The organism is uncultured Brachyspira sp., assembly GCF_944393015.1.
In the GTDB taxonomy this organism is placed as follows: Bacteria; Spirochaetota; Brachyspiria; order Brachyspirales; family Brachyspiraceae; genus Brachyspira.
Genome location: NZ_CALXYQ010000009.1, coordinates 1 through 57671 on the forward strand (window position 1 = coordinate 1; position 57671 = coordinate 57671).

The 57671-nt window shown below is 26.8% G+C and carries 53 protein-coding genes (1 of these 53 running past the window's edge); 25 read left to right on the top strand and 28 right to left on the bottom strand.

Features of this window, described 5'->3' with window-relative positions:
• A partial coding sequence (locus Q0K19_RS04820) for a TfoX/Sxy family protein (RefSeq protein WP_297245870.1) occupies window positions 1–234 on the bottom strand: 234 nt, incomplete at its 3' end.
• Window positions 234–1514 carry a serine--tRNA ligase gene (gene serS, locus Q0K19_RS04825; RefSeq protein WP_297245872.1) on the bottom strand — a complete coding sequence of 427 codons (1281 nt, stop codon included), beginning with the start codon at window positions 1512–1514 and terminating at the stop codon, window positions 234–236. The genes serS and Q0K19_RS04820, both read right to left, overlap by 1 nt.
• Before the next feature lie 497 nt (window positions 1515–2011).
• On the opposite strand from serS, the gene Q0K19_RS04830 reads away from it, so the two are divergent.
• The 6 genes from Q0K19_RS04830 (at window position 2012) to Q0K19_RS04855 (ending at window position 9060) form a co-directional block, all read left to right on the top strand.
• Entirely contained in the window at window positions 2012–3100 is a 1089-nt protein-coding gene (locus Q0K19_RS04830; RefSeq protein ID WP_297245874.1) for an NAD(P)-dependent alcohol dehydrogenase, read from the top strand.
• Between the two features lie 132 nt (window positions 3101–3232).
• Complete coding sequence (locus tag Q0K19_RS04835; protein WP_297245876.1) at window positions 3233–4054, top strand: histidinol-phosphatase HisJ family protein; 822 nt, start codon at window positions 3233–3235, stop codon at window positions 4052–4054.
• Window positions 4055–4664: 610 nt separating this feature from the next.
• On the top strand, window positions 4665–5048 hold the full coding sequence (locus Q0K19_RS04840) for a hypothetical protein (RefSeq protein WP_297245878.1): 384 nt from the start codon (window positions 4665–4667) through the stop codon (window positions 5046–5048).
• 33 nt (window positions 5049–5081) lie between these two features.
• Window positions 5082–5732 (top strand): hypothetical protein, encoded by a 651-nt coding sequence (locus tag Q0K19_RS04845; RefSeq protein ID WP_297245880.1) that lies wholly within the window; start codon window positions 5082–5084, stop codon window positions 5730–5732.
• A gap of 471 nt (window positions 5733–6203) precedes the next feature.
• Window positions 6204–7589 carry an MATE family efflux transporter gene (locus tag Q0K19_RS04850; protein WP_297245882.1) on the top strand — a complete coding sequence of 462 codons (1386 nt, stop codon included), beginning with the start codon at window positions 6204–6206 and terminating at the stop codon, window positions 7587–7589.
• Between the two features lie 82 nt (window positions 7590–7671).
• A complete protein-coding gene (locus Q0K19_RS04855; protein ID WP_297245884.1) occupies window positions 7672–9060 on the top strand; it encodes an MATE family efflux transporter in 1389 nt (462 codons plus the stop codon).
• 262 nt (window positions 9061–9322) lie between these two features.
• Here Q0K19_RS04855 and Q0K19_RS04860 read toward each other — a convergent pair whose 3' ends face one another.
• The 6 genes from Q0K19_RS04860 to Q0K19_RS04885 all read right to left on the bottom strand — a co-directional run bounded on the left by Q0K19_RS04860 (window position 9323) and on the right by Q0K19_RS04885 (window position 14676).
• Complete coding sequence (locus Q0K19_RS04860) at window positions 9323–10432, bottom strand: leucine-rich repeat domain-containing protein (RefSeq protein ID WP_297245886.1); 1110 nt, start codon at window positions 10430–10432, stop codon at window positions 9323–9325.
• 66 nt (window positions 10433–10498) lie between these two features.
• Window positions 10499–10768 carry a leucine-rich repeat protein gene (locus Q0K19_RS04865; protein WP_297246018.1) on the bottom strand — a complete coding sequence of 90 codons (270 nt, stop codon included), beginning with the start codon at window positions 10766–10768 and terminating at the stop codon, window positions 10499–10501.
• Between the two features lie 5 nt (window positions 10769–10773).
• Complete coding sequence (locus Q0K19_RS04870) at window positions 10774–11484, bottom strand: leucine-rich repeat domain-containing protein (protein WP_297245888.1); 711 nt, start codon at window positions 11482–11484, stop codon at window positions 10774–10776.
• A gap of 17 nt (window positions 11485–11501) precedes the next feature.
• Window positions 11502–12278 carry a molybdate ABC transporter substrate-binding protein gene (gene modA / locus Q0K19_RS04875; protein ID WP_297245890.1) on the bottom strand — a complete coding sequence of 259 codons (777 nt, stop codon included), beginning with the start codon at window positions 12276–12278 and terminating at the stop codon, window positions 11502–11504.
• 117 nt (window positions 12279–12395) lie between these two features.
• Entirely contained in the window at window positions 12396–13691 is a 1296-nt protein-coding gene (locus Q0K19_RS04880) for a replication-associated recombination protein A (RefSeq protein ID WP_367172137.1), read from the bottom strand.
• Window positions 13684–14676, bottom strand: a complete 993-nt coding sequence (locus Q0K19_RS04885) for a hypothetical protein (RefSeq protein ID WP_048595730.1) — start codon at window positions 14674–14676, stop codon at window positions 13684–13686. The genes Q0K19_RS04880 and Q0K19_RS04885 overlap by 8 nt, the downstream gene beginning before the upstream one ends.
• 220 nt (window positions 14677–14896) lie before the next feature.
• On the opposite strand from Q0K19_RS04885, the gene Q0K19_RS04890 reads away from it, so the two are divergent.
• Together Q0K19_RS04890 and Q0K19_RS04895 are read left to right on the top strand one after the other, a co-directional pair.
• The gene (locus tag Q0K19_RS04890; protein ID WP_297245895.1) at window positions 14897–15736 is read left to right on the top strand and encodes a cache domain-containing protein; all 840 of its coding nucleotides are present in this window, start codon (window positions 14897–14899) and stop codon (window positions 15734–15736) included.
• Between the two features lie 45 nt (window positions 15737–15781).
• Window positions 15782–16747 carry a methyl-accepting chemotaxis protein gene (locus Q0K19_RS04895; RefSeq protein WP_297245897.1) on the top strand — a complete coding sequence of 322 codons (966 nt, stop codon included), beginning with the start codon at window positions 15782–15784 and terminating at the stop codon, window positions 16745–16747.
• Window positions 16748–16800: 53 nt separating this feature from the next.
• Here the strand turns inward: Q0K19_RS04895 and Q0K19_RS04900 are convergent, their stop codons facing one another.
• Window positions 16801–18588 carry a tetratricopeptide repeat protein gene (locus tag Q0K19_RS04900; protein WP_297245899.1) on the bottom strand — a complete coding sequence of 596 codons (1788 nt, stop codon included), beginning with the start codon at window positions 18586–18588 and terminating at the stop codon, window positions 16801–16803.
• A 183-nt stretch (window positions 18589–18771) separates the two neighbouring features.
• On the opposite strand from Q0K19_RS04900, the gene Q0K19_RS04905 reads away from it, so the two are divergent.
• The 10 genes from Q0K19_RS04905 to mnmG all read left to right on the top strand — a co-directional run bounded on the left by Q0K19_RS04905 (window position 18772) and on the right by mnmG (window position 30667).
• Window positions 18772–19389 carry a carboxymuconolactone decarboxylase family protein gene (locus tag Q0K19_RS04905; protein WP_297245901.1) on the top strand — a complete coding sequence of 206 codons (618 nt, stop codon included), beginning with the start codon at window positions 18772–18774 and terminating at the stop codon, window positions 19387–19389.
• Window positions 19390–19413: 24 nt separating this feature from the next.
• Entirely contained in the window at window positions 19414–19929 is a 516-nt protein-coding gene (locus Q0K19_RS04910; RefSeq protein WP_297245903.1) for a hypothetical protein, read from the top strand.
• Between the two features lie 69 nt (window positions 19930–19998).
• Window positions 19999–20250, top strand: a complete 252-nt coding sequence (locus Q0K19_RS04915; protein WP_041177551.1) for a DUF167 domain-containing protein — start codon at window positions 19999–20001, stop codon at window positions 20248–20250.
• A 75-nt stretch (window positions 20251–20325) separates the two neighbouring features.
• Entirely contained in the window at window positions 20326–22632 is a 2307-nt protein-coding gene (locus Q0K19_RS04920; RefSeq protein WP_297245906.1) for a tetratricopeptide repeat protein, read from the top strand.
• Between the two features lie 197 nt (window positions 22633–22829).
• Window positions 22830–23813, top strand: a complete 984-nt coding sequence (locus Q0K19_RS04925) for an ABC transporter substrate-binding protein (protein WP_297245909.1) — start codon at window positions 22830–22832, stop codon at window positions 23811–23813.
• Window positions 23814–23818: 5 nt separating this feature from the next.
• Window positions 23819–24811, top strand: coding sequence for an iron ABC transporter permease (locus tag Q0K19_RS04930; RefSeq protein ID WP_297245910.1), 993 nt, complete (start codon window positions 23819–23821; stop codon window positions 24809–24811).
• 22 nt (window positions 24812–24833) lie between these two features.
• Entirely contained in the window at window positions 24834–25568 is a 735-nt protein-coding gene (locus Q0K19_RS04935) for an ABC transporter ATP-binding protein (protein WP_297245912.1), read from the top strand.
• Between the two features lie 133 nt (window positions 25569–25701).
• On the top strand, window positions 25702–26367 hold the full coding sequence (gene scpB, locus Q0K19_RS04940; protein ID WP_297245914.1) for an SMC-Scp complex subunit ScpB: 666 nt from the start codon (window positions 25702–25704) through the stop codon (window positions 26365–26367).
• A gap of 620 nt (window positions 26368–26987) precedes the next feature.
• Window positions 26988–28196 (top strand): cell surface protein, encoded by a 1209-nt coding sequence (locus Q0K19_RS04945; protein WP_297245916.1) that lies wholly within the window; start codon window positions 26988–26990, stop codon window positions 28194–28196.
• A gap of 617 nt (window positions 28197–28813) precedes the next feature.
• Entirely contained in the window at window positions 28814–30667 is a 1854-nt protein-coding gene (gene mnmG, locus Q0K19_RS04950; protein WP_297245918.1) for a tRNA uridine-5-carboxymethylaminomethyl(34) synthesis enzyme MnmG, read from the top strand.
• Window positions 30668–30840: 173 nt separating this feature from the next.
• Here the strand turns inward: mnmG and Q0K19_RS04955 are convergent, their stop codons facing one another.
• Window positions 30841–31317, bottom strand: a complete 477-nt coding sequence (locus Q0K19_RS04955; protein ID WP_297245920.1) for a hypothetical protein — start codon at window positions 31315–31317, stop codon at window positions 30841–30843.
• A gap of 192 nt (window positions 31318–31509) precedes the next feature.
• On the opposite strand from Q0K19_RS04955, the gene Q0K19_RS04960 reads away from it, so the two are divergent.
• The 4 genes from Q0K19_RS04960 to tmk all read left to right on the top strand — a co-directional run bounded on the left by Q0K19_RS04960 (window position 31510) and on the right by tmk (window position 36325).
• Window positions 31510–32805: a hypothetical protein gene (locus Q0K19_RS04960; protein WP_297245923.1), complete on the top strand. Its 1296-nt coding sequence runs from the start codon at window positions 31510–31512 to the stop codon at window positions 32803–32805.
• Between the two features lie 373 nt (window positions 32806–33178).
• Window positions 33179–33976 carry a flavin reductase gene (locus tag Q0K19_RS04965; protein ID WP_297245925.1) on the top strand — a complete coding sequence of 266 codons (798 nt, stop codon included), beginning with the start codon at window positions 33179–33181 and terminating at the stop codon, window positions 33974–33976.
• Window positions 33977–34207: 231 nt separating this feature from the next.
• Window positions 34208–35359, top strand: coding sequence for a phospho-N-acetylmuramoyl-pentapeptide-transferase (mraY, locus tag Q0K19_RS04970; RefSeq protein WP_014486677.1), 1152 nt, complete (start codon window positions 34208–34210; stop codon window positions 35357–35359).
• A gap of 354 nt (window positions 35360–35713) precedes the next feature.
• On the top strand, window positions 35714–36325 hold the full coding sequence (tmk, locus tag Q0K19_RS04975) for a dTMP kinase (RefSeq protein ID WP_297245929.1): 612 nt from the start codon (window positions 35714–35716) through the stop codon (window positions 36323–36325).
• On the opposite strand, the gene Q0K19_RS04980 is transcribed toward tmk, so the two are convergent.
• Window positions 36294–36710, bottom strand: coding sequence for a single-stranded DNA-binding protein (locus Q0K19_RS04980; protein ID WP_297245930.1), 417 nt, complete (start codon window positions 36708–36710; stop codon window positions 36294–36296). The two genes, tmk and Q0K19_RS04980, sit on opposite strands and share 32 nt — an antisense overlap.
• 85 nt (window positions 36711–36795) lie before the next feature.
• Window positions 36796–37845, bottom strand: coding sequence for a DUF3298 domain-containing protein (locus Q0K19_RS04985; RefSeq protein WP_297245932.1), 1050 nt, complete (start codon window positions 37843–37845; stop codon window positions 36796–36798).
• Between the two features lie 162 nt (window positions 37846–38007).
• Between Q0K19_RS04985 and Q0K19_RS04990 the strand changes: the two genes are divergently transcribed.
• Window positions 38008–38904, top strand: coding sequence for an AAA family ATPase (locus Q0K19_RS04990; protein WP_048595757.1), 897 nt, complete (start codon window positions 38008–38010; stop codon window positions 38902–38904).
• Window positions 38905–39198: 294 nt separating this feature from the next.
• Here Q0K19_RS04990 and Q0K19_RS04995 read toward each other — a convergent pair whose 3' ends face one another.
• Entirely contained in the window at window positions 39199–41001 is a 1803-nt protein-coding gene (locus tag Q0K19_RS04995; RefSeq protein WP_297245936.1) for a methyl-accepting chemotaxis protein, read from the bottom strand.
• An 828-nt stretch (window positions 41002–41829) separates the two neighbouring features.
• Here Q0K19_RS04995 and Q0K19_RS05000 point away from each other — a divergent pair.
• Window positions 41830–42954, top strand: a complete 1125-nt coding sequence (locus Q0K19_RS05000; protein WP_297245938.1) for a hypothetical protein — start codon at window positions 41830–41832, stop codon at window positions 42952–42954.
• A gap of 2 nt (window positions 42955–42956) precedes the next feature.
• Here Q0K19_RS05000 and Q0K19_RS05005 read toward each other — a convergent pair whose 3' ends face one another.
• From Q0K19_RS05005 to Q0K19_RS05065, 13 genes are all read right to left on the bottom strand, one after another.
• Window positions 42957–43454, bottom strand: a complete 498-nt coding sequence (locus Q0K19_RS05005; RefSeq protein WP_297245940.1) for an Imm26 family immunity protein — start codon at window positions 43452–43454, stop codon at window positions 42957–42959.
• A gap of 742 nt (window positions 43455–44196) precedes the next feature.
• Window positions 44197–44973: a tetratricopeptide repeat protein gene (locus Q0K19_RS05010; RefSeq protein ID WP_297245942.1), complete on the bottom strand. Its 777-nt coding sequence runs from the start codon at window positions 44971–44973 to the stop codon at window positions 44197–44199.
• A 710-nt stretch (window positions 44974–45683) separates the two neighbouring features.
• Window positions 45684–46373 carry a DNA alkylation repair protein gene (locus tag Q0K19_RS05015; protein WP_297245944.1) on the bottom strand — a complete coding sequence of 230 codons (690 nt, stop codon included), beginning with the start codon at window positions 46371–46373 and terminating at the stop codon, window positions 45684–45686.
• A complete protein-coding gene (locus Q0K19_RS05020; RefSeq protein ID WP_297245946.1) occupies window positions 46348–47085 on the bottom strand; it encodes an ATP-binding cassette domain-containing protein in 738 nt (245 codons plus the stop codon). The genes Q0K19_RS05015 and Q0K19_RS05020 overlap by 26 nt, the downstream gene beginning before the upstream one ends.
• Window positions 47086–47099: 14 nt before the next feature.
• The gene (locus Q0K19_RS05025; RefSeq protein ID WP_297245948.1) at window positions 47100–48047 is read right to left on the bottom strand and encodes a hypothetical protein; all 948 of its coding nucleotides are present in this window, start codon (window positions 48045–48047) and stop codon (window positions 47100–47102) included.
• A gap of 2 nt (window positions 48048–48049) precedes the next feature.
• Window positions 48050–49201: a hypothetical protein gene (locus Q0K19_RS05030; protein ID WP_297245950.1), complete on the bottom strand. Its 1152-nt coding sequence runs from the start codon at window positions 49199–49201 to the stop codon at window positions 48050–48052.
• Window positions 49202–49221: 20 nt separating this feature from the next.
• The gene (locus Q0K19_RS05035; RefSeq protein WP_297245952.1) at window positions 49222–49767 is read right to left on the bottom strand and encodes a hypothetical protein; all 546 of its coding nucleotides are present in this window, start codon (window positions 49765–49767) and stop codon (window positions 49222–49224) included.
• 29 nt (window positions 49768–49796) lie between these two features.
• On the bottom strand, window positions 49797–50567 hold the full coding sequence (locus Q0K19_RS05040; protein WP_297245954.1) for a DUF2262 domain-containing protein: 771 nt from the start codon (window positions 50565–50567) through the stop codon (window positions 49797–49799).
• Between the two features lie 36 nt (window positions 50568–50603).
• The gene (locus Q0K19_RS05045) at window positions 50604–51458 is read right to left on the bottom strand and encodes an HNH endonuclease (protein WP_297245956.1); all 855 of its coding nucleotides are present in this window, start codon (window positions 51456–51458) and stop codon (window positions 50604–50606) included.
• Between the two features lie 382 nt (window positions 51459–51840).
• Complete coding sequence (locus Q0K19_RS05050; protein ID WP_297245958.1) at window positions 51841–52017, bottom strand: DNA alkylation repair protein; 177 nt, start codon at window positions 52015–52017, stop codon at window positions 51841–51843.
• 17 nt (window positions 52018–52034) lie between these two features.
• Window positions 52035–53039 (bottom strand): Ldh family oxidoreductase, encoded by a 1005-nt coding sequence (locus Q0K19_RS05055; protein ID WP_297245960.1) that lies wholly within the window; start codon window positions 53037–53039, stop codon window positions 52035–52037.
• 148 nt (window positions 53040–53187) lie between these two features.
• The gene (locus tag Q0K19_RS05060; protein WP_014486665.1) at window positions 53188–53439 is read right to left on the bottom strand and encodes a PepSY-like domain-containing protein; all 252 of its coding nucleotides are present in this window, start codon (window positions 53437–53439) and stop codon (window positions 53188–53190) included.
• Window positions 53440–53488: 49 nt separating this feature from the next.
• A complete protein-coding gene (locus tag Q0K19_RS05065; RefSeq protein WP_297245964.1) occupies window positions 53489–54115 on the bottom strand; it encodes a PepSY-like domain-containing protein in 627 nt (208 codons plus the stop codon).
• A 601-nt stretch (window positions 54116–54716) separates the two neighbouring features.
• Here Q0K19_RS05065 and Q0K19_RS05070 point away from each other — a divergent pair.
• Entirely contained in the window at window positions 54717–55829 is a 1113-nt protein-coding gene (locus tag Q0K19_RS05070) for an aspartate-semialdehyde dehydrogenase (RefSeq protein ID WP_297245965.1), read from the top strand.
• Between the two features lie 406 nt (window positions 55830–56235).
• Here Q0K19_RS05070 and Q0K19_RS05075 read toward each other — a convergent pair whose 3' ends face one another.
• Together Q0K19_RS05075 and Q0K19_RS05080 are read right to left on the bottom strand one after the other, a co-directional pair.
• Window positions 56236–56394: a FeoB-associated Cys-rich membrane protein gene (locus Q0K19_RS05075; RefSeq protein ID WP_297245967.1), complete on the bottom strand. Its 159-nt coding sequence runs from the start codon at window positions 56392–56394 to the stop codon at window positions 56236–56238.
• Between the two features lie 172 nt (window positions 56395–56566).
• On the bottom strand, window positions 56567–57671 hold the 3' portion of the coding sequence (locus tag Q0K19_RS05080; protein WP_297245969.1) for an NCS2 family permease. The gene runs 206 nt beyond the window's last position; only the last 1105 of its 1311 coding nucleotides appear in the window; its start codon lies beyond the right edge, outside the window; the stop codon is at window positions 56567–56569.

Here is a 57671-nt window from a genome sequence, read left to right on the forward strand (position 1 = left end):
TTCTATAAATATCATATCTTTAGCATTTTCATAAGGCGGCTTTAATATATAATCCTTTATTAAAGTTTTTGCCTTATTAGTAGGCTTTATAAAAAGATGATTATCGCATACATAAGCTGTTATTTTTTTGTTATAATAGATTATGTATTCCCCCATCATCTGTTTATAATTAATATCATCTAAAGATTCTAGTTTATTTAATACTATATTAAGAAAGTCTTTAGATGATGGCATTAATTAACCTTTTCTATTTTATCAAATCCTGTAAACGGTCTTAAAGCATCTGGAATTATTACGCTTCCGTCTGCCTGCTGATAATTTTCAAGTATAGCAATCCAAGTTCTTCCAACTGCAATACCTGAACCGTTTAATGTATGTACTAATTCTGTTTTGCCGTTTCTTCTAGTTCTCATCTGCATTCTTCTTGCCTGATAATCCCAGCAGTTACTTACACTTGATATCTCTCTGTACATGTTTTGTGAAGGAAGCCAAACTTCTATATCAAAAGTTTTATAAGCAGCATTTCCTATATCTCCTGAAGAAAGAACAACTACTCTGTATGGAAGTTCTAATGCCTGTAAAATACTTTCTGCATCTTTAAGCATTTTTTCATGTTCTTCTTTAGATTTATCAGCAGCACATATTTTTACTAATTCTACTTTATCGAATTGATGCTGTCTTATTAATCCTCTCATATCGCGTCCGTAAGAACCAGCTTCAGAACGGAAACAAGGTGTATAAGCAGTACAATATAAAGGAAGCATGTTTTCAGGTATGATTTCTTCTCTGTATATATTTGTAAGAGGAACTTCTGCTGTAGGTATAAGGTATAAAGCAGGATCATCTGTAGTTTTAAATAAATCCTCCTCAAATTTTGGAAGCTGACCAGTACCTGTCATAGTTCTGCCATTAACAAGTATAGGAGGTACATATTCTGTATAACCATGTTCTGTAGTATGTTTTTTTAACATGAAGTTAATTAAAGCTCTTTCTAATGCTGCACCTTTTCCTTTCATAAGTGAGAAACGAGTTCTTGACATTCTAACAGCTCTTTCTATATCAAGAATATCTAAACCCATAGCTATATCAACATGGTCTTTTACTTCAAAATCAAATTTACGAGGCTCTCCCCATCTGATAATTTCTTTATTTGCTTTTTCATCATCGCCGTCTGGAACATCTTCAGAAAGCATATTAGGCAAATAAAGTATTTCATTATTAACGGCCTCTTCCAACTGCGATAACTTCTCTTCTTTTTTATTTAAGGATTCTGTGAAGTTTTTCATTTCTTCTTTTATTTTTTCTGCCTCTTCTTTATTGCCGGCTTTCATGCATTCGCCAATTTTTTTTGAAGATTCATTTTTTTTAGCTCTATCCTGCTCTACTTCTTTCAATAAATCTAGTCTTTCATGTTCTAATGCTTTTAACTTGTCTAAAGATACTTTGCTTCTTCTCTTTCTCAAGTTTTCTTCTACTAATTCAATATTTTCTCTTATTAATTTTACATCTATCATAATAAAAATCCTTAAATAAAATTTGTATTAAATTATACAGCTTTTTAAAAAATAGTAAATTGTATTTTATTAAATTTTATTCTCGCCTCCCCACCCTCTAGGCTTGATAATTTTGATTAGAATATTTTGTTTTTAATATATTTGATAATCTCATTAGAAATTTCAGCACCCCCCCAAGTTTTTTTTAAATTTGTAGCTTATACACCCGCACGCAGAGTGAAACCATAAATATAAATTAAATTATTAATAGAAATGAAATTATATATAAAAATACGTTCACCGTGCGGTTAATATACTTTAAATCTAATAAACGCTTGGGCGGGAATACTTTTTCTGAATTGGCTTTAAATGTGAATAAAGCTATTAATTGTAAATAAAGTTAACAAAAATAAGGGGCGGGATTTGTAATAAAAATTCAAAAATATGTATATTGCCTATTGACATTGGAGTACACTTCAATGTTATAATAATGCCATATTTATAAAAAGGAGTTATTTATGTTACTTGATAAAAACTTAGAAGAAGCTAATTCAGGCCAGAGAATAAATGCTAAAGGTTATGCCGTACATAGCAAAACAGATACTTTTAAACCATTTGAATTTTCAAGACATTCTATGGGTGATAATGATATATTAATAGAAATAATGTATGCCGGAATATGCCATAGCGATATACACTCAGCAAGAAGCGAATGGCATGAAGGAATATACCCTATGGTTCCGGGACATGAAATTGCCGGAAAGGTTGTAGCAGTAGGAAAAAATGTTACTAAATTTAAAGTAGGAGATTATGCAGGTGTAGGATGTATGGTAAACTCATGCGGGGAATGCGAAGCATGCAAAAGAAGCCATGAACAATTTTGTGAAAGAGGTCAAACTGTATTAACCTATGACTGTAAAGACCATTTTCATGATAATGAACCTACTTACGGCGGATATTCTAATAATATAGTAGTAAGCGAGAAATTTGCTATTACTGTACCAAAAGATGCCCCAATGGAAAAAGTAGCTCCATTACTATGTGCAGGTATTACAACTTATTCTCCTTTGAAATTCTCAGGAGTAAAAGAAGGAGATATAGTAGGTGTTGCAGGTTTCGGAGGACTTGGCTCTATGGCTGTAAAATATGCTGTTAATATGGGTGCTCAAGTTTATGTATTTGCTAGAAATGATAAGAAGAAAAAAGAAGCTTTGGAAATGGGAGCAAAAGATTTATTTACTTCTACAAAAGATGTTCCTGTACGTTTCGATTTAATCATATCTACAATTCCTACTGGTTATGATGTTAACAATTATGTTGATCTATTGAAATACGGCGGAGAAATGGCTATAGTAGGACTTCCTCCAGCAGAATTGAAACAAAGCATAGATTTGGCAAGATTAATATTCTCAGGCGGAAAAAAAGTTTATGGTTCTATGATAGGCGGTATTAAGGAAACTCAAGAGATGTTGGATTTCTCATTAAAACATAAAATATACCCTGAAACTGAAATTATTGCCGCAAATCAGATTGATGAAGCGTATCAAAAACTTACAACAGGTCAGGCAAAATTCAGATATGTAATTGATATGAAAACTCTTCAATAAGTAAAAAAATTTTTGTTCATAATATTCTTTATAAATTTGAGGCAGCATTAAAAATATGCTGTCTCTTTTTATTATAAATGATATAATTAAAATAAATTATTGATAACTATTAATATAAAAAAGGATTATTATATGACTGCCGATTATCATGTACATACAGAGTTTAGCGACGATTCTAATTATCCATTAGAAGAAGTTATAAAAGATGCTATAAAACTAAATATAGATGATATTTGTATTACCGATCATGTGGATTATGGTATAAAAAAAGATTGTGACGAAATTGAAATAAAAAATGAAAAAACTATTTCAAATGTGAATTATCCAAAGTATATAGAAGATATTAAAAGAATGAAAGAAATATACGGAAAACAAATTAATATAAAAACAGGACTTGAATGCGGCATACAAACTCATACTATCGATAAATATGAAGCTCTTTTAAAAAAATACGATTTCGATTTTATTATATTTTCAGTTCATCAAGTAAATGATAAAGAATTCTGGACTCAGGATTTTCAAAGAAACAAAACACAAAAAGAATATAATGAAGCCTATTATGAAGAAATGCTAAATGTTGTAAAAATGTTTAAAAATTATTCAGTGCTTGGGCATTTAGATTTGATTATACGATATGATAAAAAAGGCGTTTACCCTTTTGAAAAAGTAAAACCGATTATAGAAGATATATTAAAAATCGTTATAAAAGACGGTAAAGGAATAGAATTTAATACTTCATATCATAGATACGGTTTGAAAGATACTACGCCTTCAATAGATATATTAAATCTGTATCATAAATTGGGAGGAAATATTATAACCATAGGAAGCGACAGTCATCAGCCTAGTCATTTGGGATTTCATATAAATGAAGCAAAAGAAATTCTAAAAGATATAGGATTTAAGCAATTCTGCACTTATAATAAAATGATTCCATCTTTTCATGATCTTTAAAATGTATATAAACAAATATATTTTGTCAAAATAATTTTTTTAATTTAAAATATTTGCAGGGCTTTGCCCCGCACCCCAGTTCTTTTGTTGGCACAAAGAACCAAAAAGACTGCATTTTGGCTTTAATTTTATGAATTACCTTACATTTAAGATAATTTTAGTATTATTTAGTACTAATTTTATACTTGCACTTTTTGCAACTTTTTGCGGCGGGAAAAAGTTGAATAAAAAAATTGACAAACTTAAAAATTTTTAGTATATACCTAAACAAATACAGTTTGTCAAAAATATAAATTTATTTTTGTTTTTATATATGGGGCTTTGCCCCATACCCCAGTTCTTTTATTGGTATAAGGCACAGCCCGCCTTCGGCGAGAACCAAAAGAACTGCATTTTTAGTATAAATATAGGTTATATCATACATTTAATACATATATTTTTAATATAAAGTTCTAGTAATTGCGTTTTTTGCAACTTTTTTGTGCGGCAAAAAAGTTGATAATAATTATATAATGTGCAGTGGTCGGCAAAATGAAATCATTTCAGTATATATAAAAATATTGACAGCTAAAAAATATCATATATAATAAAACTCTATTTAGGAGGTTGTATGATATTAGACGAAGTAAAAAAATACTTTGACATGGTAGAGTATGATGAATTAAGAGCTCTTTATGAAGATGATTTTCAATTTGAAGTTTTAAAAAATAGAGAAGAATTAGAAGATCATATATACGATTTAGACGATGATGAAAAAGAAAGAATCAGAAATGCTGTGTCGAATGAATTAAGAAATAATAATGAAATAGTTTTTTATACTTCAGAAAGTGCCGGAGAAGTATATTCAAGTGTTGAAGATTTTCTAGTTTATCTTCTCAATGAAATTTTATATCAGAAATTATTAATAAAAAGCGAAAGAAAAACATTATCCAATAACTTTATGGAATTAGAAATCAGTATAAAAAAATTACTTATACTAATTTGGACTAGATAAAAAATATATAAGTTAATTATGAGGTTTATGATTATGAAGAAAGTTTATATTTTATTGTTTTTAAATTTTATTTTTATTTCTTGTTTTGCACCGTCAAAATCATATTTTGAAGTTGTATCAGCAAGTAAGGAAAATGATAGTATAAAAGTAGTAGTAGAAGCTAAAAAGTCAGGCAGACAATCAGAAAATATATTTTTAGTTTCTCAATTTTTAAATGATGATGATGTCATAGTTAATACTTCTATGTCACAAATAGGTCCTATGATGTTTGATAAAGGAAAGTACGAATTTAATGTGCCTTTTCCTACAAATAGTTTCACTAAATATACAAACTTCATTGAAGAAATTCAGCCTGAAAGAGCTCAAAGAATAGTAAATAACAGCGGATTTGGAAGCAGTTTCTTTACATATATGATGCTTATGAATATGATGGACAATAGAAGACCTGTATATTATGATGATTATGGTCAAAGAAGAACTATTAATAGAGATTATTATGATGACAGATATACTAGAACTTCAACAAGAAGAAGCATATTTAACAATTCAAGCTCTACAACTAAAACAACAACTGTCGATAACAATAGTTCTACCACCAAAAGAAGAACATTATTCAAACCTAGTTCAGGAAGCTCTACAAGAAAACAATCTACTTTCAGAAGATCTTCTACTAGAAGAAGATAATATTAATAAATTATATTTTATACTATATAATATTAAATTTTTATAAATAATACATTTTTGATATTGACTTTATTTTTTAAAAATATAAGATTACTAATTAGTTTTTAATAGAAAACATATATTCCGTTTTTATAACTTATAATCATATAGGAAATTGTATGAAATTACTGCAGTTTTATTTATATTATCAAATATATACATTTGATAATATTGCTGTAAAATGTAATTTGTTTCTATCTCTAATTGGAAATACTATTAAATCTATTTTGCTACATAATAAATATAATCTTCTGAATTATATTTATTGAATGCTTTTATACTTTTTAAACTTTTTTCTATAAATAAAAAATAATAAAAAAGTTATGAATTGGTTTTGAAAATATAATATGTTTCAAACCTCATTTTTATGAAAAGATTATGATAAAAATAAAAACACTACACAATTATAAAAACTTATGAATGAGGACAATCATGGAAAAAGATAAGATGTTGGAGCTTACCGAGGGTAATGTAAGCAGAGGACTTATAAAATTAGTTATACCTATGATATTAGGAAACCTTTTAAATATTGCATACAATATAGTTGATACTATTTGGATAGGTCAGATGATAGGACCTAAAGGACTTGGTGCTATTGCTGTTAGTTTTCCAATAATATTAATACTTATGGCTATAGCTTCAGGCGTTACAGTAGCTTCCAATATTTTAATAGGACAGTATTTCGGTGCTAATGATAAAGATTCTGTAATATATGTTTCAAGAGTTTCAACTACTATAAGTTTGATAACTGCTTTAGCTTTGGCTATTATAGGATATATATTTGCTCCTGCTATGATGAGATTTTTAAATACTGCAGATAGTATAATGGAATATTCTGTTAGCTATTTCAGAATAAGCATGATAGGTTTTCCATTTATGTTTTATTATTTTCTAGTATCTGCTTTGCTTAGAGGAATTGGAGATACTGTAAGACCTTTGATATTTTTAGCTATTGCCTCCGTTTTGAATTTAATATTAGACCCGCTTATGATAAAAGGAATAGGACCTTTTCCACCTATGGGACTTGACGGTGCTGCTTATGCTACAGCTTTCTCACAATTTGTTTCAGTTGCCGTATCTATGATATATTTAAAAATGAAAAACAGTATTGTAAAAGCTAATCCTTTTGATTTGGCTTTCGATCTTAATATAACTAAATTAATGTTTAGAATAGGGCTTCCATTTGCAGCTATGCAGTTAATAGTGTCTATAAGCTGGTTATTTTTAAATAGACTTATAAACACTTATGGAGAAGCTGCTTCTGCATCTGTTGCTGTGTCTATGAGAGTAGATTCTTTATCATTTCTTCCGCTTTTAGCATTATCTGCTGGTATTGCCACTATGACAGCTCAAAACATAGGTGCCGGAAAAATGGAGAGAGTAAAGGAAATATTTAAAGCAGGAATGATGATTTCTGTAGGAATATCAGCATTTATGGCTATTTTTTCGGTATTGTTTCCAGAGATCATTGTAAGAATGTTTACTAAAGATATGAGTGTTTTGAAATATACTAAAAGCTATATTTATGTTGTTATGCCTTCTATAATAATGCTTGCTGTAATGTTTACTGCAAACGGTGTTATTAATGGAGCTGGTAAAACTTTTATGCTTATGCTATTTGCTTTTTGTGCTCATATAATAATCAGAGTGCCTCTTGCATATATGATATCTCCTCAAATGGAATTATGGGGAATTTGGACTGCTATGGCTGTAAGCAACTTCTTTAGTATGAGTTTAAGTTTATTATATTACTTCTCCAACAAATGGAAAAAAGATGCAAATATAGCCTCTCATTCGGCAGCTGAACATAATGTATAAAAAATAAAAAATACTGCTTATTGACTTTTATATATCTTCTGTATAATATTACCTAATATAAAATGATTAAGGTAAATTAATAATGGCAAAAGAAGAAAAAGTATTAGATTTAACAGAATGTAATGTATCCAAAGGTCTTTTAATATTAGTTATTCCTATGATATTTGGAAACCTATTAAATGTGGCATACTCTACAGTTGATGCCATTTGGATAGGTCAGATTGTAGGTTCTAAAGGACTTGCAGCTGTTGCAATAAGTTTCCCTCTTACAATGGTTGTTACAGCCATAGCTTCAGGAATAGCAACTGCTGTGAATGTTTTAATAGGACAGTATTTCGGCGCCAATGATAAAGAATATGTAACATACATTTCTAAAGTTTCAACTACTGTAAGTTTAATAACTGCTTTAATATTATCAGTATTAGGATATGTATTCGCTCCTGAACTTATGATATTTTTAAATACTTCCGAAACTATAATGGAAGATGCTGTTAATTATTTTAGAATAAGTATGATAGGTTTTCCATTTGTATTTTATTATACTTTCGTTTCTGCTTTGCTTAGAGGTATAGGAGATACTGTAAGACCTTTAATATTTTTGATAATATCTTCTGTAATAAATATAGTATTAGATCCTATTTTAATAAAAGGAATAGGTCCAATTCCAGCTATGTGTGTAGAAGGTGCCGCTTATGCCACAGTATTTGCACAGGCTATATCTGTAATAGTAAGTATGATTTACTTAAAAGCAAAAAACAGTATTGTAAGGGCTAATCCGCTTAATTTCACATTTGATTTAAACATAACAAAATTAATAATTAAAATAGGTTTGCCTTTCACTCTTATGCAGCTGATATCTTCTATAAGCTGGCTATTTTTAAATAAAGTTATTAATTCTTATGGAGAATTAGCTTCAGCATCTTTTGCTGTAGCTGCTAGAATAGATGCTTTATCATTCGTACCGCTTTCTGCTATTCTTTCAGGTGTAGGAACTATGGCCGCTCAGAATATTGGTGCTGATAAAATGTATAGAATAAAAGAAATATTTGGTACCGGATTAAAAATTTCTTTAGCTATAGCATTGATTATGACTGCATTATGTATGCTTTTTCCAGAGTTTATTATAAATATATTTGTACAAGATGACAATATAATGCCTTACATGAAAAGCTATATATATGCCGGCGTACCAGCAACGATATTAGTTGCCATTATATTTCCAGCAAATGGTATTATTAATGCTTCAGGAAAAACTTTTGTAATTATGCTGTTTACTTTATTCACACATTTTTTAGTAAGAATTCCTGTTGTTTATTTATTATCTCCAAAAATAGGTTTATGGGGAGTGTGGATTTCTATGTCTGTTAGTAACTTCTTTAATATGGTTTTCCATTTAGTTTATTATTATTCAAATAAATGGCAAAAGAATGCTAATCTCACATTGAATTCTCCTTCTAAAGATGATAATTAAAGCGTTAAAATAAAATTCTAAATTTAAAAAAAATTAATTACACTTGCCCGCCCTTTAGGCTTTTTACATCGTTAAGTAATTTCTACATTATTTTTCTTTTTTGTTTCAAGCTGTTATTTTAGCTGCCCACCCAAGTTATTTTTAAATTTGTTGTGTATTAACCGCACGAAGAGCAAAATTTGAAATATATGTTAATTGTGAATTACAATTTAAATTATATAAAAAACGTATTCACCGTGCGTTAAATAGGTTTTAAATCAAATTACATCTCAGTTATAACTACATCTGTAGGAATACCATGCTTGCCTTTTAAAGATTGATAAGCCGCAGATGCACCTGTAGGCACGTATATAGTTTTTAAAATAGTACCTTTAAAAGTATTATCTCCATTTATTGAAGGAGGATTAGCTGACAAAAATGTTATGCTTGTTAATGACTCACAGGTAGAAAAAACAAGATCTCCAATGCTTATAACATTAGCAGGTATTGTAATAGTTGTTAATTTTCTACAATATCCAAAAGCAGAGTCCCCTATAGTTGTTAATTTTGGATTTGCACCTTCAAACACAATATTTTCAGCACCGCTGCATGCATAAAAAGCTAAATCTTCTATAGAGGTAACAGACTCTGGTATAGTTATAGTTTTCAATCCAGAACAGCTAGTAAAAGCAGATTTAGGTATAACAATTAAATTTTTAGATAATTTCATGCTTTGTAATTGCCTGCATGCCTCAAATGCCTCTTTTCCTATACTTGTTACAGAATCAGGCATATCAATACTTTCTATAGCAGAAATTTCAAAAGCATAATCATTTATAGTTTTTAATCCATTAGGTAAATTAATATTTTTTACTTTTGTATTATAAAAAATACTGCCTCCTATTTCTATTAAGCTTTTAGGCATATTTACTTCTGTTAAAACTTTGCAATTAAAGAATACTTCGTTTCCCAAAATAGCTATATAATCAGGAAGAATAACTTTTGCTATATTATAATTGTCAAGAGAAGTATTTACTAATATATAATCAGGAAGTTTATTATTTTGAAATTTCACGTTTTCAAATGACACTATTATATCTTTAATCTCATTTATTATAGTACCAAGACTGCTAGATTTATCATAATATTTTGTAGAAATACCTTTAAATATTACTTTATATTCGCCTTTATCATTATAATATTTTTCTAATGATTCCCTTACATTTTTAGCAGTAGCAGTGTTTATTTCTATACCATATTTATTTAATTCTTCTTCAGTTATTGGTGGTTCAGTGGTATTTCCGTTATTATCAATATTATTAGGAGACGTTACTGTTCCTCTGCATGATAAAAAAATCATAAAAGATAAAATTATTAATATTATTTTTCTCATATTCAATTATCTTATTTATATAACTATTCCAAATCCATAACTTTTTGAGTACGGCAATACTATAAACTATATCTCGCTTATAACTACATCTGCAGAAATACCATGTTTGCCTTTTAACGATTCATAAGCTGAAGATGCCCCTCTAGGTACATATATAGTTTTTAAAGTATTTTTAAAAATTTTATCTCCATTCATTGAAGGAGGTGTTGAAGATAAAAATGTTATACTTGTTAATGAATTACAAGGATAAAAAGCATAATCATTTATAGAAGTAATATACTTTGGTATGTTTATAGTTTTTAATGCAGGACAGTCTGAAAAAGTAAATTTATCTATAACACTTAAATTTCAGATAATTTCACACTCTGTAATTTATAACATGATGCAAATACATATTCCCCTATTCTTATTACAGAATCAGGGATATCTATATTTTCTATATCAGACATTGAGAAAGCATTATCATTTATAATTTTTAGTCCATTAGGTAAGCTAATATTTTTTACTTTTGTATGAACAAAAATACTGATTCCTATTTCTGTTAAGCTTTTAGGCATATTAACTTCGGTTAATGATATACACTGGAAAAATACTTCGTCTCCAAAAGCAGTTATATAATCAGGAAGAATAACTTTTGTTATGTTATTATTACCAAATGAAGTACTTCCTAATATATTATCAGGAAGCTTATTATTTTGAAATTGTACATTTTTAAACGATACTGTTATATCTGTAATGTCTTTAATCTCACCTATTATAGTAGCAAGATTAACATGTCCAGTATACATTTTTGTAGAAACGCCTTTAAATATTAATTTATATTTACCATTATCTTTAAAATATTTTTCTAATGACTCCCTTATATTTTCAGCAGTAGCAGTATCTATTTCTAAACCATATTTATTTAATTCTTCTTCTTCTGTCATTGGTGGTTCTGTAGGCTCTTCAGTGATATTTCCGCTATTATTATCAGTATTATTAGGAGATGTTACTGATCCTCTACATGATAATAAAATCATCAAACATGAAATTATTAATATTATTTTTCTCATTTTTTAATTCCTATTATTTATATAACTATTCCAAATCCATAATCTTTTAATATATTGATGCTTTTTTCTGAAAATAAATAATTAATAAAATCTCTTGCCTCTTTTTCTTTCAAAGATTTTTTAAGTACAGCAATACTATAAACTATATCTGTATGAGTTTTAGGCTCAGCAGCTATTTGCAAATCATTATTATTATTAAGTATAGCTTCTGTTATATAAACTATTCCGCAGTCTATTTTATCATTTTTTACCAAATCAATTACTTCTTTAGTATCCTTACCATATATAATTTTATCTGAAATCATATCATATATATCAAATTTTTTTAATATTTCCTCTGTATATTGTCCTATAGAAGAAGTCATTGATTCTCCAACAGCTATCTTCGTTACATAATCATTAGTTAAATCCCAAAAAGAGTCAAGATATATATTTGAATTTTTTGGCACAACTAATACTATATCATTTTTAAGTACATTTGTTATACTATCATTGTGCAATAAATCTATACTTTTTAATATATTCATTTCTCTAGCAGAAGCTGAAAAATATAAATCAGAATAAACTCCGGATTGTATCTGTTTTCTTAACCTTCCAGATGAATCAAATGTACAGCCTATCTTTTTACCTGTTTCTTTTTCATAATTAGTGCATATTTCAATTAATGGATTCATTAAGCTAGCAGAAGCAAATATAATAATATCATCTTTTTCTTCTTTATTTTTCAAACATGAGAATAAAAATATTGATATAACAATAAAGTATAAAATTACTTTTAATTTATTTGTTTTCATAAATATTTCCAATATATGATGTACAAATTTATTTTTTAATTATATATAATTTACAGAATTAGTCTATATTTTTATGATATTTTTTAATATTGAAACGAATAAAAATTGAATTTATATTTATATATGTTTTATGATCCACTCATAACGTTTTTTGAGTTCTCTCTCTTCGCCTATATCCACAGGTTCATAATACTCTTTTTTTATCCCATGCTCTAAATAGTCCTGCTTTACTATATGATAAGGATAATCATGAGGATATTTATATTCTTCATTACTTTTTTTATCGAATGTTGCTGAATGATTATCTCTTAGATAGTTTGGAATGGAATATAATTCTCCGTTTCTTATATCTCTAATAGCTTTATTAATGGCATTGTAAGCGGAATTTGATTTAGGACATAATGCTAAATAAATAGTAACCTCAGCTAAAGGTATTCTTCCTTCAGGCATACCTATAAAGTCAACAATACTCACAAGAGAAGAAGCAATATTCATAGCATTAGGCTCGGCAAGTCCTATATCTTCAGAAGCTAATATACATAAACGTCTTGCTATATACCTAGGGTCTTCTCCGGATTCAAGCATTCTAGCTAAATAGTAAATAGCAGCATTAGGATCGCTTCCTCTTACACTCTTTATAAATGCACTTATAGTGTTGTAATGTTCATCTTCATCGAAAGTTATAGACTGCTTGCTTGTAACATCTCTTACTATCTCTTCTGTAATGGTGAGTTTTTCTTTAGTTTCATCTATTTGAGTTGCCAAGTATGATGCTTCAAGATATGTGAAGGCCTTTCTTACATCGCCATGAGAATAACGTACTATTAAATTAACAGCCTCATCTTCAACAGCCACATCATCTTCACCAAGTCCCCTCTTATCTGTAATAGCTTTTAATACAGCTTCCTTTATATCATTATCATCAAGATTTCTAAACTCGAAAAGCATTATACGAGATAGAAGTGCATTATTAAGATAGAAATAAGGATTTAATGTTGTGCTTCCTATAAGTATAACAGATCCGTTTTCAACTGCAGGAAGTAAAGCATCTTGCTGACTCTTATTGAATCTATGTATCTCATCTATAAATAGTATAGTCTTTTTTCTGTTTTCTAAATTCTTTTCGGCTTTTTTTATAGCTTCTCTTATTTCAGAAACATTTGAAAGTACGGCATTGAGTTTTATATATTCGCTTTTAGTTTTTTTAGCTATAATTGATGCAACAGTTGACTTTCCTACTCCAGGAGGGCCAAAGAAAACCATAGACGTAATTTTATCATTATCTATCATTTTCCTTAAAGTTTTATTTTTGTCTAATATATGATGCTGACCAAAAACTTCTTCTATAGTGAGAGGACGCATTCTTTCAGCCATAGGTCTGAAATTATTAAGGTCCTCTTCAAAATCAAACATTGAGTTTTTCAATATGTTCCTCTACAAGCGGTATATAATTCATAATATTTTCTATTCTTTCTTTGATTTCATATTCAAGCAAATCGGCTATTGATATATAATCCTCATTTGCAAAAGCATCTAAAACATTATTCATCATTTCATTAAAATCGTTTATAGCATCTGTAAGAGTTACAGAATTTAAAGAAATTTGAGAATAATCTATTGAATAAATAGAAGCTACATTTGAAAGTATGCTGAATGCATAACTTACGATACGGGAAAATTTCTCAGCATATATAAAAGCCTCTTTATCATTTCCTGATTGAAGTTTATTAACTATAGAATCAAGTATATCCAATATTAGAGGAAGGAATTTAGGAAGACTTCCTACTTTATATAAAGCATTACTTCCAGTGATATTTCCCGCAAAAAGGAATATTGTATTTATTTTAGCTTCTTCTATTACTGTGTACATAGTAGGAAGCATTTTTTCAGTTAGGAAAGGTTTAAACTCATTATTAAAAAACTCATTGAATTTATCTATATTATCTGATGCATTGTTAAATTTTTCTAACTTCACTTCAAGCATTTTTAATATATGAATGATTCCATAAGAATCCAAACTCATATTAAATAGGAATATAGTTCTAGGTATAGAATCTAATACCCAATACATACCGTCTTTCAAATCTTCTATATCTTTAGCAGTAACTGAAACAGTATTTGATACTTTTTCTATATACTCAACAATAGACATAATAGAATATAAGGAATATTCCGCCTGACTTAATGCTTCAACTTCTATTTTCTGTATATTTTCTACCGGTATAGTTTCATATTCTTCATCTATATAAGGCTGCATTTCTTTATTATCTATAATGATTTTATTTATTAAAAAGTCATTAGAATTGCACCATTCTTCTATTGGTTTTAATACTTCATAAGCATTAGTTTCATTTTCAAGCATTACTGATAATTCTTTGCCGTTAATAAAAATATTCATAATTTTCGCACCATAATTTATATTTAAAAATTCTATATCATCGATAATATTCGGATTTTATCAATCATTAATGATTACTTTTTAATTATTAATTAAATTAAAAATATCTAAATTTTTTTTAGAAAAATGTAAAAATATAAAAAAATTTATTGACTATGTAAAAATAATTATTAAATTCAAAGCGTTGATAATTTTTTCATAAAATATATGGAGTATATGGATGAGTAAATTTAATAGTTTGGCGGTAAAAGTTCCTGTAATTCTTTGTATTGTTACCACTATATTGATAACTGTAATGCTTATTATTTCGCTTACAATAGCAGAAAATGGAATATCTAAAAGCAGATTCGAAGGTTTTGAAACAACAGTAATGGGTTATGCTTCAGTATTTGATGCTTGGTTTAGAACTCAATCTTATATACTTGAAACTTACGCCTCTGTTCCAATAATAGTAGAACAGGTATCTAATCCTAATGAAAATAGTTTAACAACATTAACTTCAACTTTAAGAACATTCAGAGAAAAAAATGCCTGTGCTATACATGTAGGAATAGTTGATAGAAATGGTATTATAATAGCAGACAGCGATTACCCTAAATGGATAGGTACTAAATTCACAGATAGAAACATAAATGTTTGGAATAAACTTCATAATAAAGAATATGGATATGGCAGTGTAAGCTATGGAAATGGTCTTGCTCCTTCAGTAGTTAATGGTGAATTATCATTTATTTTTGCTGCTCCTATAAAATATGAGAATAGAGAAATAGGTTATTTATATACTGTTTTTAACTGGAAAGAATTTTATAAAAATTATATAGAAGGCATAAAATTAGGAGATACAGGCGGACTAGATGTAATAGGTCCTAACCTGAAAGTTCTTATGAATACTGATTATAATAAAGTTAATACAGATGCCCCTCAAGTTTATAAAGAAGTATTTGATAAAAAATTATCAAAAGGAGTTGTTGAATATACTGCTAATAATCATAAGATGATGGGGTCATATACAAAAATGAAATATGTACCTTGGATAACTTCTATGACTATGACTTCATAAGAAATATTTGCTGAAAGCAGAAAAGCTATATTAAGCGGAATCGTTTTGGGAATTATTACAATAGTAGCAATAGCAATATTCATTAATATATTTATAAGGTCTATAACAAAACCTTTATCTTTAGTAGTAGATGAAGCTCAAAAGATAGAAAGAGGCGATTTAACAGAATTCACAGGAAAAATAAAACCTAGAAAAGATGAAATTGGAATACTGGCAGATAGCTTTGCTAATATGAGACATAAATTAGTTGAAACTATAAAAGAAGTTAATGATGCTTCTATATGTATAATGAATGCTTCAGAAAAATTAGCTAAAGGTAATATGGAATTATCAAGAAGAACAGAAGCTCAGTCAGCTAGTTTGCAGCAGACAGCAGCTTCTATGGAACAGATGGCTTCTACTATAAAATCATCTACTGAATACTCTATAACAGGAAATAATATGATGATATCTTCAAAATCTTCTATAGACGAAGCAGGAGATATTATTATACAAACTACTAAAAATATAGAGGAAGTATATGATGCAAGTACAAAAATAAAAAATATCACTAAAATAATAGAAGATATAGCATTCCAAACTAATATATTAGCATTGAATGCATCTGTAGAAGCAGCAAGAGCTGGAGATCAAGGAAAAGGCTTTGCTGTTGTAGCAAGCGAAGTAAGAAATCTTGCTCAAACTACTCAGTCATCAGTAAAAGATATCACAGATTTAGTAGAAAATGCTTATGATAAAATTAATAAGGCAACTGAAACAGCTCATCATTCTCAGGAAATATTTGCAGATTTAAGAGCAAAAATCGATGAAACTGCCAATATAATGAGAGGAATAAGTTCTGCAGCAGTGGAACAGCAATCAGGTGTTGAGCAGGTTAATAGAGCAGTATCCGAAATGGACGGAGCTACTCAAATGAATAATGCTTTGGTAAATGATGCTGAAAATGCCTCAAAAGATTTAGTTGCTCAAGCCAATTCATTACAGCAAGCTATGAAGTTTTTCAAACTATAAATAATATTATACTAAAAAAAGCACATATATACAAAATATATGTGCTTTATTTTTTATAAATTATTTTCTATTATATTCATTAATATTAAATAAAGTTCTATATCTTTCTTTCTATAATAGTAATGCATGGTATTTAATATACATTCGGAAGTATGGTTAAATAATTCTTCTATATCATCTATAACTTTTTTGGCATACTCTATTTCTGAATCATTGATAACACCATTTTCTATATTATAATTTGTTATGATATTTCTTACTGATGTTATTTTATCTGTATTATCAAAATTATCTTTTACAGCATTATTAATTATATTTCTATATGATAAATAATTATCTATGTTAAAATCATTAAAATCTATATAGGATTTTTTTTCGGTATTAGATGAATATAAATTGTATAAATCATTCTCTTCTATATCTTGAAATAAAAGATTGATAAAATGATAAATATCACTCTTTTTTGAATGGATTTCTTCATTATTATTTACTATTTCTTCTTTTTGATAAATAGTATCCGACTCATTATCATATTCATTATATTCAAATACAGCACTTATATTTTCTTGAGAATCATCATATCTCTTTGAAGTATTATTGTCATACATATTAGCGTTTTTTATAAGTTTTTTATATTTACTTATATAATTATTATATTTCTCTTTCTTCCCTACTTTTAAATACAATTCGGATATCAATTTATAAGCTTCTGCCTCATTATCTTTAATTTCTATAGATTTTTTTAAATTAAATAAAGCTTTTTTATAATTACCCAATCTGAAATAACAATCGCCAAGCCATAATAAAACCAAGTAATTTTCTTCATTATCATCGTTTAGATTTAAAGACTTTTCAAAATACTTTACTGCATCTTCATATTCGCTGTCTATATAATTAATATACCCTATCCAATAATAGGCTAAATAATTATTTTCATTACTATATTTTTCATTTATAGCTATGGATTCAAGCAAATAATGTACAGCATTTTTATAGCTTTCTAGTTTTGCATAGCAGATGCCAAGATACAAATAATTCAAATATTCATCATTTTGGGAATCAGTAAGTTTAATAAAACAGTCAAGCTCTTCATCAATATCATTATTATCCAAAGCGATATTTCTAGCCTTTTCAAAACATTCATCTGATAATGAATTCTCATCTATAACTTTATACAGCAAACCTAAAGTAAACCAATTATCAAAATCATCATCTTTTAATTTAACAGATTCGCTTAAATGCTCCAAAGCCTTATCATATACCTGCATTATAAAATATGTATTTCCTAAATAATATCTGCTAAGATAATCATTATCCTTCAAATTTACAGATTTATTTAAATACATAATAGCTTTATCATAATTTTTTAATTGAATATGACAATACCCTATATATCCGTATACTAAATAATCTTCCGAACCTAAAGACATAGATAAATACATTAATGCTGTATTATAATCATTATCATTTACAGCTATTTTAGAATATGTTATTCCAAGCCATAGAGTATAATATTTATTGTTATTATCCAAATTGTACGCATTTTTAAAATATTCAAGTGCTTCTTTATATACTCTCAATGAATAGTAGCATCTTCCTATATAGTATTTATATATAGCTTTATTGGTGCTGAATTTCTCTAATGAAGAGGCCTTTATAAAATGCATCATAGATATATCATATTTTTTTAATCTATAACAGCAATATCCGGCTTTAAACATTGCTTCTATATTATTAGGGTTTATTAATAAAATATCATTGCATAAGGAAAATGCATCATTATAGTTCTTATTTTTTATATGTTCATCTACTTCATGCAGATATTTATTAATATTTTCCATAAGCTCCCTTACACTATTAGTGATATATTATAAATCATATTTAATAAATTTGAAGCTACTTGTAAATAATTATATATACATTATTATAAAAAATTGTTTTATTTTAAAATATATAAAAATAGTTGATTTTATAGCTTAAAAACAATAATAATATACAAAAATTTTTGAAAAAAGGACAATTAAATGGATAATATCAATTTTGACATACAAAGCACTAAAGAAAATTATTTTGAAAGTGAAACTACTGCCTACATTAACCCGCCTAAGAAAATACCATTCTTTTTGAAACTGCCTATGTGGATAGCAAAAAAGAAAGTTAAAAAAGATTTACTCCTTCCAAAGATTTTAGCTTGGAATCCTAAAACTGCAATAAGTTCAGGTGTAATGGAAGCCTTAATAACTCATGATGATAAAGAAGTACCTAAAAGACTTTTAAAACTCATAAGGATACAGATTTCAATAGATGTGGTGTGCCCATTTTGTATAGATATGAACAGCTTTGAATATGATAAAGAAAATGTAACTGATGAAGAAATAAAATATTTACAAAATAAAGATATAGATTCCTGCCCTACTCTATCAAACAAAGAGAAAACAGCTTTAAAATATATTTCAGCTATAACAAAAACACCTGTAATAATATCAGAAGAATTAATCACAGAAGTAAAAAAAGAGTATTCAGAGCGTGCAATATTAATATTAGCTTCCACTGCGGCACAGGTTAATTATTGGGCTAGGCTTATAAGAGGTTTAGGAGTGCCTACTGCTGGGTTTACAAATATATGTAAGATTAATAAATAAGAATTCACAATTAGATAAAATACAATGTCAGATTATATTTATAATACAGATGATATTACAAATACTATTTTATATTGGACTAGAAATATTTTTGTAATAGAAAATAATATTTGTAAAAAAGACGATAAAGAAACAGATTTTAATTTTGATTTAATGAGTATTAAAGAAGATAATAAAATAAAATTATATAAAATATTAGATTGGATTGTTCTAGCATTTCAATTTATAAAATCTAATAAAGAAAAAATAAAAAATTATTATAATGAAAATATTTTAGATTATATACTTTTTGAAGAACCTGAAAATTATGAATTGGATATAAAAGATAAAATATTATTTTCTTCATTATTATATTTATGCCAAAACAAAAATGGTATCATATCTTCATCTGATTTAGAAAAGATAGTATTATTTAGAGATTTAATATTTAATGCTAATATTGAGTACACATCTAAAAATATTATAAATACATTATCTGCATTGAAAGAAATAATAAAGTTAAATGACATAAATAATTTTAATTCTATTGGATTCATATAACTTATATTGACAAAAGAAATATTATAAGTTTTAATAAAAATATAATAAACAAAATTATAACTCTAATACATGAACATAGAAGTTAAAGTAACAGCGGGAGCTAAATCCAACAGTTTTAAATTTGAGAATGGGGCCTATTCCATTCGTATTATGGCTAAGGCTATAGACGGCAAAGCTAATAAGGCTATAATTGATTTTTTGGCTGATGAGCTTAATATCAAAAAAAGAGATGTTGAAATATTAAAGGGTGAGAAAAACAGCAAAAAACTTATATCTATTAATATAAATGATGATGATTTAAAAAAGTATTTTAATAAATAAAAAATTGCATTTTAATGTTGACATAATATACATATTCATTGTAAAATATTTACAATAATTGTATACGGGGTTTTTATGTACAATACAAAGATGGAAAATCTTTTAAATGAAGTTTCATACAGACTTAATAATGAAGATTATCATCAGACTCTTGAAATATTAGATGTTATACTAAAAAAAGTTCCTAAAAATTATAGAGCAAATCTATATAAAGGACAAGTATGCGTTGAGCTTAAAGAGTATGAAGATGCTGTAAGATATTTTGAAGAAGCTAAAAAAGTAGATATAAAAACTTTTAAATCTTATAATCTTCTTGGTATAAGTTACCATGCTATAAAACAGTATGACAAAGCTATAGAATGTTTCAATGAAACTTTAAAAATTACCCCTAATTCTTTTAAAGCATATAATCTGCTTGGAATAAGTTATTTTGAAAAAAAAGATTATACTAATGCTATAGAAAATTTTAATAAAGCTATAGAAATTAATCCTAAATATGATAAGGCTTTTAATAATCTAGCTTTATTCTATTATAAAAATAAAAAATATAATGAAGCAATAGAGTTTTTTGAACATTCAAAATCTTTAGATGAAAGAGTTTTTAAAGCTTATGATATGCTTGGAATGAGCTATTATAATATTAGTAATTATGAAAAGGCAATAGAATGCTTTACTAAATTCCTTCAGTATAATGGTAAGTCATGCAAAATAGCTAATACTTTGGGAGCAGTATACTCATTTTTAAAAGATTATGATAATGCAATAAAATATTTCAATATAGCTATAGATATTAATCCTAAATATGCAAATGCCTATAATAATTTAGCTTTAGTTTATTTCAATAGAAAGATGTTCGATAAGGCGGCACTTTATTTTGATAAGGCTAAAAAATTAGATATTAATACTTTTACCGATTATAATAAATTGGGCATAAGCTATTATTCTAAAAAATATTATTATGAAGCTATAGAATGTTTTGAAAGAGTGATAGAAAAAAACTCAAATGCTTATAAGGCTTATAACTTTATAGGTATATGCTACTCATCTAATGAAGAATATGATAAAGCTATAAACTATTTTAATAAATCCATAGAAATTAATGACAGATATTATAAGGCTTATAATAATTTGGCACTAGCTTATTATAATTTAAAAGACTATAACAATGCAATAGAAAATTTCAATAAATCAATAGATATAAATAATAATAATGCTGATTCCTATAACGGCATAGGTTTATCCTACTATTATTTAGGCGAAAAAGAAAAATCATTAATCTATTTAAATAGAGCATTAGAACTTAATCCTTCATACAGCAATTCTTATGAAATATTATTTAATATATATCTTGATTTAGAAGAATATGATGATGCTTTAAGTATTGCAGATAAAATTATAGAAGTAAATCCTAATTCATTTAAACATTATGATAAATTACTTTCAATATGTTTTGATAATAAAGATTATAATAAAGTCATAGAATATGCATCAAGAATAGATAAAAGAGATGATGATATTTATAATATTCTAGCTCAGTCATACTATAGAATAAAAGATTATGATAATGCCTCTATATGCTATAATAAATTAATAGAAAATAAAAAATCATCTTTCGAGCTTTATAATAATTTGGCTGTTATATACTATTTGAAAAAAGATTATGATTCACTTCTTAATACTTATAATAGATATATAGATAATTTTGATTTAAGAGAAGATAATTTTGCAAGCTATAATATATTTTTATTATCATATACTTTATTGAAAGGAAATATAATAAAATATAATGACTTTTTAGACCTATTTGAAAAATCTTTAAATAAAACTATAGAGTTCCATAATATACATAAAAATAATTCTTCTTACAATCTATACAAAAATATTAATTATAATACAGATACTCTTAAATTATTATTGGATAAAAAAACAGAAACAGAGAATATATTTGATATTTTAGAGCAGTCAATAGATTCAGGAAAACTAACAGCAATAAAACCTGTTATAGAAAATTTTAATAAGAAAATGAATATTGATTTCTCTTCATTTAGTTCATCTATTAATAATTTAGATGATAATATTATATGTATAGAATATGAATCCAATGATTCAATTATAATTAAAACAAAAAATCATAATAATGAAGAAAATATTTATGGAAAAACTGCTAAGTTTATCACTAAAGAAGATAATATTAATTATGACACTTTATTTTCTATGTTCAGATATAACTCAGAAAATTACGATTACAGAGCAATTTTAAATAACAGTAATATAAAAATAAAAAGCATATACTTCCCTAAAAACTTCGATGATTCTAATATAGAAATTATAAGAAGAATAATTAATGATGAAAGTATTAAACTTTGCAAATTAGATAATTGAAATATAATTTATAAAAAATAATCTAAATAATTTTCATTGGTAAAATATAAAAATTGTGAGCCTTTGCCATAAGCACACAAAGTGAGAAAACAATTTTTATTAGCAATAATAAAAAATAGGAGCATAAAAAATGAAAAAATATTTATTGCTTATATTATTTACAGCTTTATATTTTATTTCATGCAATAATACAAAAGATGCAAATAATAAAAATAATATCAATAGACAGAGGCTTCATACCTCAAACTTTAAAAGCATTAGGAAAAGATAATTTATTAGCAGCTACAGGAGGAGTATATCCTCAATCAGGTCCTTATAATGCAGACAGATCCGATAACTTTTATATAGTAACAAATATATTATCGATTCCAAATGTAGGCTGGGCAGGATACGGCAGTTATAATTTTGAAAAAATATTAGAAGTTTCACCAGACGTTATTATAATAGTTCCTTATGGTTCTTTATCTGAAAACAGTTATCATCAGGAATTAATTAATAGAATAGAAAATGAATTTAAAATACCAGTGATAATATTGAATGATCATACTATAGCAACAAATTTAAACGCCTACTATAATAATATAAGAATAATATCAAAAGTTGTTAATGCTGAAGACAAATCAGAAGAACTTATAAAAAAACTACAGGGATATGTTGATTTAGCTTCATCTTTCAAAAAAGATAATGATACAGATAAAATGCTTTTCTTGGGACTTACAGATTCAGAAACAGGTGCAGGATATGTTCATGGAAAAGATTATGGCGGAGCAGCATATACAACATCAATATTAGGCATCAGCAATTCTTATGAAAAATCAGAAATGCCTATTCTCGGTGCTGAAGAAATATTGGAAATGAATCCTGACATCATAGCAATGATAGATTCTCCTCAATATTCAAAAGCTGTAGAAACATATACAAAAAATGCAGTATTTCAAAATATTAATGCTGTAAAAAATAAAAGAGTATATAGTATGGGACAGGTTTTATGGTGGTCAGATCCTAAATTATTACTTCCAGTACAGCTTCTTTTATTCAGCTATATATATTATATGCCTGAAAATGTTAATATTAGAGAAGTATATGATAATTACATGTCAGATATATTTGGTATAAAAAAAACTGATAAACTTATTGTGCTTCATAAATTAGAACCATTTTTTGAACAAATAAAGAATTAAAAAATATGAAGAATAAATCATTAATAATATTATCATCTATACTAGTAATATTATTTATATTATCTATATTTATAGGTTCATGGGATATTTCGCCTTTAGAAATAATCAATATATTTTTTAATAAAACAGAAGATATTAATAAAGCAATAGCAATACTCAATGTAAGGCTTCCAAGAATACTTTTAGCGGTATCAAGCGGAGCCATACTTGGAGTATGCGGAGTTATATGCCAATCATGTTTTCAAAATCCATTGGTTGATCCTTATTTCTTAGGCATATCATCAGGTTCAGCATTCGGGGCTGCTTTTGCTATAGTATTCTCATTACCTATATTTTTAATAGCACCATTATTTACTTTTATAGCGGTACTAATACCAATGTTTTTCTCATTCAGAAGTTCATATGTATTAAAACTTCTTTTTATGGGTATAGTAATTAATTCAGTATTTTCTTCAGGTCTTTCTATATTAAAAGTGGCCGCAGAAATTGGCAAACTTAGAGAAATAACTTTTTGGCTTATGGGCAGTTTAGGAAATACTAATATAAGATACACATTAATATTATTAGCTGTATTTATAATAGCACTATTTTTCTTTTTAATGCAGTCATCAAAGATAGATGCTCTTACATTAGGAGAGCTTCATGCTTATGATAAAGTAAAGGATATTAGAGTTTTTAGACTTCAATTACTTTTTGTAGTTTCAATATTAATGTCTATGTCTGTACTTGCAACAGGAATAATAAGCTGGGTGGGATTGGGTGTGCCACATCTTTCAAGAATAATATGGAAAACTTCAGCTTCTTCAAAATTGCTTATCAATTCTGCATTCGGCGGTGCAATACTTCTATTATTATGTGATTTAGTCATAAGGTCTATAATAAAGATTCCTTTGTTTGGAGGAAGAATCGCCGGCGAACTTCCTATATCTGTTGCTACTTCATTATTCGGAGCGATATTTTTATTTGTATTTTTATTTAGAAGAAGTAAATATGATTAATAATTTATAAAGAGATTATTATATGATATATTGTAAAGATTTGATTTTAGAATATAAAAACAAAAAAGTTCTGCAATTAGATGAGCTTAGCATAAATGAACATGGAATATATATACTTTTAGGAGCTAATGGAAGCGGAAAAAGTACATTTATAAAATCTCTCATAATGGACGGCAGTGTAAAAAGAAGCGGAATTATAAATGTCAATAATAAAACTCTTTCAAAAGAAGTAATATTTAATGATATAGCCTTTATGCCTCAATTTTTAAATGTAAATTTTCCTTTTAGGGCTATTGAAGTAGTGATGATGGGACATAAAGAGTACGGTATATTTTCAGATGAGAAAAAAATAAGAACAAAATCTTTAGAAGTGATGGAGTCTTTAAACATACTGCATTTACAAAATAGAAATGTTGAAAACTTATCCGGAGGCGAAAGGGCTTTAGTATTTCTAGCTAAAACATTATGCAAAAATACAAATATCATTCTTTTGGATGAGCCTGACAGTTCATTGGATTTTCAAAACAAAGTAAAACTTTTTCATTATTTAGAGGCTAATAAAAAAAATAAAATTATTATACTATCTTCTCATGATATAGTTTCAATTACAAAAACTGATTATATAATAAAATTTTCAAAAAACTCCAATTATAAGCCTATACATAAAAAAGATATAAATAAAAAGGAATTAAAAGATATATTTCCAGATGTAAATTATGATGAAATATTAAAAGACATATATTCTATAATTAATTAAAAAATAAATTTATATTCCCATAAAAATATATACACAAAATTATGTCTAAACGATTGAAAAAAGTTTTTAATATGCTATAATCTGCCTATATTAAAAAATAAAAAGGAAGTTATTTTTTAGGGATATAAATATTATGGATGAAATGATTGAAACAAACGGTGCTCTTTTGGAGAATGAAATTTCAGAAAAGAATTCTGAAAATAATGCAGATACTCAGGCAGTAAATACTAAAAACAGTTTAGAGATAGACGATTCTATACTTGCAAATGAAGAAGAACTTGAAAAGATTATGGAAGCTATTATATATGTTGAAGGCAATGTTCCAATAAGCAGATTAAGAACTCTTTTCAAATGCGAAAATTCTGATATAAGAACTCATATAGAAAATATCAATAATAGATATAGAAATGCTAAAAGTGCTATAGAGATACTTGAAGTAGGAGATTCCATACTTATGACTATAATACCTTCTACATTCGGTACTTTATCAGCAATATATGATAAAAAAAGAAAGAAAAAAATATCAAAAGCAATGCTTCAAACTCTTTCTATAATAGCATATAAACAGCCTTTAACTAAAGCAGAAATTGATGATATAAGACAAAGCGACAGCGGTTATCATTTAAGGGCTTTAATGGAAGACGGTTTCATTGCTTGGAAAGGAAGAAAAGACTATTTAGATAAAAGACAAACTTACGGCACTACTGATAAGTTCTTAATGCATTTCGGTATAAATAGTTTAGATGATCTTCCAAAATTAAGAGAGCTTAAAGATTTGGAATTCAATAAAGATGAATAATTATTAGAATACAAATATAAAATAATTGAGAATAAAATATTAATAAATGATTGGGCTTTACTTTATAAGAGTGAAGCCTTTATTTTTGTATTTTTTATAAAATTCATTCAACGCACGGTGAGCTGATTTTTATTTATTATTAACATTATAATTCAAAAATATTCTGTATTTTAAACTTCACTTAGCGTGCGGTGATTACACTATAAATTAAAAAAAATCTTGGGTGGGCAGCTATAAATTCTAAGTGAGCAAAAAGAAAATACTAAATTAAAATTGCATATAAAACTCATAAATCTAAAGGGCGGGCAAATGTAAGTAATTTTTAACACTTAAATTGTATATCCTTCCAATAGACATTTTATGCTGCAATAAAAATTATAATTTCATACTAATATTTAATCTAACAAAAATCATTTACACAAGCTGTAATTATAGCAAAAAATTATATATTTTTTGCAAAAATGATATTTTAATATTGTTTTTTTTTTTTTTTTTTTTACAATACTTGTAGTTAATAAAACTTTTTTCAATGCCGGACAAAACAATCTTGTCCGGTACTATATTTGGTGCTGATACTCAGAAATGAGTAATAGTATAAAAAATATTTAGGAGATAACTTTATGGTAAAAAAAGTTAGCAAAAAAGTAAAGTTCCTAGCTGCTGTAATAGGTTCTTTATTAATTACAACAGTTTCAGCATTCGGTATGTATGGTGTAGACGGTGATGACTGGATTGGATTTCTTACTCATGGAAACCAATTCAGAGCTAGAATGGACCAATTAGGTTTTGTTTTAGGCAATGGTACAATTAAAGGTACTGTCGGATTCAGATCTGATAACGGCTGGTTAGGCAGTATTTTATCATCAGAAGGAGGTGCACAAAATAATGAATCTCTTTCTTTTAACCCTACATTGTCTTTAGGTATAGGATATACTTCTGATATGATAGGTGTTGGTATTGGATACAATTTCACTTATATAAACAGATTTATACAAGTACATACTCCTACACTTGTTCTTAATGCTTTAAATAACAATCTAAGATTTGCAGTTCCTATACAAATAGCAGTATCAGATCAAAATGAGATTTACTCTAAAGATTTAGGATATAAGTTTACAGGTATAGGATTCAATAATATGGAAGTTAGATATTTGACTGGAATAGATGCTTTCAATCAAATAAGAGTATATGCTTCTTATAGAAATTGGAAAATAGAAAACAAAAATATAGGCGGTCATGATTTTCTTTCAGAAGATATGCATTTACAGTTGAGATTATATTTCTTGAATACACAAATAGGAAATGTTACTATTAATCCATATATTAGAATAGATTATGCTACAGCTTTAAGAGGCGATTTAATAGATGATAATATCACTATAATAAACAATGGTTATTTCAGCCCTAATGTTAATGGTAACAGTGGTTATGATCGTAGCAGACCTTATGAATGGTCAACTGGAAGCGGCTACTATTCTGTAAGACCTTATAAACTTGCTATTAAACCAGTATTATCTTTGGCAGCAAACAGCGATATAGTTTCTTTATATTTTGAACCTTCTTTAGGTTATGAATATACTTATAAGAAATTTAAATCTATTTATAATGGCGGAGAAGAAATTGTTTCTCATAAATTAACATGGGGTGCTTATGCTGAAATGTATGTAAGACCAGTTCAAGACTTAGAATGGTACTTTGAAATGGATATTAACGGCAAATATGGAAAAACTCCTGCTGCTGCAGTTGTTGCTGAAGTTCCTGTATACTTTGAAACTACTACTGGTATAACTTGGTACTTGCCTTCACTTGGCGGAGATACTGCTCAATAATAAAAATATAAAAAAGTATATATAATTATGAGGGGGCTTTTTATAAGCCCCTTTTTTAATATAGTAAAACTATATTATTCTTTTCTTTATAATTTTTAATTATAAACGCATTTTATATATAGTGTAAATTATAATTATTAACATCATATATAGATGCGGTAAATAAACAATGCATATGAAATAAATTTTGGGCGGGCAGCTATAAATTCTAAGAAAACAAAAATAAAATAGAAAATTAGAATTACAAATAAAAGTTATAAGCCTAAAGGGTGGGCAAATGTAATTAATTTTTTAACTTTAATTACATACCCCGCCCTTTCAAATTTATTGCTATATTTTGAATTTTGGTTTTAATTATCTTTAAAGCCGAATTAGAAATTAAAGCACCCGCCCAAGTTTTTATTAACTTTAAAACTTAACTAAACGCACGGTGAGCTAATTTTCATTTATTATTAACATTGTAATTTAAATATTACTCATATTTAAAACTTTACTCTGCGTGCGGTTATTAAATCCAATTTTTAAATACTAGTTTAAAAATATTTCTTTGACAATAAAAACTTTTTAATATATTATCTTTTTAATAAAAATTTAATTTTCAAATGAGAATATTATATATGAATGATAATAAATACAATGTTATAGTAGTAGGTGCAGGACATGCCGGAATAGAGGCTGCACTTTCATCAGCAAGATTAGGAATGAAAACTCTAATTATATCTATTAACTTGGATACTATAGGACAAATGTCATGCAATCCTTCTATAGGAGGAGTTGCCAAAGGCACTATCGTTAAAGAGATTGATGCCCTCGGCGGCGAGATGGGAATATTAATAGATAAAACTATGATGCAGTTTAGAATGCTTAACAGAAGTAAAGGCAAAGCTGTATGGGCACCAAGAGCTCAGGCTGATAAATACGCATATAAAGAAGAAGCTGCTAAAACATTGTATGCCGAGAATAATCTATCACTTCATCAGGATATTGTAACAGAAATAATTGTAGAAAATAATGTACTTAAAGGAATCAGAACAGAAAGAGGAAGAGAGTATGAATGCCAAGCAGTTATACTCACAACAGGAACATTTTTAAATGGACTTATTCATATAGGTAAATATCAAAAGCAGGCAGGCAGAATCGGAGAATTACCTGCAATAGGACTTTCTGATAATTTAAGAAGTTTAGGGCTTGAGGTTGGAAGATTAAAAACAGGAACGCCTGCAAGAGTAGATTATTATTCTATTAACTTTGATATATTAGAGATGCAAAAAGGCGATGATGAAATAACACCATTCTCTTTTTTAGATGAAAAAATTGATATAGTTCAGGAACCTTGCTATATAACTTATACAGATACTAATATTCATAAAATCATTCAGGATAATATACATTTATCCCCAATGTACAGCGGAGTTATAACTGGTATAGGTCCAAGATACTGCCCAAGCATAGAGGATAAGGTTGTAAGATTTGCAGATAAACCAAGACATCAGCTCCATTTAGAGAGAGAAAGCTACAGAACTAATGAAGTTTATATAAACGGATTTTCTTCAAGCTTACCGGAAGAAGTTCAGATAAAAATGATAAGATCATTGAAAGGACTTGAGGAAGTAAGAATATTAAAACCAGCCTATGCAGTAGAATATGATTATGTGAACCCTATAGAATTAAAGCCTACGCTTGAAACTAAAAAAATTGAGGGATTATTTCTAGCAGGACAAATTAACGGCACAAGCGGATACGAAGAAGCTGCATGTCAGGGACTTATGGCAGGAATAAATGCAAGCTTAAAAATAAAAAAAGAAGCTCCATTCATATTAAAAAGAAGCGACGGATATATAGGCGTTTTAATTGATGACTTAACTACTAAAGGAACTAAAGAACCTCATAGAATGTTTACTTCTCAGGCAGAACATAGAATGCTTTTAAGACAAGATAATGCAGATGAAAGATTAACAGAACTTTCTTATAATATAGGGCTTGCAAGCAAAGAAAGACTTGAAAAGGTAAGAGATAAAAAACAAAAAACTCAAATACTTGTGGAATATTTAAATAAACGCACGCTCACTCAAAAAGAAACAGAAGATTTAGGATTCACAAAAGAAGCTAAAGAATATAGAACTATGAGTTTAGCTTCTATAATAAAGCGCCCAGAGTGCGGTATTGACATGCTTAAACATTTGATAGACGGCGATTATAATAAAAATGTTTTGGAGAATGCCGAAATCGCTATTAAGTATGAAGGCTATATTGCAAGATATTTAAATGAAATAAGAGATATAGAAAAATACGAGAACATGCTTATACCTGAAGATTTTGACTACTCTACTTTAAAAAGTGTAAAAATTGATGCTATTAATAAATTGAAACAGTATAAGCCTTATAATATATCACAGGCTTTAAGAATACCTGAAGTAGATAAATCAGTTGTGCATATACTAATACTTGCACTTACTAATAAGAAAAAATAATTTATTATATTATTATGCCGTTTTATTAATTATGTATTTCATAGATAAAGTAATTACTGAAGAAGATGAAAAAAATATCAAAAAACAATAAAATAAGATTGTAATAGTTTATAAACAAAATAACCTGCTCATATATAGGGCAGGTTATTTTGTATATACATCAAAATTATTAGTTACTTTTTTATTAAGTCAGCTTTTTGTATTACTAAATTAAAAGGGTTTAATCCTGCTCTACCTTGAAGAATCATATATATTTTGAGTGAATTATGACTAGTAAATTCAAGTTTATAATAAGCTCCATTAACTTGTCCACCTTGCATAGCAATGATTGATAAATACTGAGGAGGAACATAATCAGTCGAAATATATAAATAGTAACTATCAACTGTATCAGGTAAATGCCTAATTGAAATAGGAACAATATTATCAATCACTATATCAGTATCGCTATTTATTTTAATAGTGATTCCCTCTGCTGTAATCCATACATCATTATTAAGATCAAGCATCTGAACATTATCTGCAACCCAAGTTCCTCTATATTTTCCTAATTCTTCAAAAGTACTGGGATTTGTAGCATTACTTTTACATCCTAAAATAAAAATTAATACAGAAATAATAAAAATAATATATTTTACTTTTTTATTCATTTTTTACCTCTAATAATTTTATTATAAAAAATACAATAACATCTATTCTAAATTTATTCAATATTAATAAAAAATTAATTTGATTTTTACAAAATATTTGATAACTTCATATTGTAATAATAAGTAAAAAAATTTACTATTAAGCAAATAATATTATTATTTACTTAAATCAAAAATTATAAGGAATAGCTTATGAAGAAAAGTCATATATTTTTATTCATTATTTTTATGTTTATTATTTCATGCGGTAATAAAGTTACAGCACCTTCTGTAAGTGATATAACATATTATGATCCTAATAACACTATAATAAAAACATATACTTATAATATAAAGGATAACAAAGATCAAAGTATGATAGCTAAAGAAGGAGCATTTAAAAAGATAGCTGAATCAGCAAATGCAATTATCTATGTAGAAGAAAGTCAGATTGATAAAGGCATCACAAAAGCTGGTATAATATCTTTTTTAAGAAAATTTGAAAATTACCTGCCTAGAGAAATAGAAATATATGGACAATTTCCTGATATTGACGGAAATGGAAAAGTAATATTTTTAATGGCTGATCTTAATACAAATGTAACTACATCAGGACTGGGAGGATATTTTCAGCCATCTGATTTAATGAATGGTAAGAACGGAGCACCTGGAGAATATTTACATGTTAATCTTCCTGTTTCTGATATGACATTGGGTATTATGATGCATGAATTACAGCATTTAATTAACGCTTATAACAATCTAATGCAAGGCAAATCAATGGATATATGGCTTAATGAAGCACTTTCAGAATCTACTTCTCTTATATTTTCAGAACCTATTGCTAAAGAAAGAGAATATATTTTTAACACATCTCATTATTATTCTTTTTACACTTGGGATTTAGCATATAGAAGTACTTCAGGAATAGTTCCAGTTGGAGGAGATGGAAATATATTGATGAGTTACGCTTCTTCATCAATGTTTATGAAATGGCTTGATAGTAAAACAGGCGGAAAGCAGGAAATTTATAAAGAAATAGCACATTCTCCTTCTGCACCAACAAGCGAACAAAGACTTATGAATGTTTTATCAAAACATGGTTTTGCAAATGATATGGATACTGTATTGCTTGATTGGATAGCAGATATAAATAATGGAGCTGTTCCAGGACTAAAGCTATCTGCTATAGATCCAACTGATCCAAAATTTAATATAAATGGAAAAATACCATTATTGCCTAAGTCATTAGTAGTTTATAGCACTGCTGATAATCCTCAAATAACAACCGGCGGTAGATTAGAAACAAGACAATTAGGACAAACAGAACTTTCTGTTGTAATAAATAATTCTGAAAATCAAGGACAAAATTGGGTAGCAGTAATTGCTGATAAAGCAAATGTTGAAGAACTTACTATAAAGAAAGCAGCTAATTTGAACTCTTCAATTAAATATCAAAGATTCAATTTACAAGATAGAGAATATTTCATAGATAAAGTAATTGATTAATAAGATATATAGATAATAAAAAATAAAATCAGATTGTTATTATAAATGGCAGTCTGATTTTTTTTTCATTATTGCTAGCATAAATGAGCATCTTATAACTTTGTTTATCAGCTTTTTTAAAATAAAAAAATATAGCATCTATCACACTTTATATTATAAAGGTTTTAAAGCGAGATTTTTTATATATAATAAAAAGTTTATCGCTAGCAACTTTAAAGCGATAAATGAGCAGATGATAACTTCAGTTGTCAGCTACTATTGGCTCATTTATCACTAGCAACAATAAATTTTTTTATTTAAAATTATTATTTAGTATTGATTTTTTATAAAATAGTTATATAATTAGTAATTATTATCAATAAGGACAGAGTATATGAACGATTTTGCTTTAACTAAACTTTCTTATGGAATGTATATTTTAACAACTATGGATAATGATAAACCTGTAGGCTGTACTATAAATACTTCTACTCAAATAACAGCTACACCTACAACTATTATGATTAGTGTTAATAGAAATAATTATACTAATGAATGTATAAAGAAACATGGTAAATTTGCTTTATCTATACTTTCAGAAAAAAGCGATCCTACATTAATAGGAGGGTTTGGATTTAGAAGTTCAAGAGATAATAATAAATTTGAAAATGTTTCTTATGAAATGAAAGAAGGTTTGCCTGTAATTAAAGCAGCAAATGCATATTTAGTATGTAAAGTAGTGAATAGTTTTGAAGTATATACTCATACTATATTTATAGGAGAGCTTCTAGATGCTGATATATTTGATAATAATACTCCTTCTATGACTTATGCTTATTATCATAATGTTGTTAAAGGCACTACTCCTCCTAATGCTTCCACTGCTAATGCTTATAAGAAAGAAGATAGCAATAGTAATAAAGCTGTTTATAAATGTAAAACTTGCGGATTTGAATATAAAGGCGATACACCTTTTGAGGATTTACCAGAAGATTGGGTATGCCCTATATGCGGAGAACCTAAAAAGAATTTCGTAAAAGTAGAGCCTAATAAAAATAAATCATCTGCTGTTTATAAATGCAGAACTTGTAATCATATATATAACGGCGATATACCTTTTGAGGATTTACCAAGCGATTGGAAATGTCCTATATGCGGTGAGCCAAAAAGTAACTTTGAAAAAATCTCATAATAATAAATCAAACTAATTTTTACCCCAATTTTACGGCAGTGTATAGAAATATGCACTGCCTTATATTTGCATAAAATCATTCAATTATATTTATATAATAATTTTTTATTATAATTTTTAAAAAAATAATTAATTAACATAATATTTTTAATTGACAAAACAATATATGTATAATAGTATATTTACAATAAACATTTAACTTTTTCAATTATATAAAGGTTGTAAATAAACATGTTGTATCAAATTTTTTACCCACTAAGAGAATCATTTTTTGGTTTTAACCTATTTAGATATATTACATTCAGAACTGCAGGTGCTGTAGCTACTGCATTGATATTAGTACTTTTATTTGCACCTAATATCATAGAGAAATTAAGAAAATTAAATTTCGGACAAGTAGTAAGAGATGACGGCCCTGAAACACATTTAGTAAAAACAGGTACACCTACTATGGGCGGTATATTTATAGTAGGAAGCATATTGATTAGTGTGCTGTTATGGGCTGAATTAGATAATTTAAAAATAATACTTCTAACTGTATCATTAGTAATACTTTCAATAGCTGGATTCTTAGATGATTTCCTAAAAATAAAATATAAAAATTCAAAAGGGCTTCCGGGTAAATATAAAATATTTTTTCAAACTTTTGTAGGAATAATAATAGGTGTTTACTTATACTATTTTGATAAATCAACATTCTTAATGACATTTGAACTCAATCAAGGCATAGGAGTATTGGAAGCTGTAAAAGTTGCACAAGTTCCTTCTTCAACAATATTCCTTCCATTTGCAAGTACAATATATATAGACTTAAAAATTTTGTATATACCATTTGCTACATTTGTTGTAGTAAGTATGAGTAATGCTGTAAATTTAACTGACGGACTTGACGGACTTGCTATAGGACTTTTAATAATAATGTCTATGGCTTTGGCCGTTCTTTCTTATGTATCAGGAAACTCATTAATAGCAACTTACTTAAAAATACCTTTTATATCAGATGCAGGAGAGGTTACTGTTTTTGTAGGCGCTTTAATAGGTGCAGGTTTAGGATTCTTATGGTTTAATGCTCATCCTGCTCAGGTATTTATGGGGGACGTTGGAAGTTTATCTTTAGGCGGAGTTTTGGGTATTATAGCCTTATTCATAAAACATGAATTACTTCTTGTTATAATAGGTGCTGTTTATGTGGCAGAGGCTTTAAGTGTAGTTTTACAAGTATTTTCTTATAAATTCTTTAATAAAAAACGTATATTCAAAATGGCTCCACTACATCACCATTTTGAGAAATCGGGTTGGAAAGAAACTCAGGTGGTATTTAGATTCTATATTATAGGAATAATAATGGCTCTCATTGGTATAGCTACGCTTAAAATAAGATAATTACATATAATTAAAATATAGTGATTGGTCAATTTGTTGACTAATTTATTGGAGATTAATATAATAATAAAAAATTGTAGATATATGTAAAATTGATTTATCATCATTGTAAGAAACAATTTTTTAGCAATAATAAAATAAAAATTATTCTAAACTAGGATAAATATTTTAAATAACAAATAAATATTTTTTATCAATAACATAAAAATTTTGACCGTTTTTCAAATTAACCGAAATCGGACAAACATTTTTCAAAATGATATAACAATTTTTATTAAATAATTTGATTTATTTTTAATAATTGTTATATTTATAATACGGGTAGGGTGTAAATATAATTTAGGAAAAAATAATATGAAAGGAAAATTAATAGTATTAGAAGGTATTGACGGTTCAGGAAAATCAAGCATTGGCATGATGCTCACTGATGCTTTGAATAGTCTTGGAATAAAATCAATATATACTTTTGAACCGACTCACGCCTATTATGGTTCTAAATTAAGAGAAAGTATGCTCTCTAAAGATTTAAAACCTGAAGAGGAATTATCATTATTTATAGCCGATAGAAAAGAACATATAAAACATATGATAAGACCTGCTATTAATGACGGATATGTAATAGTATTAGATAGGTATATGTATTCATCTATAGCATATCAAGGTGCTAAAGGAATTGATAAAGAATATATATACAATATGCATAAAGATTTTATATTAGAAGCTGATTTAGTATTTATATTACATCTTAATATAGAAACTGCTTTAAACAGAATCATGGAAAAAAGAGGATTCGTAGATAGATTTGAAAACAAGCATTATTTAGAAGAGGTTGATAAAATATTTTCATCTTTTAATGCCGCATACATACATCATATAGATGCATCCAGAGATCAAAAATCAATCTGCGATGAAATTTTAAATACTATAAAAGACTCTAAAATACTTCCTCTAGATTCTCTTCTATAAAATCTGATACTATTTGATTATTGGCAGTTTTTGTATAAGAAGTATTTCCTATAGATTTCTTGTCTAAATTTTTTATATCCAATGCTAGTATGTAAATATCATTTTTTTTAGTACCGTCTTTTGCAGTATAAATATTTTGTCTTAATTCTCCGCTTACAAGTACATGTCTTCCTTTAAATAAACTAACTGCGGCCTTATCAGCATTATATCCCCAAGTAACTAAATCAAAGAAATATACTTCCTTTTGCAAAGTTCCGTTTGTATAATAGAATTTGTTATTAGCTATAGAAAATTTGCATAGAGATCTTCCATTTTTAGTTTTCATATAAGTTGGATCTTTTGTTAATCTTCCTTCTATTACTATAATATTAGCATTTCCTGACATATAAAAACTCCTATTAATTTATTGTCTTTATGCTAATAGTTAAACAAATTTTTTTATCAATTTAAGCCTAAATTTAATAAAAAAATTATAAAAATAAATAATATAAAGGAGAATCTTCTTTTACATAAGGTTTTAATTCTTCAAATGTAAAACTTATCTCTGTTATTCCTACTGTATATGGAGATATATCATTAGCCTGCCATACAAAATTTATAGAATTAGGAAGTATTCTAAAAGATGAGCTTTCCAATGTTATAGAATTAAATTCATAATAGTCTTCTCTGGCAGAACCAGTTTTTAATATTTTATCTCTCATTAATGATATTAGATCAGCATTATTGAAGTCTGATATTAAATCCCTTATAGTAATAAGGTTAGAACTTTCTAATGAAAATACTTCTTGAATATTAGCTTTTTCAATATGATCTCCGCCAGTATACATAGATGAATAATTATCAAGTGCTATTATTTTATTATCTATATAACCCACATTAATTGTATTATCTATTTCATAAGTGGTATTACTAGCACCTACATATAAAAGTGCTTTCCACTCATTATAATAATTATCACATTCTTCTTCAACATAATTAATAGATGATTCCATATCAACAGAATTCATATCACCGCTTTTACTAAATAAAAATAAAGTTCTATGATAAGAGAATATAGAATTACTTATGCTTTCATTTTTATAATAATCAACTATATCAGCATAATATACAGGGAGATTTCTATTTAATGAAAACTCCATATCTTTAACTTCCTCTGATTCTTCATATCTTATTTCAGCACTCAATACTATATCATCGCTTAAATTACCAACTATAGAAGCATGCATATTATTGTTTTCATCAACTTCTTGTAAATTCAATTTCTTATTATTAATACTACCTGTAATTACTGATTTTTTATTTTTCGTATAATAATAACCGCTTACTTTTTTATCTTTTTCATTTACATAAAGATACATATCGGCTTTTTCTCCAGATATGTTTCCTTCAAGCAAATAGAATTTAGACTCTTGTATTTCAGAACCATTTTGATTTTTTTCTGATGAACTATTTTGATTATTATTCTTACATGAAATAAATAACATAATAAGAATAAATACATACAAAGACTTCTTAAACATATATACACACCCTTAATTTTTTACTATAATATTATAATTGTTAATATATAAATTAATGCCAATAAATCAATACAAATCATCAAAATTATTATAAATAATTGACTTTTTATAAAATTAATAATATCATTGATCAAATATAAATTTCTTAAAAAAGGCTTAAATATGGAAAAAGTGCAAATAGAAAATGTTGAACTTACATTATCACATCCGGATAATTTGAATATAAAATGGACAGGACAGAATGATTTAGTAAGACAGATAATGGCTTCTTGGCATTTAATTTCAGAAGACGATATACCTCTAAACCCTAGAATCGTAGGAAAACCAGGGGCTGGAAAAACTACTCTTTCATATTATGTAGGAAAAGAGCTTCTTAATAGAGATGTTTATATTTTTCAATGCACTGTAGATACAAGACCGGAAGACTTAATAATTATTCCTGTAATATCTGAAAACAATAAAATAAGTTATCATGCTTCTAGTTTGGTTACTGCTATGATAAAAGGCGGTGTAGCAATACTTGATGAAGGAAACAGAATGAGTGAGAAGACTTGGGCTTCGCTTGCTCCGCTTCTTGATGACAGAAGATATGTAGAAAGCGTAATAGCTGGAATAAAAATTAAAGCTCATCCTGATTTCAGAGTAATAGTTACTATGAATGATGATGCCAGCACTTTTGAGCTTCCTGAATATATTCACTCACGTTTACAGCCTACAATAGAACTTCCATTTCCTGATGTTAAAGAAGAGTATGATATATTGAAAATGAATCTTCCTTTCGCTGATGATGAGATATTAAAAATCACTGTAGGATTCTTACAAAAATCACATATTAATAATGCTTCTTTTTCTGTAAGAGATGGTATTAATATGGCTAGATATGCTATGAAACTATATAAAAGTAATATAGCATCAAGCAGAGATACAGCATTTTTAATAGCATTAAAATCCGTACTTGGTACTGAAGGACTTAGAATATTAAGTCTTAATATGGACGATAGAGATAATAAAGATCATAGAAGAAATATGGATGATGATGACAGCACTAGTATATACTAAAAATTTTTAAGTTTGTCAACTATTCGCCATAGTGGCTTTCCGCACGGTACTGCAAATTATTATGGATAGCTAACTATACGTGCGGCTGATTACTCATTATTGTACAAAAATTAATAAGCTATATTACAGATAAAACATATTTACTAATATTAGATAATATTTGATATTATAAAAAATAATAGTTTATATTCATAAAAAAGCAAAAATTGACAAATATAGTTGTTATAGTTGTTTAGGTATATTATAATCATATAATGCATTTCTTATATGCACTATATGATTATTTGTTTTGCTTTATCCTATTTTATGTAATTTAAAATATTCTAATTCCGAATAAACGCTTTCTGTATTATTAGAAACTTCTCTTCCCAAAATAGCACTGTTATGTACTAGATTAGCATTTTCCTGAGTGATATTATTTAATTCATTCATGGCAAGTGCAATTTCTTTTACGCTTCCTTCCTCTTCTGAAACAGCATTATAGAGATTAGTTAAAACTTCTGAAACTTCATTTGCAGAAGACTCTATATTTAAAAGTATTTCTAAAGAATGTTTAACAGATTCATCTCCGGTTTCTATTTTAGCAACAGTATTTTCTATAATAGTAGTAATTTTTCCGGCAGCATCATTAACATTTTGAGCAAGCGAACGTATTTCTGATGCAACAACTGCAAAACCTTTTCCCTGCTCCCCTGCCCTAGCCGCTTCTACAGCTGCATTCAAAGCAAGTATATTTGTCTGAAATGCTATAGACTGTATAAGCTTTATTATATCCGATATCTCTTTACTAGACTCTGATATATCAATCATATTATTTGAAATTTGTGTTACAGCCTCAACTCCAAGCTTTGTAGAATCCGCTACTTTATTACTCATCTCTTTTACATCATTAGTATGCTTTGATGTTTCCGATATAGAAGAAAACAAATTTTCTATAGCACCGCTTACTTGTTCTATAGCTGCTGCCTGCGAAGATGTTCTATCCGATAAATTATCTATACCATTTGATATTTGCCCGCTTGAATTATTAATAGAAGCTATATTCATTTTTATTTCTGATACTATAGATGATATTTTGTTTTGCATATCATTAACAGAATTAACTAAATGTCCGGACTCATCTTTTAATGCTAAATCTTCTTTATTAAATACGCTATTAAAATTACCTTCTTTCATTAAGTCTATAATCTTTATTGTATTCTTTAATGGCTTTACTATTTTATAAACTAAAAATCCTTCAAGGAATAAAAGAATAACCATCACAACAAATACCACAAGCATTAAAATCATAAATTGATTATTTAATTCGCTGGCATCTCCTTTGAATATTAATATCCATGGAGCATTATCCGTTTTTTGTACAGCATACCATTGATTGCCTACAATTTTCACTTCTCCTATATGCGATATTAGATTGCCTTTGAAAGAACTAAAAAGAGGATCTGTAAATAAATTCTTATTTTCCTCTAAAACATAATCGCTATTTTCATGAGTCATATATATTCCGTTAGGCGATACTATATAAAAACTTTCATCAAAATTTTCTTTTATATCTTTCATGATGCTATTCATATCAGCAAAGTCTATAGCAAATACTCCTTTTAATTTTCCATTTGTGTATATAGCCTTACTAAATGTAACTGTAAGTTCATTAACAGCAAAGTCTATATATGGATCGCTTATTGCTATATCATTTGTAGCTACGGCATCTTTATACCATGGTCTTGAAATTTGATTATATGTACGCGGATATTCTTCTAAAGTATTTATATATATTCCCCCTTCTGAATATGGTACTGTATCACCAAAATACATGTTTAAATAACCTGATCCTGTTTTTTGAACATTGGTTATAAAATTTCCGAATGTTTCTAAATCTGGATTAGCTTCCAAATTATTAACTATCAAATTAACTGTGTTTTTTATTTCCTTTACATAAGCTTCTGTTTCATTTTTTGAGTTTAGAGTTTGAAAGTATTTTTCCTTTAAAAATTTTGATTTATATATTGGCTTGTATATAAATAATATTGCTAAAAATGCTGCAAAAAGAAATACAGAAAAAATACTCAAAAACTTGAACATTAATCCTCTTTTCATAAATTTCTCCACAATTTACTTTTATTGTATTTCTACAAGATTAAATATAAAAAAATTTTTTAAAAATACAAAATTTTTTAGAAGAAAAATAAAAAAAATTTATTCTTTATGTAGTTTTGAAAATCATATATAAAAATTAAATTTATTATTTTTTAAACGCACGCAGAGCAAAGTTATAAATATAGTTTTATTTTTATTTCAAATTTTATTATATTACAAATTTAGTTAATCGTGCGTTGAGTAAAGCAAAAAATTTAAATAAAGCTTGGGCGGGTGCTAACAAATTCTAATTAAGCTATAAAGACAATCAATATTAAAATTAAAAATAAAGCAATGAATTTTAAAGGGTGGGATTTAAAATAAATTTGAAAACTTATTTTTTATCAACTTTTCCCGGACTTCGTCAAAGTTGCAAAAGTGCTAATTTTTTATAATATAAAATTTTATAAATCATTCTTAAATTTAATAAATATTTGATCTAGTGCTAAAATTTCTAATTATCTATAAAAATTAAAAATGAAGCAGTGAATTTTAATATTTAAGTTTAAAAATTTAATTACATTTGCCCACCCTCTAGGCTTATTACTTTAATTTGCAATTATGACTTTTTATTTCTTTGAAGTATAAACAAAATTTCTAACAACCCACCCAAGTTGTATTTAAATTTATAGTGCATTCACCGCACGCAGAGTAAAGCTATATATACAGATTTATTTGCAATTAAAATATTATTATATTAAAAATTTTGTTCACCGTGCGTAGAGTTTAACTATTATAAAAATGAATTGTTATAAAATTAGTCAGCTTTATTTTAAAAGAGGTAAAACTATGCTTGAACATAAATGTGATAAATGCGGTGTAGAATTGGGTTATAAAGGTTTATGCTTTAAATGTAAGGCAGAAGAAGAAAGAAATAAAACTCTTGCTTTAACTGATGATGAAATAAAAGAGATTATCAATAAATATGTAAAAGATTTAAAAGAAAAAAATGTTGATAAAGAATTATTAAATGGCATTTACATTTATGATTTGATTGCATATAGAAATATAGATTTAAAAGATATAGCCAAAAAAGCATTAAAGAAAAAAATTTATTATCCTGAAGTATTTTATTATAAGGCAAGCGAAGAAATAAGAGATGAACTTATAAAAAGAATAAGAGCAACTAAAGATTATTCTGAAGGAGCTAATTTATTATCATGTTTAGCTATGCAGGGAGATGATGTTGCCCTTGACTGTTTGTATGATTTTGAAATGAATCCAAGAGAATGGAGAAAGCAACTTTATGTTGATCCTTCAGTTTATGCTGAATGTGCAGGATGGACTTTTGATAAAGACAAAAAAAGACAAATACTTAATTTCGATAAATGCTATTATTTAGATAAAGCCCAAAGCAAAGAAGAAAAAGAACAAAGCCCTATTAAAATAGCTTCATTAAGAGATGATAATTGTCCTGAATGCGGATGCAGAAATATTGATATGGCTATTATTGACGGAAGAGATGAAAAACTTAAATTTATAGGTGTTGATGGAATAATAAAAGCTTCATGCTGTCCTAATTGCGTAACATACAATATAACTTATTCAAAGTATGACTTAAAAGGAGGAAGCGAGATACTTCCTCTCGATAAAGAGTCAGAAAACTATTATGCTTCTGAAGAAAATTATATAGAGGAAGAAGAATTAAATTCAATGCATAATAATAATTATATACTTTCAAAAAATGAAGTTCCTTTGTTTTATGGTGCATTCGATGATACTTTAAATACAATAGGAGGATTTGCTAATTGGGTTCAGGACTGGGAATATATGAAATGCCCAATCTGCGGAAAGAAAATGAAATACTTAATGCAAATTCAATGGCATACTGTTGAATCTATGGCTGAAGGTACTTTATTTATAGAAATCTGTACTGATTGTAATATTACGGCAATGTTACACCAGCAAACTTGATTTTATTTATTACTGCTTATACGCTCTTTTATCATTGTCTCTATATCTGTAGGAGTATAAACAATCCACTCATTATATTTATTCGTATCATATTTTTTTATTGTTTTTATTTTACCGCCTATACGCAATTTCGGATCATATTCATCACCTAATAAAAAAGTTATTTTTGAATAATTGGAATCTCTTTCTCTATCATAATTCAATTCTTCAAAAATGAATCTCCATCTTTTTTTAGTGAATGCCATTGATATATGCAGCGGCTCAAACATAAGTCCTGATTTAATTATATCATCTTTATCATTAGGAATATTACCTGTATAATTAAATATTTCGATTAAATCACCTCCAGATTTATCAATTTCAATTAGTCTTCCAAAAGCGTAATTTTCTTCAGAAGTAAAATTTGTTTTTGAATAGCTTTTAATATTATCTTTTATATCATTTGGTAAAAACAATGGAATAAAAAATATATTGCCTTCTTTTTTTTCAAAATATTTCATTATTGATTATACCTTTTTTATATTCAGAATAGGATTATAAATATACATTAATTAATAATCGAATTTTGATAATAAAAAATTAAATATTAATCGTGCGTTGAGTAAAGCAAAAAATTTAAATAAAGCTTGGGTGGGTGCTAACAAATCATAATTAAGCTATAAATATAATTAATATTAGAATTCAAAATAAAGCAATAAACTTTAAAGGGCGGGCTTTTAAATAAATTTGAAAAATTATTTTTTATCAACTTTTCCAGTGGAAAAAGTTGCAAAAGCACATTTTATAATTAAAAATACATTTTAAAATCATGTTATAATCTGCTATTTTTACAAATATAAAAATACTATTATAAATAAATTCAAAATCTTATTATATTTTAATTTAGTTCATCGTGAGTTAAGTAAGCAAAAAATTTAATTACCGCTTGGGCGGGTGCTAACAAATCATAATTAAGCTATAAATATAATTAATATTAGAATTCAAAATAAAGCAATAAACTTTAAGGGGGGATGTAAATAAAGTTTTAAAACTTATTTACATTTGCCCACCCTTTATCTTTATTGATACAATTTACAATTATGATTTTTTATTTCTTTGGTGTTTAAAAGAAATTGTTAACGCCCACCCAAGATTTTTTTAAATTTATAGTGCATTCACCGCACGGAGAATAAAGCTAAATATATAGATTTATTTGAAATTTAAATTTTATCGTATTGTTAATTTTGTTTACCGTGCGTAAAGTCATTTCAAACCATATTTATTTTGAAGATTTTTTATATTATTTTTAGCTATGTTATTATTAGAATCTAATTCCAAAGCCTTTTTATAATCTTTTAATGCATCTTTATACTGTCCTAAATTTTCTTTAGATACTCCTCTGTTATTATAAACATCGCTATAACTAGGGTTTAACTCTATAGATTTATCAAAATCTTTAATAGCTTCTTTATATTGTCCTAAACTTCCTTTAGCAAGTCCCCTGTTATTATAAGCATTACTATCATTAGTGTCTAACTCTATTGCTTTATCATAGTCTTTTATAGCTTCTTCATACAGTCCTAAATTTTTTTTAGCAATTCCTCTGTTATTATAAGCATCACTATCATTAGTGTCTAACTCTATTGCTTTGTTATAGTCTTTTATAGCTTCTTCATACAGTCCTAAATTTTTTTTAGCAATTCCTCTGTTATTATAAGCATCACTATCATTAGTGTCTAACTCTATTGCTTTATCATAGTCTTTTATAGCTTCTTTATACTGTCCTAGATTATATTTAGCAATTCCTCTATTATTATAAGCATCACTATTATTAGTGTCTAACTCTATTGATTTGTCATAGTCTTTTATAGCTTCTTTATACTGTCCTAAATTTTCCTTAGATACTCCTCTGTTATAATAAGCATTACTATAATTAGGGTCTAACTCTATTGCTTTATCAAAAGATTCTATAGCTTCTTTGTATTTTCTATCTTTATGATAATTAATACCTTCTTTATAATATTTTTCTGATGATGACATATTTTACCTCAAATAATTTTTTATTATAAAAATAATTATATTTCGTTTTTTAGTATTTTCAAGTTAATATTATTAAAAATCCTACCCTCTATGCTTATTATTTTTATTTGAAATTATGACTTTTTATTTCTTTGATGTTTAAAAGAAATTGTTAACGCCCACCCAAGATTTTTTTAAATTTATAATGCATTCACCGCACGCAGAATAAAACTAAATATATAGATTCATTTGAAATTTAAATTTATCATATTGTTAATTTTTTTTTTACCGTGCGTTAAATAAATTTTAAATCTAATCAACATTTGGGCGGGTGCTAACAAATCATAATTAAGCTATAAATATAATTAATATTAGAATTCAAAATAAAGCAGTAAATTTAGAAGGGCGGGGTATGTAAATAAAGTTTTAAAACTTATTTACATTTGCCCACCCTTTAGACTTATTACTTTAATTTGCAATTATGATTTTTTATTTCTTTGAAGTATAAACAGAATTTCTAACAACCCACCCAAGTTATATTTAAAATTATAGTGCATTCACCGCACGCAGAGTAAAGCTATAAATATAGCTTTATTGGCAATTTAAATTTTATTATATTAAGAATTTAGTTTACCGTGCGTTAAATAATTTTTAAATCTAATCAAAACTTGGATGGGTACTGAAATTTATAATTATGAGTTTTAAAGTGATAAACGAGCAACAATAATAAATTAAATATACTTGCTTGCTTCTTTGATGCTTAGATTAGCCAAGTTTTTCTTGTGCCTCTCTATAAAATCACGAACCCAATCAGGATTAGTTTTACTATAATCCCTTAAAGACCAGCCTATTGCTTTGTTTATAAAAAACTCTTTGTTGTTTAGATTATTTATGATTATTTTTTCTAATAATTCAGTATTCGTTTTATCTTTTCTTAAAAGCTGATGATCTATAGCTATTCGCCTAAGCCAAATATTATCAGATAAAGACCATTCTAAAAGTATATTATTGACAGACTCATCTCTTAAAGCAATTGCTCCAATTATCCTGTCCAAACAATCTATGCTATCCCACCAAGATTTTGTAAAAGCATATTCTTTTAATTTTTCTATATGAGTTTTATTTAAATATTTCTTTTTTGAATTTAAGTAGTCTAAAGCAGAATATTGAAATTCTCTGTATTTATTCTCATAGCATTTATCTGTAAAATAAAAATCAATAAACTCTTTTTCATTTTTTGGAATAGTTTTAAATACTTTTTTCTGAGCTTCTTTTCTCTCTTTTGAATGAATACCTAAAAACTCAAAATTGTTTTTCATGTACTTAGCCATTGGTATAGCTTCTTTATCATTTTTTAGAATATCAAATTCTACTGAAAGATTATTATATAAATTATTAACTTTGTATTTTATATAATCCATTGCTATCAATTTCTCCGAAACAATTATGACAATTATATTTTCTATTTGAGTTATTTATAACTCCGTTTGATATTTCTATAACTCTATCTATCATAGGAAATATATGACAATGGCTTACTATTAACATAGAAAGCTTATTAAATCTTTTATGTATTTTTGTTATTATATTACTAACTAAACATGAATTATTAAAATCTAAATTGTTAATAGGCTCATCTATAATAAATATTTTACTCGTATTTGCTCTTACTATAGTTGATAATATGGAAACTATCTTTTTTTGCCCTCCGCTTAAATTATTCGGATTTTTATTAATATAATCTTCCAAACCGTATTCTTTAAACATATCAATAATTTCGGACTTATTTATATCAGCCTTTGCATATTTAACGCTCATCATTATTTGTTTTAAACATGTATTCTCTGAAAAAGTATCTGCCTGTTTCATATATCCTACTACGCTTCTAAAGTATTGTATATCTTTTTCTTTAAGCAAATTCTTATTATCATAAATAATTTCACCCGATATATTGCTTGGATATTCTTTAAAATCATGCATAATTGAAGATATTATAGAAGATTTTCCGCTTCCATTATGACCAGAAAGCATTATTAATTCTCCTTCATAAATATCAAAACTTACATCTTTTAATATTTGAGATTTTTTATAAAATAAATTTAAATTTTTTATTTCTAAAATTTTATTTTTCATTTATAAATCCTATTTTATTTTTTATTTAGAATAATTCCGTAACAAAACGATATTATAATAATAGGTATTAATAATATTGGCAATAATATAATTATAGAAAATAGGCTAGCATAGCTATTGAGTATTATATTAGTTAATGACGCAAATATTAATATTATTGTAATTGATATAAAATAAAAAGCTGCAAAATCTTTTACAATATTAAGTTTTATTATTCTTTTAGAACAACCGTATATTATCATATCTTCATATTTAAATTTTCTATAATATCTAAATAAAGATATATAAAGCAAAGAATATGATACAATTAAGAAAACCATTAATACTAATATATATTTAGGAAAATAATAGTAATTAATATCTTTTATGTATATTTCTTCTATAGGTATTTTATTTAGAATAGTGTCTATATTAGATATTGAAATAATCTTTTGCGTATTTATATTATTTGCATATTCTTTATTAAACCCCATTAAAATAATACCATAATGATTATTTACATCAGTTTTATATATACCGTAAGCATCCTTAAAAATATATTTTATTTTATATTCTTCAAACTTACCTGTAGATTCATTATTAAAATATATGGAATTTGCTATTTTTAATTTTAGACTATCAGATAAGTTTTTTGATATTGCAACCTCTTTACAAGTCAAAATATCATATTGTCCTTCAACTATATTATTGGTATATATTATGGCCTCATCATTATATTGAGATTGCGTTTCCATTAGAATGAATGCAATTATTTTTTCATTATTTACAGCAAAATAAGTTTTATTAGCATAATATAAGTAAGTATTATATTTATACATGCTATCGGATAGAACTATATACAGATAATTATTGTTTATACCAAATTCTACCTGTCTGTAACGTTTTTCAATGTATGAAGATATATAGCATGAAAGTACTATAACTATAATAGATAATATTAATATAATTTTTTTAATTATCATTCTTATCTTTTCTTATTTTTTATTTTTACAATTTTCAATATTTTAGATATGCTTTTAGTATTAGATATATAAGATATAATAATAGCGAATATACTTGCTATTCCAGTAATATGAGATTCTATAAAAATATTATCTTTAGCAACATAATACGCCGTATTATTAGACAATATATTTCCGCATACTGCACTTATTATTATAGATACTATAAAAGTTAATAAAAATATCTTGGTATAAAAACTTTTTACCTCTCTTATATCTGCTCCTTTCATCAATATATCTTCTATATTATTTTTATTTTTTAAGAACAAGAAATTATTCAAAAGCACAAATGCCAAAAATAATATAACTGTTCCAAAAGAGCATCTAACAAAAACAGACAAATAATTGCTTTCAAGCATATTAATATCGTTTCTAGCTTTTATATTAAAATCTGTAATCTCATTATTATAATCCCATGACATTATAGCATTACTATGTATATTATACGCTTCATCTGTTTGGAATTCGCTTCTGTCTCTTAATCTACCCAAAGATTTATAATTTTTCAAATAATTTTCACATGCCGCTATATCTTTAGCCTTAATAAAAGCTCCGGAATAAGGTATATATCTATTTCCTACATAGCTAGGATTCCATATACATCCTGAAACGCCATCTGAATATATTAAATTTTCTTTATATATTCCTCCTATAGAAAGTTCTATTTTTTTACCGTTAATATTTATATCAGCCAATCCGTTAATATCCATACTTAAATCCCTAGCTAAATAATAATCGGCAAATATAGCATTTTGAGATTCGATTCCTTTATATATTTCCATATTATCGCTAAAAATATATTTCAAATCTTCCATATTTTCAAAAAATAGTATATTTGAATCTCTTTTATTTCCTGAATAATTAACATCCAATCCCACATAATAGTAAGGTATAACTTTTTCTATAAAATTTAATCTTCTAAACTCATTAATTTGATCTCTTGACGGGCTTGGAATATTAAAATCCAATTGAAAATTATCATAAAAACTTGAATATGCATATTGCTCAGATTTATAATCTATATAAGGCGACACAAATACAAAAGAAATAAGCAAGTTCATAATTATAATTATAATAGTCCAAGCCAGTATATTGTTTATAATTTTTTCTTTCATCTTCTTCCTCTTAATAAAAATTATTCAACAAATTTTAAAGTTATTCTTTTATCATGTACATCAGATACATTATCATCAAATATTAAATCCATATGTATATATCCTTCTTCAATAGGTTTAAATTCAATATTGAATTCATTTGTAACTGGTTTTTTTATAGAATGTGGTACACTAATAATTAATTGGCATTTTAATGCATTATTTATATTATCCACCACTGATGGAATTGCATTACCATCAAGATATTTTGCCTCTACTATAGTTGATTTTGGTATTATTAATTCAGCTCTTATAGACCTATCTGCCCTTTCTCCGCTGAGAAATGGAATATGCTGATACCATCTTTTTTTCCAATCTACTGTCACATATAATTTCAGATACACGCTTTTTCCAACTTTATATTCTTTTGTACTATCCCCATGACTTTTACCACCATCTTCGCTAAATAAAAATCTACACTCGGGCAAAATATATTTTTGATTTTTAATATCATCTTTTTGAGCTCCTTGTATATAGAATGAACATAAAGATAAAATAAGCAAAGATAATAAAATTTTATTTTTCATATTATTTATCCTCCAAATATTTATTTTAATTATCCTGATATATAAACTTCTTTAAAATTATAATTGTTATCAGCATTAATTGTTATTAGATGACCACCAAATATTTCTCCATCATCAAAACAAAATTCAATATAATCTTTATATATATTTATTGATTCTAGTATTATTTTACTAATGAAATCTTTTTTAGTAATAAAATTTTTATACTCTTCCATTATGATATTAGAGTATATATACTCCTTTAATTTTTTGTCTAAATATTTTTTATCTTGTATGATTTTTTTTAAAGAGTCCGTAAAATATTTATTATATTTTACGTCTAGGTTATCAAAATATATTTTAATTTCATTACCTATCCAATTAATTTTATTTTCAAACATACCTATAGTTTCATTAAGTTTGAACGTACCTAAAATATTATCATTATAAAATTGAAATCTATTATAATTTTCCAATATAGACGAAAGACTTTTATCATTGTAATTGTTTGATATTAGTTTTATAAATAAAAAACAATTATCATCAAACTTACTATGTCTTACTTTTAATTTTACTATGCTATTATCTTTTATATTATAATCATAATATTTTGTATTCTTATCTTTTTTAGATATAGTTATATTTCCTTCTTTTATTATTGAATTTGATAAATCTTTATAGGCTATTGATTTAATATCAATAGTATAATAATTTTCATTTTCAAATTTTATACTGCTAACACAATTATTAGATAAAACAAATACAAATTCTTTAGTCTCTTTATAAAAATTTTGCTCAAATTCTTTTACTTCTTTTTTCATATTTTCAACTTAAATTATTAAAATAATATTTTTTAATTATAATCTTTGCCATATGCTAAATCCACCTGTATGACCTGTTTGACTATGTATTACATCTTCAACTAATTGCATAACCCCTTTTTCCTCATTGTGATGCCAAGTTAATCCTGATATTTTAGGTCTACCATTCATTATATCTATCAACTGATCTTTTGAAAATTTACCTTCTAACTTTGTATTTCTTTTTATTTGTTCTCTTAAAATATCAGTAGCTTTTTTAAAGTGAATATCTCTATTGGAAATAGATGCTATATTCATTGGTAATTTTACTTGAACTTTGTAAGGAAATTTAGCAACAACTATCTTGAACCAGTTTCCGTATTTATCTTTTACATATTTAGTTATAAAAGGGATTCCAGTTTTTGGATGCAACTTTCCAGCTAAAGACATATTATCTGTTTTAATAAAAGGTACATTTTTAAAATCTGTATAGCCTTTAATTGAACCTCCAACAGCACCAATAATGGCTCCCCACATAAAGCCGTCCGCAGAACCTTTTATTGCATATTCTTTTGCAGAGTTAACGCTTCCTTCTTTTTTTAAAATTTGTATTCCAGATTCTACAGCTCCACCCATAGCCATTCCAGATAAAGCACCTGCAACACTTCCTTTAAATGAAGTTATAAAAACACAATGCAATGGTGTATTAATAGAAACAACAGATAGTATTGCTGTTATAACTATAATACTTGAACCTATTGCATATTTTGATGCTATAGAACCCCAGTCTATATTAGTTCCTAAAATTGGCGATATAAAATTATTGTTTTTTAAATCGTATACAGTACCATATTCAAAAATCTTGTCTTCTATGACAGCATCTTTATATATAGTCTCTTCAAAAATTGTCATTTCATGAATAATCTCTTCATAGATTTTCTCTTCTTGAATAATCTCTTCATAAATTGTTTCAGAAAACCCTATGTTTGTTTTATATGGTAAGAGCAAAGCCGCTATCGTTATAATAAAAACTATTTTTTTAAACATTAATATGAATACTCCTTAAATAAAAACGTTATTAAACGTTAACATCATAAACCCTTATTATTAAGATGAACTTAAATGCAATGCAAAAAGAAACTGCATAAAATATATAATATATTTTTTTACGACTGTAGACTGTATTTAACAAAATTAATTTTTATGCTCATGCAATTATTATAACATGTACTATGATTATGTCAATGAAAATTATGAAATATTTTGCAATGTAGTATGGTTTTTTGTATATTTTTTATATATAAAAATAATACTTACAATATGTTTTAAATATTTTCTGCCAATTTCTCTCTTTTGAATGAATACCTAAAAACTCAAAATTGTTTTTCATATATTTAGCCATGAAAATAGCTTCTTTTTCATTTTTTAATTTTTCAAATTCTCTTGAAAGAATATTATATAAATCACTCATTTAATAAAGCCTAAAATTTATTTATCGAAAATATATTTATAAACATGTTCAGATAAAGGTATTCCATTTTTTAAATAGTTGGCAGAACAAGCCTCTTTTCTCTCACCTGGTATAGATATAGTTTCTCCTTCTTTTAAAGCAGGCTCTTTTCTTATATCATCAATAAACGACTGCACAGTATTTAAATAAGTATCTAAATCATTATAAACAGCAGGATCAACAACGAGTATAAATGTAGAAAGATTTCTTTTTTTATCCATATCGCCATACATTTTCACTAAATTATTGCAATATGCCTGTCCTATTAAAAGCCCCGTAAATGCCTCAACCATAGTCATTATTAAATATCCCTTAACTCCTCCGAAAGGCACAACATATTTTATCTCATTAGGATTTGAACTAGGATTACCATTCTCATCAACACCCCAATGCATAGGCACTGTTTCATTATTTTCACGAGCAGTGAATATGCGTCCAAGTGATACCTCGCTTGTTGCCATATCTCCAAGTATAAAATCTTTTTTTGCAGGAAATCCATAACTTATAGGATTAGTTCCGAAAAATGGTCTCTTTCCGCCAAAAGGTATAACACAAGGATCAGTATTAACCATTATTAAAGAAACCTTATTTTGATGTATAGCCATTTTATTATAATAGCCTAAAGCACCTGCATGACTATTATTTTTTATTCCTATTAAAGCAATACCCTGTTTTTCAACTGTTTCTAAAGCCCATTCCATAGCATACTGCGTTGCAACATGTCCGAATCCGCCGTCAGCATCCATTAATGCAAAAGAAGGTCTTTTTTCTTCTATATTGAATTTTGAATTTAAATTTATTCCGCCCGCTTTTATTCTTTCTATATAATGTTCAACTCTTAAAACTCCATGAGAATGTATACCGCTTAGATCAGCGTAAATTAATAAATCTGTTACTATAGCAGCCTGTTCATTTGATACGCCTGCTGCTTTGAATTTATCATATACTTTTTGCATTAAATCATTTACTTTCACTATAACCATTATACAAATACCTTCTGTAATTTAGCAAACATATTATAGTTTACATAATTACAGAAGTAATGTCAATAATTAAAATATTAAATTTAAAAAAAGAACAAGGGATTTTTATGTATCCCTTGTTCGAGTTTTATATTAAAGTTTATTTATATTAATCGTCCCATTCCTGACCTAATAACTGACCTGATTTGTCAATGTATAATTCCATCATATTATTCATTTTTACTTTATATACATTGTAATGCTCCATCTCTACTGCCCAAATCTCAGCTTGAGGATAAGTTCTCTTAGCTGTTGCTATTACAGCCTGAGGAACTTGATTAAGAGGTACATACCAATCAGCAAATAAAGCTGAAGTACTTAAAACTGTTAAAGCCACTAATAAACAAAGTATTTTTTTCATATTTTCTCCTTTTAATTAATATTTTATTTTTTATTATAAATTATTTGTATTAATCGTCCCATTTTTGACCTAATAACTGACCGTTATTATCAACATATAATTCCATCATATTGTTTAATTTTATTTCAAATATAGTGAACTGTTTTTCTATTTTCACTATAGCAGCATTAGGATAAGTTCTTTTTATTGTATTCATAACATTAGCAGGCAATATAGTAGCAGGCATATTTCCATAGCATTTAACTTCTTTCCAATCACCATTAGGGAAGAAATCTATTTGAGTTCCATTTTCTAAATATACTTCTATATCTTCCCAATCTCTTTCAATGAAAGTAACTTTTATATTAGGGAAATGCTGTTTTATAAAGTTCTGAGCATTCTGAGGTATAGAAGATAATTGAACTCCATATCCATATTGCTGCTGACCACCTTGCTGAGCATAAGGATCCTGTGCAGGAGGCTGAGCATAAGGGTCTTGATAACCACCTTGACTGCCTTGCTGTCCATAAGGATCCTGATATCCTCCTTGACCGCCTTGCTGTCCATAAGGGTCTTGGTATCCACCTTGTCCGCCGCCTTGATTATTATTATCATAATATCCGTCATATTGAGCAAACAATGAACCTGTAAGCATCGCTGAAACAAAAAGTATAAATAAAGCTTTTTTTATAGTCATAAAAATTCTCCTGTTTTTTATTTTGTAAAGACAATTTAGTAACAAGTAAATTATCTTTACATTTAGCATTATAGTACAATTTTATAATTATGTCAATTAATTTTACTAGTTTTTTACTAAAAATTTACATTTTTTTTAAAATTATATTAGCTTTTTATGTTAGACTTGTTTTAAAAATATTTAAAAAAATCATATTCAGAATTGTTTTAATATTAAATTATAAAAATGAGTCATTATAAGTTTTATAAAGAATTATTTTTAATGTATAAAAATCTTTTTTCTTACATACACTTATGTACTCTTAATCATAAATAAATTATTGCTTACTGCTAAGTCAAAATTTATATAATAATACCTAAATATTCATTAATTTTGAAACATATACAAAGTTTTTATTTTTAAAAAATTTTATATCATTATAAGAAAACAGTTTTAAATCAATAGTCTAATTACAGACATTTATTTATTGATTATATAATTTTAATAATATCAATCAAATTAAAAAAGAAATATTTCTATATATAAAAATTCTTGATTTTAATATATTATTAATATATAATTGCAGGAACAAAAAATAAAAAATAATTAATGGTACACTATTATGAAAAAAGTAAATTTATGTTTATTAGGGGCTTCCGGTGCTGTAGGTCAGGAAATGCTTAAAGTATTGGAAGAAAGAAAATTCCCAATCAATGAGTTAAGACTTCTTGGAAATAGAGAAGCAGGAAAAAAAGTAAAATTCAACGGAAAAGAATACACAATCGAAAAGACAACTAAAGATTCATTCAAAGATATGGACATAACATTGGTTGCTGTAGGAGCTGATTTAAGTAAGAAATTAAGTCCGTTAGCTGTAAAAGCTGGAAGTATAGTTGTAGATAACAGCAGTGCTTTCAGAATGGACAAAAATGTTCCTTTAGTAGTTCCTGAAGTTAATCCTGAAGATGTTAAGCTTCATAAAGGAATAATAGCTAATCCTAACTGCTCTACAATAATAGCTTTAGTTGCATTAGCTCCGCTTCATAAATTCGGAAAGATAAAAAGAATCATAGCTTCTACTTATCAGGCTGTTTCCGGTGCTGGTAAAGAAGGTATGGAAGAATTAGAGCAGCAGATAAAAGATTATGTTGCAGGAAAAAAACTTAAAAATAGTACTTTCAAATATCAAATACTTCACAATTTAATTCCTCATATTGATTCTTTCGATAAGAATGGATACACTAAAGAAGAATTAAAAATGACTAATGAAGGAAGAAAAATTCTTCATGCACCTGATATGCAGATAAGCTGTACTTGTGTAAGAGTTCCTGTTATAAGAAGCCATAGCGAATCTATCACAATAGAAACTGAGAAAAAAATCACTGCTAAAAAAGCTAAGGAATTATTATCTAAAGCAAAAGGAGTAAAAATAGTTGATGATCCTGCTAAGTTTAAATATCCTATGCCTTTAGATACTTCTAATCAGGACAATATATATGTTGGAAGAATAAGAGAAGATATCAGTGCTAAAAATTCATTGGTATTCTGGTGTGCAGGAGACCAAATAAGAAAAGGTGCTGCTACAAATGCTGTACAAATAGCTGAACTTCTTTTACCTGAATTAGAAAAAAAATCTGATGATAATTCTGTGGAAAAGAAAACAACAGAAAAGAAAGCAGCAGCAGAAAAAAAACCTGCTAGAAAACCATGTGTAAGAAAATCAACAAAGAAATAATGATTTAAGTAAAATATAAAACAAATAAGAGGTTCTATATTATTATAGACCTCTTTTTTATTGCAACAAATTAATTATTTATAATTAATTTGTTATTTTAGTATTTTCATTGATTGGTTTTTATTATTTTCTTGATTTTAGTATATACTAAAAATTTTTAACTTTGTCAACTATTTGCCATAGGGGCTTTCCGCACGGTACTGCAAATTATTATGGATAGCTAACTATACGTGCGGCTGATTACTTATTATTGTGTAAAAATCAATAATTTATATTACATATAAAACATATTTAGCCAATATAAAATAATATTTTATATTATAAAAAATATTATTTACATTCATAAAAAAGCAAAAATTGACAAAATGTAATTGTTTAGGTATATACTGAAAATTTTTAGTATATTTCAAATTAATTTTCTATGCTTATTTTGGCAATTGCAATTTTTACAATCGCATGAACATTTATTATTATGATTATTTAATTTATTTATGTTTTTTACTGCCTGAGTTATTAAAAAAATTAATGCTGCTACTACTATAAATGCTACTATGACTATATCCATAACATTCCTTTATACATTTGTTTGTATTAATACAAAATATGTTTTAATATTCTAACAAATTTTATACAATAGTCAATATACCTATAAAAATAATATAATAAAATATATAAAAAAACAGAGAGATATAAAAATCCCTCTGTTTTAATACTCACATTGATCAATTAAATATTAATTATCCTAAATGCTTCTGTATTATAGGCATAAGTATTTTAATTAAAAGAAGTGCTGATAATATCCAAGTTAATAATGATATATCTCTATTTTTACCAGAAACGAATTTTAATATAGTAAATGATAATACTCCGAAAGTTATACCTTCAGCTATACTATAAGCGAAAGGCATAAATATTATACATATAAAAGCAGGAATTGCCTCTGTATAATCATTGAAATTAATCTCTAATATAGGAGTCATCATGAATAATCCAACTATAATCAAAGCAGGTGCAGTAGCAGCAGAAGGTATAGCTAAAAATATATGTGATAAGAATAATGAAACAGCAAATAATATAGCAACAACAAGTGAAGTTAAACCTGTTTTACCGCCTTCAGCAACACCTGATGCACTTTCTACATAAGTAGTAACAGTAGAAGTACCTAAGCATGCACCTACAACTGTTCCAACAGCATCAGCAAATAAAGCCTGTTTACATCTAGGAACTTCCCCATTTTTTGTAAGCATATCTGCTTTAGTACATACTCCAACTAATGTACCTACTGTATCAAATATATCAACAAAAAGGAAAGTAAATAATACTATAAACATATTAGGAGTAAGTATATTGCTGAAATCAAGTTTGAAAGCTATAGGTTCTAATGAAGGAGGTATAAAGCTAGCATCAGGAGACATTTTTGTAAGTCCCATAGGAATACCGATTATTGCTGTAATAAATATACCTAAAAGTATTGCACCTTTTACATTATATGCTAATAAAATTGCTGTTATAAGGAGTCCTATAATAGCAAGTAATGCACTGCCTGAAGTGATGTTGCCTAGTCCAAGTAAAGTAGCATCATTATTAACTATAATTTTAGAATTTTGAAGCCCTATAAAAGCTATGAATAATCCTATACCTACTGAAATAGCTCTTTTCATATTAACAGGTATACTATTAACTATAGCCTCTCTTACATTAAAAATAGTAAGAACAACAAATATAATACCTTCTATAAATACGGCTGTTAAAGCAGTTTGCCAGCTATAGCCCATACCCAATACTACAGTATAAGCAAAGAAAGCATTAAGTCCCATACCAGGTGCTAAAGCAAAAGGAAGA

Bases quoted from the DNA above. Each gene is read 5' to 3' on its own strand.
- Q0K19_RS04855 (WP_297245884.1), top strand. From the start codon at position 7,672: ATGGCAAAAGAAGAAAAAGTATTAGATTTAACAGAATGTAATGTATCC.
- Q0K19_RS04835 (WP_297245876.1), top strand. From the start codon at position 3,233: ATGACTGCCGATTATCATGTACATACAGAGTTTAGCGACGATTCTAAT.
- scpB (WP_297245914.1), top strand. From the start codon at position 25,702: ATGGATGAAATGATTGAAACAAACGGTGCTCTTTTGGAGAATGAAATT.
- Q0K19_RS05000 (WP_297245938.1), top strand. From the start codon at position 41,830: ATGCTTGAACATAAATGTGATAAATGCGGTGTAGAATTGGGTTATAAA.
- Q0K19_RS05010 (WP_297245942.1), bottom strand. From the start codon at position 44,973: ATGTCATCATCAGAAAAATATTATAAAGAAGGTATTAATTATCATAAA.
- Q0K19_RS05070 (WP_297245965.1), top strand. From the start codon at position 54,717: ATGAAAAAAGTAAATTTATGTTTATTAGGGGCTTCCGGTGCTGTAGGT.
- Q0K19_RS04990 (WP_048595757.1), top strand. From the start codon at position 38,008: ATGGAAAAAGTGCAAATAGAAAATGTTGAACTTACATTATCACATCCG.
- Q0K19_RS04965 (WP_297245925.1), top strand. From the start codon at position 33,179: ATGAACGATTTTGCTTTAACTAAACTTTCTTATGGAATGTATATTTTA.
- Q0K19_RS04910 (WP_297245903.1), top strand. From the start codon at position 19,414: ATGTCAGATTATATTTATAATACAGATGATATTACAAATACTATTTTA.
- Q0K19_RS05015 (WP_297245944.1), bottom strand. From the start codon at position 46,373: ATGGATTATATAAAATACAAAGTTAATAATTTATATAATAATCTTTCA.
- serS (WP_297245872.1), bottom strand. From the start codon at position 1,514: ATGATAGATGTAAAATTAATAAGAGAAAATATTGAATTAGTAGAAGAA.
- Q0K19_RS05055 (WP_297245960.1), bottom strand. From the start codon at position 53,039: ATGGTTATAGTGAAAGTAAATGATTTAATGCAAAAAGTATATGATAAA.
- Q0K19_RS05045 (WP_297245956.1), bottom strand. From the start codon at position 51,458: ATGACAATTTTTGAAGAGACTATATATAAAGATGCTGTCATAGAAGAC.
- Q0K19_RS04915 (WP_041177551.1), top strand. From the start codon at position 19,999: ATGAACATAGAAGTTAAAGTAACAGCGGGAGCTAAATCCAACAGTTTT.
- Q0K19_RS05025 (WP_297245948.1), bottom strand. From the start codon at position 48,047: ATGATAATTAAAAAAATTATATTAATATTATCTATTATAGTTATAGTA.
- Q0K19_RS05035 (WP_297245952.1), bottom strand. From the start codon at position 49,767: ATGAAAAATAAAATTTTATTATCTTTGCTTATTTTATCTTTATGTTCA.
- tmk (WP_297245929.1), top strand. From the start codon at position 35,714: ATGAAAGGAAAATTAATAGTATTAGAAGGTATTGACGGTTCAGGAAAA.
- modA (WP_297245890.1), bottom strand. From the start codon at position 12,278: ATGAAAACAAATAAATTAAAAGTAATTTTATACTTTATTGTTATATCA.
- Q0K19_RS04960 (WP_297245923.1), top strand. From the start codon at position 31,510: ATGAAGAAAAGTCATATATTTTTATTCATTATTTTTATGTTTATTATT.
- mraY (WP_014486677.1), top strand. From the start codon at position 34,208: ATGTTGTATCAAATTTTTTACCCACTAAGAGAATCATTTTTTGGTTTT.
- Q0K19_RS04845 (WP_297245880.1), top strand. From the start codon at position 5,082: ATGAAGAAAGTTTATATTTTATTGTTTTTAAATTTTATTTTTATTTCT.
- Q0K19_RS05075 (WP_297245967.1), bottom strand. From the start codon at position 56,394: ATGGATATAGTCATAGTAGCATTTATAGTAGTAGCAGCATTAATTTTT.
- Q0K19_RS04930 (WP_297245910.1), top strand. From the start codon at position 23,819: ATGAAGAATAAATCATTAATAATATTATCATCTATACTAGTAATATTA.
- Q0K19_RS05060 (WP_014486665.1), bottom strand. From the start codon at position 53,439: ATGAAAAAAATACTTTGTTTATTAGTGGCTTTAACAGTTTTAAGTACT.
- Q0K19_RS05040 (WP_297245954.1), bottom strand. From the start codon at position 50,567: ATGAAAAAAGAAGTAAAAGAATTTGAGCAAAATTTTTATAAAGAGACT.
- mnmG (WP_297245918.1), top strand. From the start codon at position 28,814: ATGAATGATAATAAATACAATGTTATAGTAGTAGGTGCAGGACATGCC.
- Q0K19_RS05005 (WP_297245940.1), bottom strand. From the start codon at position 43,454: ATGAAATATTTTGAAAAAAAAGAAGGCAATATATTTTTTATTCCATTG.
- Q0K19_RS04860 (WP_297245886.1), bottom strand. From the start codon at position 10,432: ATGAGAAAAATAATATTAATAATTTTATCTTTTATGATTTTTTTATCA.
- Q0K19_RS04935 (WP_297245912.1), top strand. From the start codon at position 24,834: ATGATATATTGTAAAGATTTGATTTTAGAATATAAAAACAAAAAAGTT.
- Q0K19_RS04945 (WP_297245916.1), top strand. From the start codon at position 26,988: ATGGTAAAAAAAGTTAGCAAAAAAGTAAAGTTCCTAGCTGCTGTAATA.
- Q0K19_RS04890 (WP_297245895.1), top strand. From the start codon at position 14,897: ATGAGTAAATTTAATAGTTTGGCGGTAAAAGTTCCTGTAATTCTTTGT.
- Q0K19_RS04885 (WP_048595730.1), bottom strand. From the start codon at position 14,676: ATGAATATTTTTATTAACGGCAAAGAATTATCAGTAATGCTTGAAAAT.
- Q0K19_RS04830 (WP_297245874.1), top strand. From the start codon at position 2,012: ATGTTACTTGATAAAAACTTAGAAGAAGCTAATTCAGGCCAGAGAATA.
- Q0K19_RS04925 (WP_297245909.1), top strand. From the start codon at position 22,830: ATGCAAATAATAAAAATAATATCAATAGACAGAGGCTTCATACCTCAA.
- Q0K19_RS04840 (WP_297245878.1), top strand. From the start codon at position 4,665: ATGATATTAGACGAAGTAAAAAAATACTTTGACATGGTAGAGTATGAT.
- Q0K19_RS04850 (WP_297245882.1), top strand. From the start codon at position 6,204: ATGGAAAAAGATAAGATGTTGGAGCTTACCGAGGGTAATGTAAGCAGA.
- Q0K19_RS04905 (WP_297245901.1), top strand. From the start codon at position 18,772: ATGGATAATATCAATTTTGACATACAAAGCACTAAAGAAAATTATTTT.
- Q0K19_RS04900 (WP_297245899.1), bottom strand. From the start codon at position 18,588: ATGGAAAATATTAATAAATATCTGCATGAAGTAGATGAACATATAAAA.
- Q0K19_RS05065 (WP_297245964.1), bottom strand. From the start codon at position 54,115: ATGACTATAAAAAAAGCTTTATTTATACTTTTTGTTTCAGCGATGCTT.
- Q0K19_RS04985 (WP_297245932.1), bottom strand. From the start codon at position 37,845: ATGTTTAAGAAGTCTTTGTATGTATTTATTCTTATTATGTTATTTATT.
- Q0K19_RS05030 (WP_297245950.1), bottom strand. From the start codon at position 49,201: ATGAAAGAAAAAATTATAAACAATATACTGGCTTGGACTATTATAATT.
- Q0K19_RS04955 (WP_297245920.1), bottom strand. From the start codon at position 31,317: ATGAATAAAAAAGTAAAATATATTATTTTTATTATTTCTGTATTAATT.
- Q0K19_RS04880 (WP_367172137.1), bottom strand. From the start codon at position 13,691: ATGTTTGATTTTGAAGAGGACCTTAATAATTTCAGACCTATGGCTGAA.
- Q0K19_RS04920 (WP_297245906.1), top strand. From the start codon at position 20,326: ATGTACAATACAAAGATGGAAAATCTTTTAAATGAAGTTTCATACAGA.
- Q0K19_RS05050 (WP_297245958.1), bottom strand. From the start codon at position 52,017: ATGAGTGATTTATATAATATTCTTTCAAGAGAATTTGAAAAATTAAAA.
- Q0K19_RS04980 (WP_297245930.1), bottom strand. From the start codon at position 36,710: ATGTCAGGAAATGCTAATATTATAGTAATAGAAGGAAGATTAACAAAA.
- Q0K19_RS04870 (WP_297245888.1), bottom strand. From the start codon at position 11,484: ATGAGAAAAATAATATTAATAATTTCATGTTTGATGATTTTATTATCA.
- Q0K19_RS05020 (WP_297245946.1), bottom strand. From the start codon at position 47,085: ATGAAAAATAAAATTTTAGAAATAAAAAATTTAAATTTATTTTATAAA.
- Q0K19_RS04995 (WP_297245936.1), bottom strand. From the start codon at position 41,001: ATGAAAAGAGGATTAATGTTCAAGTTTTTGAGTATTTTTTCTGTATTT.